Origin of the sequence: Streptomyces sp. NPDC127117 (assembly GCF_042677325.1) — a bacterium.
Classification (GTDB): domain Bacteria; phylum Actinomycetota; class Actinomycetes; order Streptomycetales; family Streptomycetaceae; genus Streptomyces.
In genome coordinates, this window is the sequence record NZ_JBHXTM010000003.1 from 67600 (window position 1) to 110910 (window position 43311).

The following is a 43311-nucleotide window of genomic DNA, read 5'->3' on the forward strand; positions in this document are numbered from 1 at the left end:
CACCGCCCCCACGCGGCTCGGCCCCCTGGCCGCGTACGCCAGGGGACTCGCCCGGGGCACCCGCCCCGAACACCGCCCCCACGCGGCTCGGCCCCCTGGTCGCGTACGCCACGGGACTCGCCCAGGGCACTCGCCCCGAACGGCGCCCCGCGTCGCCCCCGAACACGTACGTCACGGGACTCGCCTTGCTGCGGCCGTGCACGCCGAAGGCCCCGGTCCTCGCTCTGGGGAGAGCTGAGGTCGGGGCCTTCGGTTCAAGCTTGGTGCGCCGCACCCGCGTGGCGAACGCAGGTTCGGTGTGCGGCGCGGGGTGCCGGTCAGGAGCGGGAGAGAGGGCCCGCTGGGTCCGTCCCGGCGATCACATCAGAATGCTCAGCCCTGGAGGGAGGCAACCTTGGAGGCCAGCGCCGACTTCTTGTTGGCGGCGGCGTTCTTGTGGATGACACCCTTCGAGACAGCCTTGTCGAGCGCGCGGGAGGCGTCGCGAGCGGCCGTGGTGGCCTTCTCGACGTCACCGGCGGCGGCAGCCTCACGGGCCTTGCGGATAGCGGTCTTGAGCGAGGACTTGACGGCCTTGTTGCGCAGGCGCGCCTTCTCGTTCGTCTTGTTCCGCTTGATCTGGGACTTGATGTTCGCCACGAAAGAGCCTTTTCAGGTTCGTTGGATCTTCGATGTGCGCCCCACGGCCTGAGAGAGTCGCGAGGCACAGCTGTCAACGGTACCAGCCCCACTCCGACCGGCCCAAACCGGTCTCCGCCCCGCAACCATGGGACGATGGAGGCTACGTATCGATCCGACCGACCCGACATCGACCCGAGACACGGCGTTCGGCGTCTCAAGAATCAGGACCCTGCGTGCCCGCGACTCCTACCAACGTGCCCGAGCCGAGCCGTACCGACCCGGCGCTGATCCGCAACTTCTGCATCATCGCGCACATCGACCACGGCAAGTCGACCCTTGCCGACCGGATGCTCCAGCTGACCGGTGTGGTCGACCAACGGCAGATGCGTGCTCAGTACCTCGACCGGATGGACATCGAGCGCGAGCGCGGCATCACCATCAAGTCCCAGGCGGTGCGGCTGCCCTGGGCGCCCACCACGGGCGAGGGCCAGGGCCGCACCCATGTCCTCAACATGATCGACACCCCGGGCCACGTGGACTTCACCTACGAGGTCTCCCGCTCGCTCGCCGCCTGCGAGGGCACGGTCCTGCTGGTCGACGCCGCGCAGGGCATCGAGGCCCAGACCCTGGCCAACCTCTACCTGGCGATGGAGAACGACCTCACCATCGTCCCGGTGCTCAACAAGATCGATCTGCCGGCCGCGCAGCCCGAGAAGTTCTCCGAGGAGCTGGCGAACCTCATCGGCTGCCAGCCGGAGGACGTGCTCAAGGTCTCCGCGAAGACCGGCATCGGCGTGGAAGCGCTGCTCGACCGGGTGGTCAGGGACGTCCCGGCCCCGGTCGGCCAGGCGGACGCCCCCGCCCGCGCGATGATCTTCGACTCGGTCTACGACTCGTACCGCGGCGTCGTCACGTACGTCCGTGTGGTCGACGGGCAGCTCAACAAGCGCGAGCGCATCCGGATGATGTCCACCGGCGCCACCCACGAGCTGCTGGAGATCGGGGTCTCCTCCCCGGAGATGACCCCGGCCGACGGCCTCGGCGTGGGTGAGGTCGGCTACATCATCACCGGTGTGAAGGACGTCCGGCAGTCCAAGGTCGGTGACACCATCACCTCCCTGAACAAGGGCGCGACCGAGGCGCTGGGCGGCTACAAGGACCCCAAGCCGATGGTGTTCTCGGGGCTGTACCCGCTGGACGGATCGGACTACCCGGACCTGCGCGAGGCGCTGGACAAGCTCCAGCTCAACGACGCCGCCCTGGTGTACGAGCCGGAGACCTCCGCGGCACTCGGCTTCGGCTTCCGCGTCGGCTTCCTCGGGCTGCTCCACCTCGACGTGATCCGGGAGCGGCTGGAGCGCGAGTTCGGCCTCGAACTCATCGCCACCGCCCCCAACGTGGTCTACCGCGTCGACATGGAGGACGGCACCGAGCACACCGTCACCAACCCGAGCGAATTCCCCGAAGGCAAGATCGACAAGGTGCACGAGCCCGTCGTGCGCGCCACGGTCCTGGCCCCCAGCGAGTTCATCGGCGCGATCATGGAACTCTGCCAGCAGCGGCGCGGCACCCTGCTCGGCATGGACTACCTCTCCGAGGACCGGGTCGAGATCCGCTACACCCTGCCGCTCGCCGAGATCGTCTTCGACTTCTTCGACCAGCTGAAGTCCAAGACCCGGGGCTACGCCTCGCTCGACTACGAGCCCACCGGCGAGCAGACCGCCCAGCTCGTCAAGGTCGACATCCTGCTGCACGGCGACAAGGTCGACGCGTTCTCCGCGGTCACGCACAAGGACAAGGCGTACGCGTACGGCGTCCGGCTGGTCGCCAAGCTGCGCGAGCTGATCCCGCGGCAGAACTTCGAGGTGCCGATCCAGGCCGCCATCGGCTCCCGGGTCATCGCCCGTGAGACCGTCCGCGCCATCCGCAAGGACGTCCTCGCCAAGTGCTACGGCGGTGACATCTCCCGTAAGCGGAAGCTGCTGGAGAAGCAGAAGGAGGGCAAGAAGCGGATGAAGATGGTCGGCAATGTGGAGGTGCCGCAGGAGGCCTTCATCGCCGTGCTGTCGACGGACGAGTCCGGCGGCGAGGGCAAGGGCAAGAAGTAGCCCGCCACCCCCCGGTGACAGCCCTACGGGCCCCTGTGTCGCGGCACCCCGCGGCACGGGGGCCCGTTTGTTATGAAGCGGCGGCCCGTTGCCCCTTACGCGGTGGACGCGGGCGCTCTACCCTGATCACGGCTTCGTAGTTACTCGCCAGTTAAACAAGGGCGGGGTCCGAGCAGGACGAGCAGACGGACGTACGCAGGAACAGGCACAGGAACAAGCGGTACACAGCAGCCATCAGCAGCAATCAGCAGCCGGTCGTGAAGCACTGCCGCAGGCCCGGAGGACGTCGTGAGCGACACACTGACCTTGATCGAGAACCGACCGCCCTCCGTGGCGAACCTCTTCATCGACCGCGTGGCGGCCACCCCGGACGGGGAGGCGTACCGCTACCCCGTCCCGGCCGCCGGCGACGGACCCGATGAGTGGAAGTCGCTGAGCTGGGCGCAGGCCGCCGAGCGGGTCTACGCCGTCGCGGCCGGGCTCATCGGTCTGGGCGTGCAGCCGGAGGAGCGGATCGCGCTCGCCGCGAGCACGCGGGTGGAATGGGTCCTCGTCGACCTCGGTGTGATGTGCGCGGGTGCCGCGACCACCACGATCTACCCGTCGACCAACGCGGAGGAGTCGGCGTTCATCCTCTCCGACTCCGGGAGCCGGGTGCTCATCGCCGAGGACGCCGCCCAGCTGGCCAAGGCCCGCGAGCGCCGCTCCGAACTGCCGGACCTCGCCCATGTCGTCGTCATCGACCCCGAGGGCGCCGGGCCCGCCGAGGGCGACCCCGAGGGCTGGGTGCTCACCCTCGCCGAGCTGGAGGCCCGCGGCGCCGAGCACCTGGCGAAGCACCCCGAGGCGGTCGAGGAGCGGGTCTCCGCCATCACGGCCGATCAGCTCGCCACCCTGATCTACACCTCGGGCACCACCGGCCGCCCCAAGGGCGTACGCCTGCCGCACGACAACTGGTCGTACATGGCCAAGGCCACCGTGGCGACCGGGCTGATCACCATGGAGGACGTGCAGTACCTCTGGCTGCCGCTCGCGCACGTCTTCGGCAAGGTCCTCACCTCCGGCCAGATCGAGGTCGGCCACGTCACCGCCATCGACGGCCGGGTCGACAAGATCATCGAGAACCTTCCGGTGGTCCAGCCGACGTACATGGCCGCCGTCCCCCGCATCTTCGAGAAGGTCTACAACGGCGTCGCCGCCAAGGCACGGGCAGGCGGCGGGGCCAAGTACAAGATCTTCCAGTGGGCGGCCGGGGTCGCCCGCGAGTACGCCACGGTCTCCCAGGACAACTTCCGGCGCACCGGCACGGCCTCGGTCCCCTTCGCCCTCGGCGCCAAGCACAAGGTCGCCGACGCTCTCGTCTTCGCCAAGATCCGCGAGGCATTCGGCGGCCGGCTGCGCGCCTGCATCTCCGGCTCCGCCGCCCTCGCCCCCGACATCGGCCTCTTCTTCTCCGGCGTCGGCATCCACATCCTGGAGGGCTACGGCCTCACCGAGTCCAGCGCCGCCTCCTTCGTCAACCCGGGCGAGGCCTACCGCACCGGCACCGTCGGCAAGCCGCTCCCCGGCACCGAGGTACGGATCGCGGACGACGGTGAGATCCTGCTGCGCGGCCCCGGCCTGATGCAGGGCTATCACGGGCAGCCGGAGAAGACCGCCGAGGTGCTGGAGTCGGACGGCTGGTTCCACACCGGCGACATCGGCGAGCTGTCCGTGGACGGCTATCTCCGGATCACCGACCGCAAGAAGGACCTGATCAAGACGTCCGGCGGCAAGTACATCGCCCCGGCGGAGGTCGAGGGACAGTTCAAGGCGGTCTGCCCGTTCGTCTCCAACATCCTGGTGCACGGCGCGGACCGTAACTTCTGCACCGCCCTGATCGCACTCGACGAGCCGACCATCCTCGGCTGGGCCGCCGAGAACGGCCTGGGCGGGAAGCCGTACGCAGAAGTGGTGGCCTCCCCGCAGGTCGTCGAGCTCATCGAGGGCTACGTGAAGCGGCTCAACGGGGGACTGCAGCGCTGGCAGACCATCAAGAAGTTCCGGCTGCTGCCCCGCGACCTGGACATCGAGCACGGCGAGCTGACGCCCAGCCTCAAGCTGAAGCGGCCGGTCGTCGAGCGCGCCTACCAGGAACTCATCGACGACATGTACGCGGGAACCCGCGAGGCATAGAAGGCTCCTCGCGGACCGGCCGCACGGTGCGGCCGCTCCTGCTCGTCCCCGCTCATTTTCTCTGCTCACTTCGGCAACTCGCCGCTTATGGGCATGGTCCATCTGTCACTCTGTCGGTGTCGTCAGCGCCGCCCAACGAGAACAGACAGACAGCAACGAGAACAGACAGAGCGAGAACAGGTCAGGAGCCGCACCGTGGGGCCCATTCCCTTGCAGCGGGACATCACCGAGCGTCCCGGTGATCCCGCAGGCCGTGCGGACGCGCGGCCGGTCGCCCATACGTCCCTGCCCGGGAACCTCCTCGCACCCTCCGCCGCCCGCCGGTTCGTCCGGGCCGCCCTCGGCGAGTGGACCGGGCTCGGGCTGCCGGCGGCCGTGGGCTTCAGCGAGCGCGTGGCCGATGACGCGGAAATCGTCGTCAGCGAGCTGGTCACCAACGCGGTCGTGCACGCCGGGACCAATGTGGAAGTGCTCGCCCGGCTGGAGGAGGCCACCGAGGACGAGGTGGCGGCCCTGGTGGTGGAGGTCTCCGACCACCACCCGGCCCGCGCCGTGCGCAGCGACCGTCCGGAGTCCGGAAGCGCGGCCGAGGCCGCGGAGGGCACCAGCCTCGTCGGACCCGACGAGCCCGCCGAGTACGGCCGCGGACTCCAGCTCGTCGGCACCCTCGCCGAACGCTGGGGCATCACCTACCGCACCGGCCTCAAGACCGTCTGGGCCAGGCTCCCCGTGGACGACTGGAACCCGTTCCCGGAAGCGGCCTCCGAGCCCGGCTTCCAGCAGGGGCTGCGCGCCGCCGAACTCCTCGCCCCCAACGCCCGGCGCGCGCTGCGCGACGACGCGGACTGGGCCGGCCGCGGCGCGCTCTCCTTCCTCGCCGAGGCCTCGGACCTGCTCGCCGGCCAGCTCGACGAGGACATCGTGGCGGCGCTCTCCGGGCAGTTACTGGTGCCCAGACTCGCCGACTGGTGCGCGATCTGGCTGGAACCCGAGAACGGCGGCCCCTCCGCCGTCCCCCGGCTCGCCAGCGTCTGGCACCGGGACGAGGCCGAGACCGGGCAGCTGCGCGCCCTGCTGGAACAGGACCCGATCCGGCTCCCCGAGCGGGTCGGCACCGGGCCCGTCTCCATGCCGTGGCCCGGCGGCGAGGAGGACGGCGAGAAGACCGAGGAGCCCGCCGTGTCCGCCCTCGCCTACCGGATCACCTCCGGCGGCCGGACCCTCGGCGCCGTACTCCTGGGCCGGGAGGGCCTCGTCCGCGTCCCCGACGAGGTGACCGCGCTCATCGAGGACTTCGTACGCCGGGTCGGCCTCGCGGTCGGCGCCGCCCGCGAGTACACCCGGCAGGCCACCATCAGCCGCATCCTGCAGCGCGCCCTGCTGCCCGGCAAGGTCGCCGACATACCCGGCGTCACCAGCTCACTGGTGTACGAACCCAGCGACGACGGCGTCGTCGGCGGTGACTTCTACGACATCTTCCCGTGCCCCGGCGACCGTTGGTGCTTCGTCCTCGGCGATGTGCAGGGCAGCGGCCCCGAGGCCGCCGTCGTCACGGGCCTGGCCCGCCCCTGGCTGCGGCTGCTGGCCCGCGAGGGCTTCGGCGTGGGCGAGGTCCTCGACCGGCTCAACCGGCTGCTCCTCGACGACGCGATGGAGGCCGCCGAGGCGGCCGCGCTCATGGTGGCAGCCGCGGGCGGTCAGCAGACCGCGGACACCGGGCAGTCCCGCTTCCTCTCCCTGCTCTACGGGGAACTCGTACCGCTGCCCGGTGGCGGCGTGCGCTGCACCCTGGCCAGCGCCGGCCACCCGTTGCCGCTGCTGCTGCGGCCCGACGGCGAGGTGCGCCCGGCCGCCGAGCCGCAGATACTGCTCGGGATCTTCGACGACGTCGCGTACGAGAGCCAGTGCTTCGAGCTGGCACCCGGCGACAGCCTGCTGTGCGTCACGGACGGTGTGACGGAGCGGCGCTCCGGGACGCTGATGTTCGACGACGGGGACGGACTGGCCCGGGCACTGGCGGGCTGTTCCGGCCTGTCGGCGGACGGGATCGCGGACCGGATCAAGCGGGCGGTGCACGAATTCGCCGAGCGGCCGCCGGACGACGATCTGGCGCTGCTCGTGCTCCAGGCGGGCTGAGGCGGCGCATGAGCGGGGGCGGGCGGCCTCCGTGATCACGGGCATGGCCGGGAGGCTCCCGGCGGCGAGCGACAATGGGCGGTATGCCTTCCGTACTGCCCGATGGTGAACCCGTACCCGACGACGGGGCGCTGCCCCGCCATGCCCTGGAAGGCGCCGCCGGCCGGCCGCTCGGCTTCTACCTGCACGTGCCGTACTGCGCGACCCGCTGCGGCTACTGCGACTTCAATACCTACACCGCGACCGAGCTGCGCGGTTCCGGCGGCGCGCTGGCCTCCCGGGACAACTACGCGACCCATCTGATCGGCGAGGTCCGCCAGGCCCGCAAGGTCCTCGGGGACGACCCCCGGCCGGTCCGCACGGTCTTCGTCGGCGGCGGTACGCCGACCCTGCTGGCGGCCTCCGACCTGGTCCGGATGCTGGGGGCGATCCGGGAGGAGTTCGGGCTCGCGGACGACGCCGAGATCACCACCGAGGCCAATCCGGAGTCCGTCGGTCCGGCGTATCTCGCGGAGCTGCGGGAGGGCGGCTTCAACCGGATCTCCTTCGGCATGCAGAGCGCCCGGCAGCACGTGCTGAAGATCCTCGACCGTACGCATACGCCGGGGCGCCCCGAGGCGTGTGTCGCCGAGGCCCGGGAGGCGGGCTTCGAGCACGTCAACCTCGACCTGATCTACGGCACGCCGGGGGAGTCCGACGACGACTGGCGGGCCTCGCTGGACGCGGCGATCGGGGCGGGACCGGACCATGTGTCGGCGTACGCGCTGATCGTCGAGGAGGGCACGCAGCTGGCCCGCCGGATCCGGCGCGGCGAGATCCCGATGACCGACGACGACGCCCACGCGGACCGGTATCTGATCGCGGACGAGGCGATGGCCGCGGCGGGCTTCTCCTGGTACGAGGTGTCGAACTGGGCCCGTACGCCGGAGGGCCGCTGCCTGCACAACGAGCTGTACTGGCGCGGCGCCGACTGGTGGGGCGCCGGGCCCGGGGCGCACAGCCACGTCGGCGGGGTGCGCTGGTGGAACGTGAAGCACCCGGGCGCGTACGCGCAGGCGCTGGCCGAGGGGCGGTCGCCGGGGGCCGGGCGCGAGGTCCTCTCCGAGGAGGACCGGCGGGTGGAGCGGATCCTGCTGGAACTCCGGCTCCAGGACGGCTGCCCGCTCGACATCCTGGCTCCGGCCGGGCTGGCCGCGTCCCGCCGGGCTCTGGCGGACGGGCTCCTGGAAGCGGCGCCGTACGAGCGGGGGCGGGCGGTGCTCACGTTGCGGGGGCGGCTGCTGGCGGATGCGGTGGTGCGGGATCTGGTGGACTGAGGCGCGGGGGACGGGCGGTGCGGGTGCGGTGTGCCTGGTCCCCCGCCCGCCCCTTCCCGTAGCCGGGGACGCCGACCCCGGACCCCCGCTCCTCGATCGTCGGAGGGGCTTGATTCAGCACCTCAAATCGGCGGATGGGTCGGCGGGCTACTCCGGCGCCGTCACGAAGTCGATCAGGTGTTCCACCGAGCCCAGCAGGGCCGGCTCCAGGTCGCGGTACGAGTGGACCTTGGACAGGATGTGCTGCCAGGCCGCGCCGGTGTTCTCCGGCCAGCCCAGGGCGCGGCACACGCCCGTCTTCCAGTCCTGGCCGCGCGGCACCACCGGCCAGGCCGCGATGCCCACGGAGGACGGCTTCACGGCCTCCCACACGTCGATGTAGGGGTGGCCGACCACCAGTACGTTCTCGTCCGTGACCTGATCGGCGATCCGGGACTCCTTGGAGCCGGGGACCAGATGGTCGACCAGGACGCCCAGCCTGGCGTCCGGGCCGGGGGAGAACCCGCGCACGATGGCGGGGAGGTCGTCGATGCCCTCCAGGTACTCGACGACCACGCCCTCGATCCGCAGGTCGTCGCCCCAGACCCGCTCGACCAGCTCCGCGTCGTGCCGGCCTTCCACATAGATCCGGCCCGCCCGTGCGACGCGGGCGCGCGCGCCGGGGACCGCGACCGAACCCGAGGCCGTGCGCGCGGGGCGCACCGGAGCGGCGGCCGAGGGGCGTACGAGCGTGACCACCCGGCCCTCCAGCAGGAAGCCGCGCGGCTCCATCGGGAACACCCGGTGCTTGCCGAAGCGGTCCTCCAGGGTCACCGTCGGCCCCTGGGCCGTCTTCTCGCAGCGGATCACCGCACCGCAGAATCCGGTGGAGACCTCCTCCACGACCAGATCGGCTTCGGCGGGGACCTCGGGAACGGGGGCGGACCTCTTCCACGGCGGGGTCAGGTCCGGCTGGTAGCTGCGCATCGGACGACGATAGGACGACCGGGGGTCACGACACGCCGAAGCGTACGGCCAGTTGTTCGCGCTGATCCCGTACGAACGCCGCGTCCACCACCGCCCCGTGCCCCGGCACGTACACCGCGTCCTCGCCGCCCAGTGCCAGCAGCCGGTCCAGCGAGGCCGGCCAGCGGGACGGGAAGGCGTCCGAGCCCGCCTGGGGTTCGCCGGACTCCTCGACCAGGTCGCCGCAGAGCACGACCGCGGGGGAGCCGGGGACGACCGCCACCAGGTCGTGGCCGCTGTGCGCGGGGCCCACGTCGGCCAGCAGCACCTCGCGCCCGCCGCCCAGGTCGACCGTCCACTCGCCGCACACCTCGTGCTGCGGCGCGACCAGCGCGTCCGCGGCCTCCGCCGCGTCGTGCTCGCCGACCCCGTGGCGCACGGCCGCGGTGTGCAGCTCGTCCGCCCCGTGCTTCAGCAGCTCCCGCATGCCGACCGCTCCGTACACCTGGGCGCCGGAGAACGCGGCGGTGCCCAGTACATGATCGAAATGGGGATGGCTGAGTGCGATATGCGTCACCCTCCGGCCGAGCAGGGCCTGCGCCTGGGCCCGCACCTCGGCGCCTTCACGGAGCGTCGATCCGGTGTCGTAGAGCAGCACCGCGTCCGCTCCGACCACCAGTGCGACCGTCGCGTCCCATCCGGGAAGGCGCCGCCGGCCCACTCCGTGACCGAGTCGCTCCCAGCCGAACTCTTCCCAAGAGGCATCCATACCGCGACGCTATCGGCAACGACCTGCGCGGTCTCGCGGTAGCGTGGCCGGTCGCCCTTGCTAGGCCCCCACTCGGCCGCCGTACACTGGCCGGGGGGTTGCTGGCACTCGCGATGACAGAGTGCCAGGAGGATTCCTGGGCAGAGAAACAGGAACGACCCGAGAACCAACGAGGAAACACAGCTGGAGGTGTGCGCGATGCTCAGCGAACGCAGACTCGAAGTGCTTCGCGCCATCGTCCAGGACTATGTCGGCACGGAGGAGCCCGTCGGCTCCAAGGCGCTCACCGAGCGGCACAAGCTGGGGGTCTCCCCGGCGACCGTCCGCAACGACATGGCGGTGCTGGAGGACGAGGGCTTCATCGCCCAGCCCCACACCAGCGCGGGACGCATCCCGACGGACAAGGGCTACCGGCTCTTCGTCGACAGGCTCGCGGGGGTCAAGCCCCTCTCGACGCCGGAGCGCCGCGCCATCCACAATTTCCTCGACGGCGCGGTGGACCTCGACGACGTCGTGGGCCGCACCGTACGGCTGCTCGCGCAGCTGACCCGGCAGGTCGCCATCGTGCAGTACCCCTCGCTGACCCGGTCGACGGTCCGGCATGTGGAGCTGCTCTCACTGGCACCCGCCCGGCTGATGCTCGTGCTCATCACGGACACCGGCCGGGTCGAACAGCGCATGATCGACTGCCCCGCCCCGTTCGGCGAGACCTCTCTGGCCGATCTGCGGGCCCGGCTCAACAGCCGGGTCGTCGGACGCCGTTTCGCGGACGTCCCGCAGCTGGTGCAGGACCTGCCGGAATCCTTCGAGAGCGAGGACCGGGGAACCGTGTCCACCGTGCTCTCCACCCTGCTCGAAACCCTCGTCGAGGAGACGGAGGAGCGGCTGATGATCGGCGGCACCTCCAACCTCACCCGCTTCGGGCACGACTTCCCGGTGATGATCCGGCCGGTGCTGGAGGCACTGGAGGAGCAGGTCGTGCTGCTGAAGCTGCTCGGCGAGGCCAAGGACTCGGGCATGACCGTACGTATCGGGCACGAGAACGCCCACGAGGGGCTCAACTCCACGTCCGTCGTCGCGGTCGGCTACGGTTCGGGCGACGAGGCAGTCGCCAAACTCGGCGTGGTCGGACCGACCCGCATGGACTACCCCGGAACGATGGGAGCGGTACGCGCAGTGGCACGTTACGTCGGACAGATCCTGGCGGAGTCGTAAGTGGCCACGGACTACTACGCCGTACTCGGCGTGCGCCGCGACGCCTCTCAGGACGAGATCAAGAAGGCATTCCGGCGGCTCGCCCGCGAGCTGCACCCGGATGTGAACCCCGATCCGAAGACCCAGGAGCGGTTCAAGGAGATCAACGCCGCCTACGAGGTGCTGTCGGACCCGCAGAAGAAGCAGGTCTACGACCTCGGCGGCGATCCGTTGTCCGCCTCCGGCGGCGCGGGCGCGGGCGGATTCGGACAGGGCGGCTTCGGCAACTTCTCCGACATCATGGACGCGTTCTTCGGTACGTCGTCGCAGCGCGGACCCCGTTCGCGCACCCGGCGCGGCCAGGACGCGATGATCCGGCTGGAGATCGATCTCGCCGAGGCGGCGTTCGGCACCACCAAGGACATCCAGGTCGACACGGCCGTCGTCTGTACGACGTGCAGCGGCGAGGGTGCCGCACCCGGCACCTCCGCGCAGACCTGTGACATGTGCCGCGGCCGCGGCGAGGTCTCCCAGGTCACCCGGTCCTTCCTCGGCCAGGTCATGACCTCGCGGCCCTGCCCGCAGTGCCAGGGCTTCGGCACGGTCGTGCCGACCCCGTGCCCGGAGTGCGCCGGCGACGGCCGCATCCGCTCGCGGCGCACGCTCACCGTGAAGATCCCCGCCGGTGTCGACAACGGCACCCGCATCCAGCTCGCGGGCGAGGGCGAGGTCGGCCCCGGCGGCGGCCCGGCCGGCGATCTGTACGTGGAGATCCACGAGCTCTCGCACGCGGTGTTCCAGCGCCGCGGCGACGACCTGCACTGCACGGTCACCATCCCCATGACGGCGGGCGCGCTCGGTACCAAGGTGCCGCTGGAGACGCTCGACGGCCTGGAGGAGGTCGATATCCGGCCGGGCACCCAGTCCGGCCAGTCGGTCCCGCTGCACGGCCGCGGCATCACGCATCTGCGGGGCGGCGGGCGCGGCGACCTGATCGTGCACGTCGAGGTGATGACCCCGACGAAGCTCGACCCGGAGCAGGAGCGACTGTTGCGCGACCTGGCGAAGATGCGCGGTGAGGAGCGGCCCACCGGCCAGTTCCAGCCCGGCCAGCAGGGGCTGTTCTCCCGGCTGAAGGACGCCTTCAACGGCCGCTGACCGACTCCGCAAGCCGTTCCCGGACGCCGGACGGACCCGCTCGACGGGCCCGTCCGGCGTTTGAGTACAAAGCGGACCCCGGGGTGGGCGCCCCGGGCGGCCGGGGACGTGACACGATGCGGTCATGTCATCCGCGTTGACCGATCTCTGCCGGTATCCGATCGTGCAGGCCCCGATGGCGGGGGGCACGTCCTGTCCACAGCTCGTCGCGGCCGTCTCCGAGGCGGGCGGGCTCGGTTTCCTCGCCGCCGGGTACAAGACGGCGGACGGCATGTACAACGAGATCAAACAGCTGCGCGGGCTGACCGGTCAGCCCTTCGGCGTCAATCTCTTCATGCCGCAGCCGGGACTCGCCGACCCGAGCGCCGTCGAGGTGTACCGGCACCAGCTCGCGGGCGAGGCCGCCTGGTACGAGACCCCGCTCGGCGACCCGGACTCCAGCGGCGACGACGGCTACGACGCCAAGCTGGCCATACTCCTGGACGATCCGGTCCCGGCCGTCTCGTTCACCTTCGGCTGCCCGACCCGCGACACCCTCGACGCGTTCGCCGGCGTCGGCACGTACACCATCGTGACGGTCACCACGCCCGAGGAGGCCCAGGCCGCCCAGTGGGCGGGCGCCGACGCGCTCTGTGTCCAGGGCGTCGAGGCGGGCGGCCACCAGTCCACCCACCGCGACGACCCGCAGACCGACGGCGCCGGAATCGGGCTGCTCTCGCTGGTGTCCCAGGTCCGCGAGACCGTGCAGATACCGATCGTCGCGGCCGGCGGGCTGATGCGCGGATCCCAGATCGCCGCGGTGCTGGCCGCGGGCGCGGAGGCGGCGCAGCTCGGCACGGCCTTCCTGGTCTGCCCCGAGTCCGGGGCGAGCCCGCTGCACAAGCAGGCGCTGACCAACCCGCTGTTCGTACGGACCGCCCTGACCCGGGCGTTCTCCGGCCGCCCGGCCCGCGGTCTGGTCAACCGGTTCATGCGCGAGCACGGCCCGTACGCCCCCGCCGCCTACCCGCAGGTGCACTATCTGACCGCCGGGCTGCGCAAGGCGGCGGCCAAGGCCGGGGACGCGCAGGGCATGGCGCTCTGGGCGGGCCAGGGGCACCGGATGGCACGCGAGCTGCCGGCCGGCCGGCTGGTCAGGCTGCTCGCCGAAGAACTGGACGCCGCACGGACGGCAGTGAGCACAGGGAGTACGCAGTGACCGCACCGGTCTTCGTCGTCGAACAGGTCCCCGGCGGGCCCGAGTTCGTCCTGGAGGGGCCCGAGGGCCGGCACGCCGTGTCGGTGAAGCGGCTGCGCGCAGGTGAGGACGTCGTGCTCACCGACGGGCGCGGCCACTGGGCGGAAGGCATCGTCCTGGCCGCCGAGGGCAAGGACCGGCTCGTCGTCACCGGCCTGACCGGGATCCTGGAGGAGCCCCGCCCCGCCCCCCGCATCACCGTCGTCCAGGCCCTGCCCAAGGGCGACAGGGGCGAGGTCGCCGTGGAGACGATGACGGAGACCGGCGTGGACGCGATCGTGCCCTGGCAGGCTTCGCGCTGCATCACGCAGTGGAAGGGCGACCGAGGTCTCAAGTCCCTCGCGAAATGGCGCAACACCGCCCGGGAGGCGGGCAAGCAGTCCCGCCGGGTGCGCTTCCCCGACGTGGCCGACGCGATGACCACCAAGCAGGCGGCCGCCCTGGTCGCCGCGGCGGACTTCGCCGCCGTCCTGCACGAGGACCGGGGGCACGACAGCGAGCCGCTGGCCACCGTCCCGCTCCCCGACCGGGGCGAGATCGTGCTCGTCGTCGGCCCCGAGGGCGGGGTCTCGCCGGACGAGCTGGCGGCCTTCACCGCGGCGGGCGCCCGGATTTGCCGGCTCGGCGCGAGCGTGCTGCGCACCTCCACGGCCGGCACGGCGGCAACCGCACTGCTGCTGGGGCGCACCGGCCGCTGGTCGTGAGCCCCCGCTTGCGCTCCGGTGCCACCCCAGCTGTCCCCGCACGCCGTCTACCGCGCGGTGGGGCAACGGTGGGAAGCTGCCCGTATGGGGACATCAAGGGCATGGGGTCAGGGAAGAGAACGGCGCTTTCTGGCCGCGTCCGCACTCGTGGTCGCGGCGGTCGCGGGAGCTGCCGCCTGTGACCCCCAGGGCGGGCTGAACTCCGCGTCCATCGCCGTGACCACCGACCGGGTCGGCACCGGCGCACTGGAGCGCAACGGGGTCGATGTGCAGTGGCTGAACTGCACGGCGGGCGTCGACGGGGACCGGGCCGGGGGCGCGCAGCCCTCGGCGTCCGTGCGCCGGATCGCGGACGTCGACTGCACCGGCAAGACCGGACAGGGCGAGGCCATCACCCTCAGCGGCAAGGTGACCCAGGAGCTGGGCGGCCGGTGCGTGCGGGGGGACCTGACCGCGAAGACGGGCGGGAGGTCCGTCTTCCGGGCGGATGTGCTCGGCAACTGCGACGCCGCCCCGTCGACCGCGGTGGTGAACCCGCCGCCGGCCGGCGGCCCCGGGCCGGTGGTCACCGTCACGGTGACGGTGACCGAGACGCCCATGGGCAAGTGATCCGGTCCGCCCTCCCGGCGGCCCGTCGAACTCCGGCCAACCCGCTTACGCGGAACGGGACCGCGACCTAGGGTGACCGGTGTGACGCAGTCTGCCTACCTCCGATACCCCCATGTCCAGGGCGATTCGATCGCCTTCACCGCCGAGGACGATGTCTGGCTGGCGCCGTTGGACGGCGGCCGAGCCTGGCGCGTCTGCGCCGACAACCGGCCGGTCGCCGGCCCCCGGATATCGCCCGACGGAACCCGGGTCGCCTGGACGACCACCCGGGACGGCGCCCCCGAGGTGCACATCGCGCCTGCCGACGGCGGCCCCTCCGAGCGGCTCACCTACTGGGGCGACGCACGGACCGCCGTGCACGGCTGGACGCCCGAGGGCGAGGTGCTCGTCATCAGCTCCCAGGGGCAGGCATCGCTCCGGCGCACCTGGGCCAGGGCCGTCCCGGTCGACGGCGGACCCGCCCGGACCCTGCCGTACGGGCCGGTCGGCTCGGTCGCGTACGGGCCCGGCGGCCGGGTCCTGCTGCTCTCGGTCACCATGGGGCGCGAGGCCGCCGCCTGGAAGCGCTACCGGGGCGGCACGGCGGGCAAGCTGTGGATCGAGCAGGAGCCCCCCGCCGACGGCCCGGCGGAGTTCGTACGGCTCCACGCCGACCTCGACGGGAACATCGAATGCCCGATGTGGGTGGGCGAGCGGATCGCCTTCCTCTCCGACCACGAAGGCGTCGGCGCGGTCTACTCCTCGCTCCCCGACGGCTCCGACCTGCGCCGCCACACCGGCATCGAGGGCTTCTACGCCCGCCACGCGTCCACCGACGGCACCCGGGTCGCCTACGCCTCGGCCGGTGAACTCTGGCTGCTTGACGACCTCGGGGGCGACGGGCCCCGCCGCGTCGACATCCGGCTCGGCGGCCAGCGCGCCGACCTCCAGCCGCACCCCGTGCACGCCGGCAGCCACCTCGACGCCGCGTCCCCGGACCGCACCGGCCGCGGCAGCGCCGTGGGGACGCGCGGCGCCGTCCACTGGGTCACCCACAGTGGGGGCCCGGCCCGCGCGCTCGCCGTCGAACCGGGCGTACGGGCCCGGCTGCCCCGCACCTTCCAGGCCGACGGCGACCAGCACGTCGTCTGGGTCACCGACGCCGAGGGCGACGACGCCCTGGAGTGCGCCCCCGCCACCGGAACCGCCCCCGGCGCCGTACCGCGCCGCCTCGCCGCGGGCCGTATCGGCCGGGTCCTCGACCTGACCCCGGCCCCCGACGGCAGCCGGTTCGCCGTCGCCGCGCACGACGGGCGGATCCTGATCGTCGAGCGGGAGAGCGGCGAGGTCCACGAGGTGGACCGCAGCGAGCACGGCGAAGCCTCCGGCCTCGTCTTCTCGCCCGACTCCGCCTGGCTCGCCTGGTCCCACCCCGGACCCGAACCGCTCAGCCGGCTCAAGCTCGCGCACCTCGCCGATCTGTCGGTCACCGAGGCCACCCCGCTGCGCTTCCGGGACTTCGCCCCCGCGTTCACCGGTGACGGCAAGCACCTGGCGTTCCTCTCCGAGCGGTCCTTCGACCCGGTCTACGACGCCCATGTCTTCGACCTGGCGTTCATCGGCGCCTGCCGCCCCCACCTGCTGACGCTCGCCGCCACCACGCCCTCCCCGTTCGGGCCGCAGCGCCACGGCCGCCCGACCGAGAAGAGCGGCGGCGAGGGCGACCAGGACAACCCGACCGCGCTCCCCGTGACCCGGATCGACCTCGAAGGGCTCGCCGACCGGATCGTGCCGCTGCCCGTCGAGGCCGCCAACTACTCCACGCTGCGCGCCGCGAAGGACGGGCTGCTGTGGCTGAGCCACCCGGTGACCGGGGTGCTCGGCACCAGCGGCCCCACCCCCGACTCCCGGCGGCCCGAGACCGTCCTGGAGCGGTACGACCTGGAGAAGCTGCGCTGCGAGGAACTCGCCTCCGGCGTCGAGGACTTCGCGGTCAGCGGCGACGGCAAGCGGATCGTCATGCAGACCCGGGGCAAGCTGCGCGCCGTACCGTCCGACAGCCATGTCTCGGCCGATGACGACGACGGCGGCAGCGACGGCGGCGTCACCGTCGACCTCTCCCGGATCCGGCGGATCCTCGAACCGGCCGCCGAATGGCGCCAGATGTACAACGAGGCCGGGCGCATCATGCGGGACAACTACTGGCGCCCCGACATGGGCGGCCTCGACTGGGACGGGGTCCTGGACCGCTACCGCCCGGTGCTGGAGCGGGTCGCCACCCACGACGACCTGATGGACCTGCTCTGGGAGGTGCAGGGGGAGCTCGGCACCTCGCACGCCTATGTGAGGCCGTCCGGCGGATGGGGCGACGACTCGTCCCGGCAGGGGCTGCTCGGTGCGGACATCTCCCGTACGGACGGGGGGAGTTGGCGGATCGACCGGATCCTGCCGTCCGAGACCTCCGACCCGGAGGCCCGCTCCCCGCTCGCCGCGCCCGGCGTGGCGGCACGCGTGGGGGACGCGATCATCGCCGTCGACGGGTGCCCGGTCGACCCGGTGACCGGGCCCGGACCGCTGCTCACCGGCTCGGCGGACAAGCCGGTCGAGCTGACCGTCTCGCCGGTCGACGGCGGCGACCCCCGCCACGTCGTCGTCGTACCGATCGCCGACGAGGAGGCACTGCGCTACCACGACTGGGTCGCCGGCCGGCGGGCCTATGTGCACGAGCGCTCCGGCGGACGCCTCGGCTACCTCCACGTCCCCGACATGGTCGGCTCGGGCTGGGCGCAGCTCCACCGCGACCTGCGGGTCGAAGTGGCCCGCGAGGGGCTGGTCGTGGACGTCCGGGAGAACCGCGGCGGCCACACCTCGCAGCTGATCGTGGAGAAGCTCGCCCGCCGTGTGGTCGGCTGGGACCTGCCGCGCGGCAGGCAGCCGTTCAGTTACCCGCAGGACGCGCCGCGCGGCCCCGTGGTCGCGGTGGCCAACGAGTTCTCCGGCTCGGACGGCGACATCGTGAACGCCGCGATCAAGGCGCTGCGCATCGGGCCGGTCGTCGGCACCCGGACCTGGGGCGGCGTGGTCGGCATCGACAGCAAGTACCAGCTGGTGGACGGGACAGCGGTCACCCAGCCCAAGTTCGCGTTCTGGTTCGAGGGCTACGGCTGGGGCGTGGAGAACCACGGGGTCGACCCCGATGTCGAGGTCGTGGTGACACCGCAGGACTATGCGGCGGGCCGGGATCCCCAGCTCGACGAGGCGATCCGGATCGCACTGGAGTCACTGGCCGGGACACCGGCCAAGCGGGCGCCGGAGCTGCCGGGACTGCCGGAGGCGTAGGGGAGCGGGGCGGGGTGCGGGTGGGGGCGCCTGCGGCGGGCTCGCTGCCCCTGCCCGCCCCTTCCCGTGTCCGGGGGCTCCGCCCCCTGTCCCCCCGCTCCTCGAACGCCGGAGGGGCTGGTTCCCAGGTTCCGGCCGGGCTGGGTTCCAGGTTCCGGAGGGGCTGGATTGCGGGCCCGATACGATGCCGTACAACGATCACCGCGACCGTCACCACCCAGCGAGGAGCCACCCCATGGCAGGAGAACCGCAGCCCGACTGCCTGTTCTGCAAGATCGTCTCGGGTGAGATCCCGGCAACCATCGTCCGCGAGACCGAGACCACCGTCGCCTTCCGGGACATCAACCCGCAGGCCCCCACCCACGTGCTCATCATTCCCCGCGTCCACCACCCGGACGCCGCCGCGCTCGCCGCCGCCGAGCCGGGTGTCGCCGCCGACATACTGCGTGAGGCCGGGCAGGTCGCCGCCGACGAGAAGATCGTGGACACCGGCTACCGGGTCGTCTTCAACACCGGCTCCGGAGCCGGCCAGACCGTCTTCCACGCGCACGCCCACGTCCTGGGCGGCCGCGGACTTCAGTGGCCCCCCGGCTAGAACGGCCCGCACCCCGTGTCCGTACGCGAACTCGTGGTCCTCGGCACCGCCAGCCAGGTCCCGACCAGACACCGCAATCACAACGGCTATCTGCTGCGCTGGGACGGCGAGGGCATCCTCTTCGACCCCGGTGAGGGCACCCAGCGCCAGATGCTGCGGGCCGGTGTCGCCGCGCACGACATCGACCGGATCTGCGTCACGCACTTCCACGGTGACCACTCGCTCGGCCTGGCCGGGGTGATCCAGCGGATCAACCTCGACCAGGTCCCGCACCCGGTCACCGCGCACTACCCGGCGAGCGGGCAGCACTTCTTCGAGCGGCTGCGGTACGCCACCGCCTACCGCGAGTCCGTCGAGCTGACCGAGGCCCCGGTCGCCGCCGACGGGGTGCTCGCCACCACCGACGCGTACACGCTCAGCACCCACCGGCTCTCGCACCCCGTCGAGTCGTACGGCTACCGCCTCGTCGAGCCCGACGGGCGGCGCATGCTGCCCGCGCGACTGGCCGAGCACGGCATCAAGGGGCCCGACGTCGGCCGGATCCGGCGCGAGGGCGTCATCGGCGGCGTCACGCTGGACGACGTCTCCGAGCGCAGGCGCGGCCAGCGGTTCGCGTTCATCATGGACACGAGGCTCTGCGACGGCGTGCATGTCCTCGCCGAGGGCTGCGACCTGCTGGTCATCGAGTCGACCTTCCTCGACGAGGACGAACGGCTCGCCACCGACCACGGCCATCTGACCGCCGGACAGGCGGCCCGGGTGGCCCGGGACGCGGGAGTGCGGCACCTCGTGCTGACGCACTTCTCGCAGCGGTACGACGACCCGGCGCTCTTCGAGGCCCAGGCCCGCGCGGCGGGCTTCGAGGGCGAACTCACCGTCGCCCAGGACCTCAGCCGTATCCCTGTGCCCACCCGGCACTTCTGACACATCAGCACCACCGTCTGTGAGCGTGAAATGCCCGTGCCCCTCCCCAAAGCCGAACTCCACCTGCACATCGAAGGCACCCTCGAACCCGAGCTGGCCTTCGCGCTCGCCGCGCGCAACGGCGTTCAGCTGCCGTACACGGACACCGAGGAGCTGCGCACCGCCTACCTCTTCGACGACCTGCAGAGCTTCCTCGACCTGTACTACGCGCTGATGGCGGTGCTCCGGACCGAGCAGGACTTCGAGGAGCTCGCCGACGCGTACCTCGCCCGCGCCGCGGCCCAGGGCGTCCGGCACGCGGAGATCTTCTTCGACCCGCAGGCTCACACCGCCCGCGGCGTCCCGATCGGCACCGTCGTCGAGGGGCTCGGCCGGGCGCTGGACCGCAGTGAGGAGCGGCACGGCATCTCCACCCAGCTGATCATGTGCTTCCTGCGCGACGAGTCCGCCGAGTCGGCGCTGGAGACCCTGGAGGCGGCGAAGCCGCATCTGCACCGGATCAGCGCGGTCGGCCTGGACTCGGCCGAGGTCGGCCACCCGCCCGTCAAGTTCCGCGAGGTGTACGAGGCGGCCGGGGCGCTCGGGCTGCGCAAGGTCGCCCACGCGGGCGAGGAGGGCCCGCCCGAGTACATCCGGGAGGCGCTGGACGTCCTCGGGGTCGAGCGCATCGACCACGGACTGCGCTGCATGGAGGACCCGGAGCTGGTGGAGCGGCTGGTCGCGGACCGGGTGCCGCTCACCCTCTGCCCGCTGTCCAACGTACGGCTGCGCGCCATCGACACCCTGGAGGAGCACCCGCTGCGGGCCATGATGGACGCCGGACTGCTCTGCACGGTGAACTCCGACGACCCCGCCTACTTCGGCGGGTACGTCGGGGACACCTTCCACGCCGTCCACGAGGCGCTCGCCCTGGACCGGGAGCGGCTGCGCACCCTGGCCCGCAACTCCTTCGAGGCGGCCTTCCTCGACCACGACGAGGAGCGCAGGGCCCGCTATCTGTCCGAGGTCGAGGCGTACGCGTTCGACTGACCGGCCCCGCCCGCCGGGCCGGCCGTCCGGAACGCGGTCCTGACCGGGCGCCTTCGGCGCACCGGCAGGCTGATCTCCGTGACGGCCTGCTCGGGCGAGCCCAGCTTGGGCACGGCGCCGGGCACCGCCCCGGTGGTGACGGCGAGCAGCGCGGCGGGTGCGCCGCCTCTGCGGCGCACCGATCCCGGTACCAGCGGACGGCCACCGGTGTGCAGGGCGACGGCCGTGACCGGGGCCGCGACCAGAAGCGTGACGGCGCCCAGGATCAGGCCCATGACCGGGTAACCGGCCTGCTCGGAAAGCACACTGCCCAGGACCGGTCCGCAGGCCACCCCGACGGACGAGGCGGAGCCCGCGAGGACCGCCCAGCGCCCGCGTACGTCCAGTGAGGCGGCCAGGCCGATCAGATACGACAGCACCACCGGGTAGACGGTGTTCCACAGGATCTCGCCGGTCGCGAACGAGCCGAGGTTCCCGGCCGACGAGCTGAGCACGATGCTCGCCGCGATGATCACGGTGCCCAGACCGATCGGCACCGCCCGGCCGAGCCTGGCGCCCAGCATCCCGGCGCCCATCACCCCGAGCAGACCCGTGCCGAGCGCGGCGGCGAACACCGCGCCGATGGTGACCTCGGAGAGCCCGACCTGGTCCACCCCGATCCGGCTGCTGACGCCCCAGAGCGCGTTCTGCGCCATCGACCAGACGAGCATGCCGCCCGCGAGCACCAGACCCGAGCGGCGGTGCGGCAGCCGGCCGGCGACCGGGGCGGCGGGACCGGTGGGCGTGACGCCGCCGAGCCGCGCCGTGGCGGGCCAGACGAGCAGGGCGACCACGGCGATCGAGGCGAACGGCAGCCGGTGGCCGCCGCCGAGGTGGGGGATCGTCAGATACAGGGCGCCCGCCGTCGCGGAGACGCTGAGCAGCCCGAGCGACGAGGTGCGGTGCGGATCGCGCTGGGCGGCGATGCCCGCGGCGGCCACCGCGGTCGCCGTGCCGGAGCCGAAGCCGCCGATCATCGCGCCCATGACCACCAGCGGCACCGACCCGGCCAGGGCGGCGCAGCCGTACCCCACCATGGCCAGCACCAGCCCCGTCCGGGCCGGCCGCCGAGGGCCGTAGGTCTCGACCCGGCCCGCCAGTGTGAATCCGGCGGTCGCCGAACTCAGCAGCAGGGCACTGCCGACCAGGCCGGCCTGCGCCGTACTGAGGCCCAGATAGACGGAGAGCCGCCCGACGATGGTGGGGAGCAGATAAGCGGCGAGGTAGCCGGCGGTGAACACGGCGACCAGGGGCCACGCGGCGCGAGGGCGCGAGGACATGGGCGTTCCTGAGGACATGCCTGAGGCGGCAGAGAAGGCAGGGGAGGGCAATGCGGAAATACGGGGAAATCGGGCCACTCTTCGGTAACTGTCACCGACTGGGCTCGCGGGCCAATTTGTATCAACTGCGGCCAGTCGACCGAAAGCCGCCCCAGTGTGATCTGGGTCACATATGCGTTTACTCTCCGGGGGCCCGGGTAGCAGCGCATGTTTATGCAGGTCGGGGCCCACATGTGAGGCGCCCGGACGAGCCCTTCGCGACCGGCGGCGCGCACCCTCCGGTTACGGCGGTGAATCGGGCACACTGGCCAGATCTGCCACGACCGGGGAGTGCAAGGTGAGTACGGACATTCCAGGTATCGACCCACTGGACGGGCTGCGCGCCCCGCAGGACCCGGCCTGCGACGTCTTCCTCACCGGCACGGTCTTCCTCGACATCATCTTCACCGGCCTCGACAGCGCCCCGGTGCGTGGCACCGAGTCCTGGGCGCGCGGCATGGGCTCCAGCCCCGGCGGGGTCGCCAACATGGCGACCGCCCTGGCGAGACTGGGGCTGCACACCTCACTGGCCGCCGCGTTCGGCGACGACCACTACGGGGAGTACTGCTGGGACGCCCTCGAACAGGGCGAGGGCATCGACCTGTCCATGTCGCACACGGTCCCCGGCTGGCACTCGCCGGTGACCGTCTCGATGGCGTACGAGGGCGAGCGGACGATGGTCTCGCACGGCCACGAGGCCCCCGGCCCCGCAGTCCCCGCCGGGGAACCCGCCTTCCCGTGCTGCCCGCCCCGCGCCCGTGCCGCCGTCGCCTCGCTCACCCCCGGCCGCAGCGAAGCCTGGGTCGCCACCGCGGCCCGCAACGGCGCCCGGATCTTCGCCGACGTCGGCTGGGACGAGACCGGCCGCTGGGACCTGGACGCCCTCACCGACCTGGAGCACTGCCAGGCCTTCCTGCCCAACGCCGAGGAGGCGATGCGCTACACCCGCACCGACTGCCCGCGCGCCGCCGCCCACGCCCTGGCCGAGCGCGTGCCGCTCGCCGTGGTCACACTCGGCGCGGAGGGCGCCTACGCGGTGGACTCGGCGACCGGGGCGAGCGCCGAGGTGCCCGCGATCGAGGTCGAGGCGCTCGACCCCACCGGCGCGGGTGACGTCTTCGTCGCCGGTTTCGTCACCGGAACCCTCGCGGACTGGCCGCTGGCCGACCGGCTGGCCTTCGCCGGACTGACCGCGGCGCTCTCGGTCCAGGAGTTCGGCGGATCGCTCTCGGCGCCGGGCTGGGCGGAGATCGCCGCCTGGTGGCAGCGGATCCGCACCTTCGCCGACCAGGACCCGGCCGCGCTCCAGCGGTACGCCTTCCTGGACGAGCTGCTGCCCGCCGCCGCCCGGCCCTGGCCGCTGCGCCGGGCGGTCCCGACGATCGGCTTCCGCCACCCCGTCTGACCGGCGGGCGGGCCCGCCCGCTCGCGAGCCTGTGCGAAAAAGCCCTCGGTGTTGTCGGTGCGGAGTCGTACGCTTGGTAATCCGAGAGGTTGTCGATCGGCGAGAACCTTGCAACGGGAGGTATGTGCAGGCCACAGAGCCGGCCCATGACTCAGACACCCACAGCCCAGACCCCTGCGCCGAGGCAGGCGCGAGCCCACTTCACCGTCCCTGCCAACCACCCGATGGTGACCGTTCTGGGCTCCGGTGACGCCTTGCTGCGCGTGATCGAGACGGCCTTCCCGGCGGCCGACATCCACGTCCGGGGAAACGAGGTCAGCGCCGCCGGTGACGCGGCGGAAGTCGCGCTGATCCAGCGCCTGTTCGACCAGATGATGCTGGTGCTCCGCACCGGTCAGCCGATGACGGAGGACGCAGTGGAACGCTCGATCGCCATGCTCAGGGCGAGCGAGAGCGGCGAGGGGGACGGCCAGGAGACCCCGGCCGAGGTGCTCACCCAGAACATCCTCTCCAGCCGCGGTCGCACGATCCGCCCCAAGACGCTCAACCAGAAGCGGTACGTCGACGCGATCGACAAGCACACGATCGTGTTCGGCATCGGCCCCGCCGGCACCGGCAAGACCTACCTCGCCATGGCGAAGGCGGTCCAGGCCCTGCAGTCCAAGCAGGTCAACCGGATCATCCTGACCCGGCCCGCCGTCGAGGCGGGCGAGCGGCTCGGCTTCCTGCCCGGCACGCTCTACGAGAAGATCGACCCGTACCTGCGCCCGCTCTACGACGCGCTGCACGACATGCTCGACCCCGACTCGATCCCGCGGCTGATGGCGGCGGGCACGATCGAGGTGGCGCCGCTGGCGTACATGCGCGGCCGCACGCTCAACGACGCGTTCATCATCCTCGACGAGGCGCAGAACACCAGCGCCGAGCAGATGAAGATGTTCCTGACCCGGCTCGGCTTCGACTCGAAGATCGTCATCACCGGTGACGTCACCCAGGTCGACCTGCCGAACGGGACCAAGAGCGGTCTGCGCCAGGTCCAGGAGATCCTGGACGGCGTCGAGGACGTGCACTTCTCCCGGCTCACCTCCCAGGATGTCGTCCGGCACAAGCTCGTCGGCCGTATCGTCGACGCGTACGAGAAGTACGACAGCCGAGCCGGCCACAACGGGAAGCAGTAGCAGCGCACCATGTCGATCGACGTCAACAACGAGTCCGGAACCGAGGTCGACGAGCAGGCGATCCTCGACATCGCCCGCTACGCGCTCGCGCGGATGCGGATCCACCCGCTCTCCGAGCTCTCGGTGATCGTGGTGGACACCGACGCCATGGAACAGCTCCACATCCAGTGGATGGACCTCCCGGGCCCGACCGATGTCATGTCCTTCCCGATGGACGAGCTGCGTCCGCCGGCCAAGGACGACGAGGAGCCCCCGCAGGGGCTCCTCGGTGACATCGTGCTCTGCCCGGAGGTCGCCGAGAAGCAGGGCGAGGACGCGGAGACCCGGCACTCCATGGACGAGGAGCTCCAGCTCCTCACGGTCCACGGGGTGCTGCACCTCCTCGGGTACGACCACGAGGAGCCGGACGAGAAGGCCGAGATGTTCGGCCTCCAGGCCGCGATCGTCGACGGCTGGCGCGCCGAGCACGGCCTGACCGGCCCGTCGCCCGCCCCCACCGTCTCGTGAGCGTTCCTCTCGTCCTGGGGGCCGTTCTGCTGGTCGTCGTCGGCTGGCTGGCGGCCTGTGCGGAGGCGGGCATCGCCCGGGTCTCCAGCTTCCGGGCCGCCGAGGCGGTCCGCTCCGGGCGGCGCGGCAGCGGGAAGCTGGAGCAGGTCGCGGCGGACCCGACCCGCTATCTCAACGTCGCCCTGCTGGTGCGGGTCGCCTGCGAGATGTCGGCCGCGGTGCTCGTCACGTACGCCTGCCTGAAGGAATTCCCGGAGACCTGGGAGGCGCTGGCCGTCGCCATGGGCGTGATGGTCCTCGTCTCCTACGTCGCCATCGGGGTCTCGCCGCGCACCATCGGCCGCCAGCACCCGCTGAACACGGCCACCGCCGCGGCGTACGTCCTGCTGCCGCTGGCCAGGGTGATGGGCCCGATCCCGCAGCTGCTGATCCTCATCGGCAACGCGCTGACCCCGGGCAAGGGGTTCCGCAAGGGTCCGTTCGCCAGCGAGGCCGAACTGCGCGCGATGGTCGACCTCGCCGAGGCGGAGTCGCTGATCGAGGACGAGGAGCGCCGCATGGTGCACTCCGTCTTCGAGCTCGGTGACACGCTCGTGCGCGAGGTCATGGTGCCGCGGACGGACCTGGTCTGCATCGAGCGCTACAAGACGATCCGGCAGGCGCTGACCCTGGCGCTGCGCTCCGGCTTCTCGCGGATCCCGGTCACCGGGGAGAACGAGGACGACATCGTCGGCATCGTGTATCTCAAGGACCTGGTCCGCAAGACCCACATCAACCGCGAGTCGGAGGCCGATCTGGTCTCCACCGCGATGCGGCCGGCGTCCTTCGTGCCCGACACCAAGAACGCCGGCGACCTGCTGCGCGAGATGCAGCAGGAACGCAGCCATGTCGCCGTCGTGATCGACGAGTACGGCGGCACGGCCGGCATCGTCACCATCGAGGACATCCTCGAAGAGATCGTCGGCGAGATCACCGACGAGTACGACCGCGAACTCCCGCCCGTCCAGGAGCTGGGGAACGACTGCTTCCGGGTGACCGCACGCCTCGACATCGGCGACCTCGGGGAGCTGTTCGGCCTCGACGAGTACGACGACGAGGACGTGGAGACCGTCGGCGGACTGCTGGCCAAGGCGCTGGGGCGGGTTCCGATCGCCGGGGCGTCGGCCGTCGTCGACCTGCCGGACGGCCGCCGGCTGCGGCTGACCGCGGAGTCCCCGGCGGGCCGCCGCAACAAGATCGTCACGGTGCTGGTGGAGCCCGTGGCGGCCCAGGAGGAGGACGAGGGATGACCCCGCAGCAGCTCAGGGCGTTCTGCCTGGAGTTCAACGCGAGCGCCGAGGAGTTCCCGTTCGGCCCCGAGGCCTCCGTCTTCAAGGTGCTCGGCAAGATGTTCGCGCTCAGCGCGCTGGACGCACGGCCGCTGACGGTGAACCTGAAGTGCGATCCGGACGAGGCGGTGCGGCTGCGGGAGAAGTACGACGCGGTGGTGCCGGGCTGGCACATGAACAAACGGCACTGGAACACGGTGACGGTGTCCGGGGTGCCGGACCGGGTGCTCCGCGAGCTGATCGAGGATTCGTACGACCTGGTGGTCGCGGGACTGCCGAAGGCGGAACGGCTCCGGCTGGACCGGGCGTAGGGGCCGTCCCGTGCGCGGGCCGGTGCGCCCGGTTCGTATGCTCGGCACATGACTGAGAGCACCGACCTCGGCCCCGAGGACCGCAAGATCGTCACGCTGGCGCGCAGCGCCCGCGCCCGCAACGGTGTGCCGGAGGGCGCAGCCGTACGGGACGAGACCGGACGTACCTATGTCGCCGGCACCGTACGGCTGGAGTCGCTGAAGCTCAGCGCGCTGCAGACCGCCGTGGCGATGGCCGTGGCCAGCGGAGCCACCTCGCTGGAGGCGGCCGCGGTCGTCTCCGAGGCGCAGACCCCGTCGGACGAGGACCGCGCCGCGGTACGCGACCTGGGCGGCCCGGACACCCCCGTCCTGCTGGCCGGGCCCGACGGCACCCTGCGGATCAGCGTGACGGCCGGCTGACGACGGATGCTGTCAAGATCCCTCCGGCGCAGGGATCTTGACAGCATCTGATGGACCATCAGTCAGTGCATTTCGCTTCCATTGACTTCTTTTCGGCCGGAGCCGTCAATGGGCCCCCGTCGGCGCGGAGAGCCGCCGCGCCGCATCCGCAGGAGGGGGCTCCATGCGTCCGACCGACCGAAGAATCAGCATGCGAAGATCCGGCACCCGAAGACGGCCGGGACACCGCCGCCGCTGGGCCGCGGCACTGGGCGTCGGCGCGCTCGTCGTGGCCGGGGGAGGGGTGCTCGCGGGCCCCGCGCAGGCCATGGTCACCGCCTCGGTGCAGGTGGACTTCCCCACCCACTGCATCCCGCCGGCCATCGCGGGCATCCCGCCGATCGACGGGACGACGAAGGCACGGATCACCGTCGACAACGCCGCCCCGAAGGTGGGCGAGACGGTCACCGTCACGTACACCGTCGTCGAACCGGCCGCGGGCAACCCGGTCGATCTGGCGCTGCCCGCCGACATCATGACGCCGACCGGCAAGGTCACCGTCGGCGGTGCGCAGAGCGCGAGCGTCACCGTCGCGGGCCCGAAGAAGAACGACCCGGTACCCGGCAAGGGGGCCTTCCCGTCGTTCTCGATGACCGGCACCTTCACGGTCACGGCGCCCGGATCGATCACCCTGTCGCCCGGCGACTACAACATCCACACCAGCTACATCATGGAGCTGGACACCCCCTGCACGGTGACGGACCCGCCCGCCCCCGTCTCCGAGACGATCATCGCGACGGACGGCGGCGGCCAGGTCAACGAGCGTGCCATCCAGCTCGGGGCCGCGTCCGGCAAGGCCGGCGACGAGGTCACCGTCACCGGGTCGAAGTTCACCCCGGGCGCGGACATCACCCTCGCCGGCCGGGCCGGTGACACGCAGACCGCCGACACGGCCACCGTCAAGGCGGACGGCTCCGGCAGCTTCAGTGGCCGGCTCACCGTCGACGACCCGGCGACCACCGGCATCGTCGCCTACGAGGGCGGCAGCTGGGACGCGGCCAAGGGCGCGGGCCCGCAGGCCTACACCGTCACCGGTGGCGGCGGCGAGACCCCGGACGGCAGCCAGCGGCTCAACACCTCCATCGAGGCGGGCACGCTCTCCATGGTGCAGGCCGGGGACACCGTCGAGATGTCGGCGGTCGACTTCGGCCGGGGTGGCGCCTCCCGCGGCTCCCTGCAGACGGTGACGGTCGAGGACTTCCGCGGCGGCCCCGCGGGCTGGTCCCTGACCGGCAAGGTCACCGACTTCAAGGGCCCCGGCGGCGCGACGATCGCCGCGTCCGCACTCGGCTGGACGCCGGTCTGCGCGACCAGGCCCGGCAGCCCGAGCACCTGCGCGGCGGGCTCCGCGGGACCGGTCGGCAGCGCGGGCGCCACGCTGGCGTCCACGCCGAACGGGACCTTCACCGGCGGCGAGTTCACCGTCGACGCCCGGCTCGCGCTGAACGTACCGGCGTACACCGCCCCCGGCGCGTACTCCGGCGTGCTCACCCTCACCCTCACGTGACCGAGCGCTCCCGAGCAACCGGCGGACCGGGCGCGCACCCGCCCGGACCGTCCGTCCCGACCACCACCCGGGGGTTCCGCACCGTGCGCAACATCCACGTACTGCTCCTGGCCTGCGTCCTCCTGCTGATCGGCGCACCCGCCGCCGACGCCGCGGACAATGGCAGCTGGTCGGTCTTCCCGGCCACCGGACGGGCCGGCCAGCGCCCGTACTTCTACCTCTCGGCCGACCCCGGCGCCACGCTCCACGACAAGGTCACCGTCACCAACAAGACGAACCGGCCGCAGAGCTTCCGGCTGTACGCCGCCGACGCCTACAACACCGCCCGCGACGGCGGCTTCGCCGTCCGGACCCGCGACGAGAAGCAGCGCTCGGTCGGCGCCTGGGCGAGGACCGGCCGCGACCGGGTCACCGTGGAGCCGCACGGCTCGGTCACCGTCCCGGTCACCATCACCGTCCCCCGGAACGCCGAACCCGGCGACCACCCCGGCGCGCTCGTCGCACTGGACGAGCGCATCGACCCCGCCGACGCCGGTGCCGTCGCCGTCGGCATCCAGAAGGCGGTCGGCGCCCGGATCTATCTGCGGGTGAACGGCCCGACCATGCCCGCGCTCTCCGTGGACGACATCCGGGTCGAGCACACCCAGCCCCTGGTACCCGGCACCGGGAAGAGCCGGGCCGTGATCTCGTACACGCTCCACAACCGGGGCAATGTCACCCTCAGCCCCGAGGTCGCACTCAAGGCCGAGGGCCTCTTCGGCCGCACCCTGCTCGCCCGCGACCTGAAGAAGATCCCCTCCGAACTGCTGCCCCGCCAGCAGGTCCGGCTCACCGAGCAGTGGGCCGACGCGCCCCAGCTGGAGTGGGGCGAGATCCGGCTGACCGCGAGCGCCCGCGAGACCCGTGAGTCCGCCACCGCCTCGTACTTCGCCCTGCCCTGGCTGGTGGCCGGGATCCTGCTGGTGATCGTCGGCGGGGGCACGGGGATGTGGATACGGACCCGCCGAGGCCGTACCCGCACCGCCTGAGACGACATCCGACAGGCCCCGCCGCGGCCCTTGGTGCGGCGGGGCCGCCGGGATCGGGGACAATGGGCGCCATGAGCGTTCGACCTGACACAGATGCCGCTGCGCAGCAGGCCGCGGGCAAAGCCCCCCACCGGGCCGGCTTCGCCTGCTTCGTGGGCCGCCCCAACGCGGGCAAGTCCACCCTCACGAACGCTCTGGTCGGCCAGAAGGTGGCGATCACCTCCAACCGGCCGCAGACCACCAGGCACACCGTGCGCGGCATCGTGCACCGCGACGACGCGCAGCTGATCCTGGTCGACACTCCCGGTCTCCACAAGCCGCGCACGCTGCTGGGTGAGCGGCTCAACGATGTCGTACGTACCACCTGGGCCGAGGTCGACGTCATCGGCTTCTGCCTGCCGGCCGACCAGAAGCTCGGCCCCGGCGACAAGTACATCGTCAAGGAACTCGCGGGCATCAAGAAGACCCCGAAGATCGCCATCATCACCAAGACCGACCTGGTCGACTCCAAGCAGCTCGCCGAACAGCTGCTGGCCGTCTCCCGCCTCGGTGAGGAGCTCGGCTTCGAGTGGGCGGAGATCATTCCGGTCTCCGCGGTCAAGGACACCCAGGTCGATCTGCTGGGCGACCTGATCGCCCCGCTGCTTCCGGAGAGCCCGCCGCTCTACCCGGAGGGCGACCTCACCGACGAGCCCGAGATGGTCATGGTCGCGGAGCTGATCCGCGAGGCAGCGCTCGAAGGCGTACGGGACGAGCTGCCGCACTCCATCGCGGTCGTCGTCGAGGAGATGCTGCCGCGCGAGGGCCGCCCGGCGGACAAGCCGCTGCTCGACATCCACGCCAACGTCTACATCGAGCGCCCGAGCCAGAAGGGCATCATCATCGGCCCGAAGGGCAAGCGGCTGAAGGACGTCGGCACCAAGTCCCGCAAGCACATCGAGGCACTGCTCGGCACCCCGGTCTTCCTGGACCTCCATGTGAAGGTCGCGAAGGACTGGCAGCGCGATCCGAAGCAGCTGCGCAAGCTCGGCTTCTGAGCCCTGCCCGGCCCGGCGGCCGGAGAACGGTGCAGCTGCCCGAAGCCGCTGAGGCCCCCTGGGGCCGAAGGGTGCGAGGGCGGCGGTCGAGACGGGCCCGAAGCCGCGGCGCAGGCTCGGCTTCCGAGCCGGGCTACCGGGAGGCCGGCCTCACGCGCCCTCCTTCAGGACGCGTGAGACCAGTGCCCGCTGGGCGTCGGTCAGCTTCGGGTCCGCGCAGTGGACCGTCCGGTCGCCGACCGTGATCGCGTACCGGAAGCCGTCCGGCACACCGCCGGGCGGGGTGTCGTGGCCCGCGGCGAGCGCCGACTCGGCCAGCGCCTCCCACTCCGGCGCGTCGGCCAGCCCGGCGGTGTCGACCTCGCGGCGGCGTGCGATGCCGGCGAAGCCGCCGGTCCTGCTGACCTGGATCCGCATGTGGTGTCCTCCAACGCCGGCGGGCCGGGCAAGGGGCCGGGACCGCGCTACGCGGTCGGTACGCCCACTTCCGACCACGCCTTCAGGACGGCCTCGGCCTCGTCGCCCTCGCCGAAGCGGCTGCGGGCGGCGGCGACCGTCAACCGGGCGAAGTCCGCGAAGTCCGCGTCCACGGCCAGTTGACCACCTGTGAGCACATCGAACCAGAGTTGCCCGGCCCGCTCCCACGCATTGCCGCCGAGCGCCGTCGCCAACAGATAGAACGCGCGGTTCGGAATGCCCGAGTTGAGGTGCACCCCGCCGTTGTCCTCGCTGGTGTGGACGTAGTCCTCCATCTTCGCGGGCTGCGGGTCCTTGCCCAGGACGTCGTCGTCGTACGCCGTGCCCGGCGCCTTCATCGAGCGCAGCGCGACGCCCTGGACGCGGGGCGCGAGCAGCCCGGCGCCGATCAGCCAGTCGGCCTGGTCGGCGGTCTGGCCCAGCGAGTGCTGCTTGACCAGGGAGCCGAAGACGTCGGACATGGATTCGTTGAGCGCGCCGGACTGGCCGTAGTAGCTCAGATTGGCGGTGTACTGGGTCAGGCCGTGGGTCAGCTCGTGGCCGATCACGTCGATGGCGACGGTGAAGTCCAGGAAGATCTCGCCGTCCCCGTCGCCGAAGACCATCTGCTCGCCGTCGAAGAAGGCGTTGTTGTACTTCTCGTCGTAGTGCACGGAACCGATCAGCGGCAGTCCGTTGCCGTCGATCGAGCGGCGGCCGTACGCCTTGAGCAACAGCTCGAAGGTGGCGCCGAGACCCGCGTACGCGCGGTTGACGCTCGCGTCCTTCGTCGGCTCCTGGCCCTCGGACCGGACCTTGGTGCCGGGCAGCTGGGTGCCGTTGCGGCAGTCGTACAGGACGCGCTCGGGCTTGTCGGACACCTCCCCGTCGGACGCGGGGGCGACGGGCACGGTGACGACCGTGGCCATCTGGCGGCGGGTGCGGCGGGCCGCGTCGCTCTCCAGGGTGCGACGGGCCGGGCCGGCGAGATCGGGGTTGTCGGACTGCGACAGCTTGTCGAGGACCTGGGGCGGCACGATCGTGCAGAAGACGGGGCGAAACCCGTGCTGTGACTGAGGCTGCATACAACCGACTGTGGCACCAGGTAATCGGGTTGTCACTGGTTGCGATCAGGATTGACGAAATGGAGTGATCGATCACGGTTGGGCGTTTCCTGCGCCCGGTCCCGCATACTGATACGGGACCGACGCATCAGGCGCCTCTCGGTTAGTCTCGTCGCATCATGCGTTTCGGGCTGCTTCTTCTTAGCTGCCGCGGCGAGGGCCTGTAGTCGTAGGCCGACCCCCTCCCCGCGGAGTCTGGTGTTGCAGCGACACAGTCGGCCGTCCCACTGGTTGGACCCCGAGGAGCCGTACGCCATGACCGCCGCAAATCCCGCCCAGTCCTCCGCTGAAACCGCTGTCGGCCGCCCGACGCCGATCACCAACGCGACTCAGCTGCAGAAGCCGTCCGGGATGCCGATCCACAAGTACGGCCGCTACGAGGCCGTCGACATCCCCGACCGCACCTGGCCGGACAACCGGATCACGGTCGCGCCCCGCTGGCTCTCCACCGACCTGCGCGACGGCAACCAGGCCCTGATCGACCCGATGTCGCCGGCCCGCAAGCGCGAGATGTTCGATCTGCTCGTACGCATGGGCTACAAGGAGATCGAGGTCGGCTTCCCGTCCTCCGGCGAGACCGACTTCGCGTTCGTCCGCTCCATCATCGAAGAGGGCGCGATCCCCGAGGACGTGACGATCTCCGTCCTGACGCAGGCCCGCGAGGACCTGATCGAGCGCACCGTCGAGTCCATCGTCGGCGCCCGCCGCGCCACCGTGCACCTGTACAACGCGACGGCGCCCACCTTCCGTCGCGTCGTCTTCCGCGGCTCCAAGGACGACATCAAGCAGATCGCCGTGGACGGCACCCGGCTGGTCATGGAGTACGCGGAGAAGCTGCTGGGCCCGGAGACGACCTTCGGCTACCAGTACAGCCCCGAGATCTTCACCGACACCGAGCTGGACTTCGCCCTGGAGGTCTGCGAGGCGGTCTGCGACGTCTGGCAGCCGGAGGAGGGGCGCGAGATCATCCTCAACCTGCCCGCCACCGTGGAGCGTTCGACGCCGTCCACGCACGCGGACCGGTTCGAGTGGATGTCGCGCAACCTGTCGCGCCGCGAGTTCATCTGCCTGTCGGTCCACCCGCACAACGACCGCGGCACCGCCGTCGCCGCCGCCGAGCTGGCCATCATGGCCGGTGCGGACCGGATCGAGGGCTGCCTGTTCGGCCAGGGCGAGCGCACCGGCAACGTCGACCTGGTCACCCTGGGCATGAACCTGTTCTCGCAGGGCGTCGACCCGCAGATCGACTTCTCGCAGATCGACGAGATCCGCCGCACCAGCGAATACTGCAACCAGATGGAGGTCCACCCGCGCCACCCCTACGCGGGCGACCTGGTCTACACCGCCTTCTCCGGCTCCCACCAGGACGCCATCAAGAAGGGCTTCGACGCCATGGAGGCCGACGCGGCCGCCCAGGGCAGGACGGTCGACGACATCGAGTGGGCGGTGCCGTACCTGCCGATCGACCCGAAGGACGTCGGCCGCAGCTACGAGGCCGTCATCCGGGTCAACTCGCAGTCCGGCAAGGGCGGAATCGCCTATGTCCTGAAGAACGACCACAAGCTGGACCTGCCGCGCCGGATGCAGATCGAATTCTCCCGGATCATTCAGGCCAAGACGGATGCCGAGGGCGGCGAGGTCACGCCCACGCAGATCTGGTCCACGTTCCGCGACGAGTACCTGCCCAGCCCGGAGAACGCCTGGGGCCGCGTACAGATCCGCACCGGCCAGACCACGACCGGCTCCGACGGCAAGGACACGATCACCGTCGAGGCGACCGTGGACGGCACGGACACCGTGCTGACCGGTACCGGCAACGGACCGATCTCCGCGTTCTTCGAAGCGCTGCAGGCCATCGGCATCGACGCCCGTCTCCTGGACTACACCGAGCACACCATGAGCGAGGGCGCCAGCTCCCAGGCCGCCTCGTACATCGAGTGCGCGATCGACGGAAAGGTCCTGTGGGGCATCGGCATCGACGCCAACACCACCCGGGCCTCACTGAAGGCGGTCGTCTCCGCCGTCAACCGCGCCACCCGCTGATCCGGCGCCCCGCGAGGGCACCGGGCCACACGGCCGAGAACCCCGCCCACCCGCATCCGGGGGGCGGGGTTCGGCCATCTCCGGGCGGTTGTGACGAGAGAGGTACTGACGTCACATCACGACTGTGGTTAACATCACGTCCACACGGCAATGTTGCCGTAGCGTTACGGAGGTGTGCGACGTGCGGTCAGCCCTGGGACAACGCGCCATGAAGCTGCGTATCTGCGGCATCCGCACCATCTGGGATCCCGTCGGCGACGGGGAGTTCTTCTGCCCCGGCTGCGGCGGCGACCGCAACTACCGCAGGCTCACCGGCCGTCGGCGCTTCGCGGTGCTCGGTGTGCCGATGCTGCGGCGCGGCACCGTCGGCCCGGTCGTCGAATGCGCCGCCTGCCGCGAGCACTTCGGCACCGACGCGCTCGACCACCCCACCACCACCCGGCTCTCCGCCATGCTCCGGGACGCCGTCCACACCGTCGCGCTCGGCGTCCTCGCGGCCGGCGGCACCACCTCCCGCACGGTGCTGGAGACCGCGGCCGCCATCGTGCGCGGCGCCGGGTTCGACGACTGCACCGAGGAACAGCTCTGCACCGTCGTCGAGGTCCTCGCCGCCGACACCGGGCACGGCTCCGCCTTCGACCCCGCGGCCGAGGCGTGCGGAGCGGCCCTCGCCATCGAACTGCACGAGGCGCTGGAACCCCTCGCCCCGCACCTGGCCCCCGCCGGACGCGAATCGATTCTGCTCCAGGGCGCCCGGATCGCGCTCGCCGACGGCCCGTACGGACAGGCCGAGCGTGAGGTGCTGACCACGGTCGGCGGCGCGCTCCAGCTCTGCGCCCAGGACACCGCCCGACTGCTCGCCGAGGCGGCGCGCACGCCCTCCTGACCGGCCGCCTGCGGGGCCGGGCCCGCCGAGCCGTCCCCGTACCGGACAATGGACGCATGAGCTTGTTCCGGGACGACGGCGTGGTGCTGCGCACGCAGAAGCTGGGCGAGGCCGACCGGATCATCACGATCCTGACCCGCGGCCACGGCCGGGTGCGCGCCGTCGCACGCGGGGTGCGCCGCACGAAGTCCAAGTTCGGGGCCCGGCTGGAACCCTTCTCCCACGTCGACGTGCAGTTCTTCGCCCGGGGCAGCGAGCTGATCGGCCGCGGGCTGCCGCTCTGCACCCAGAGCGAGACGATCGCTCCGTACGGTGGCGGCATCGTCACCGACTATGCCCGCTACACCGCCGGCACAGCGATGCTGGAGACCGCCGAGCGGTTCACCGACCACGAGGGCGAGCCCGCGGTCCAGCAGTACCTGCTGCTCGTCGGCGGGCTGCGCACCCTCGCCCGCGGCGAACACGAGCCGCATCTCATCCTCGACGCGTTCCTGCTGCGCTCGCTGGCCGTCAACGGCTACGCACCCAGCTTCGAGGACTGCGCCAAGTGCGGAATGTCCGGACCGAACCGGTTCTTCTCCGTCGCGGCGGGGGGCGTCATATGCGGCGACTGCCGGGTGCCCGGCAGCGTCGTACCCTCGGCTGAGGCCGTCACACTGCTGAGCGCACTGCTCAGCGGCGACTGGGAGACGGCGGACGCGTGCGAGGCGCGTCATGTCAGGGAGGGGAGCGGACTGGTGTCCGCCTATCTGCACTGGCATCTGGAGCGCGGGCTGCGCTCACTGCGGTACGTAGAGAAGTGACACAGGCAGATCAGGCACAGGGAGCGAGACAGTTCATGGCAGTACGCGGGATGCTCGGCGGCCGTAACCGGCGCGACTACAAGACCCCGGAGCCGCACCCCTCCGGTGCCACGCCCCCGAAGATCCCCGGCGAGCTGGTGCCCAAGCACGTGGCCGTCGTGATGGACGGCAACGGCCGCTGGGCCAAGGAGCGCGGCCTTCCGCGCACCGAGGGCCACAAGGTCGGCGAGGGCGTCGTCATGGACGTGCTCAAGGGCTGCATCGAGATGGGCGTGAAGAACCTCTCGCTGTACGCGTTCTCCACCGAGAACTGGAAGCGGTCCCCGGAGGAGGTGAAGTTCCTGATGAACTTCAACCGGGACGTGATCCGCCGCCGCCGCGACGAGATGGACGAACTGGGCATCCGTATCCGCTGGGTCGGCCGCATGCCCAAGCTGTGGAAGTCCGTCGTCCAGGAACTCCAGGTCGCCCAGGAGCAGACCAAGGACAACGACAGGATGACGCTGTACTTCTGCGTCAACTACGGCGGCCGGGCCGAGATCGCGGATGCCGCGCAGCGGATCGCCCAGGACGTCGCGGCCGGGAAGCTCGACCCGTCGAAGGTCAACGAGAAGACCTTCGCGAAGTACATCTACTACCCGGACATGCCGGACGTGGACCTCTTCGTCCGCCCCAGCGGCGAGCAGCGCACCTCCAACTACCTGATCTGGCAGAGCGCCTACGCCGAGATGGTCTTCCAGGACGTGCTCTGGCCGGACTTCGACCGCCGTGACCTGTGGCGGGCCTGTCTGGAATTCGCCCAGCGGGACCGGCGTTTCGGCGGCGCGGTGGAGGCGGGTACCGCGGGGCCGGCCGCCTGACCCTGCGGTTACGATTCCGCCCCATGACAACTCAGGGGTGGGAACCGGAAGGGGCCGTGGTCGAGCTGGAGTACCAGCCGACCACGGCCGATTTCGCGGAGGCGCTGAACGCCCGCGCGAAGATCAGCAGGAGTGGCCGTATGCAGCGCAAGCTGCTGATCCTGATGCCGGCGCTGGCCGTGCTGATGGGCATCACGATCGCGAGCGGCCGGCACGGCCCGGGGGCGCCCGTCTGGGTGGGGCTCATCGCCGTGATGCTGACCGTGGTCCTGACGCCCTGGCTCCAGGCCCGGCAGCTGTACCGGTTCGCCGTGCGTCAGGGCACCTGCCGCACAGTGGTGCGCGAGACCGGCATAGAGGTGGCCACGGACCACAGCACCATGATCGTCCGCTGGCCGATGGTGCCCCGCTACCGGGAGACGCCGCACCTCTTCGTGCTGTTCAGCGGCGACAAGCAGGCCACCGGGGTCACCATGCTGCCCAAGCGCGGTGTGCGCGGGCCGGAAGAGCTCGACCTGCTGCGGAGCGTGCTCGACCGCAACGTACAAAGGCTCTGAGACGGGCGAGGGCCCGGGGCACCGCCCCGGGCCCTCGACGTCACTTCTTCGTGTCCGCGCACTCCGCGCAGGTACCGAAGATCTCCACCGTATGGGCGACGTTCACATACCCGTGCTGAGCGGCGATCGTCTCCGCCCACTGCTCCACCGCGGGCCCCTCGACCTCCACGGCCTTGCCGCACATCCGGCACACCAGGTGGTGATGGTGGTCCCCGGTCGAGCAGCGGCGGTACACGGACTCGCCGTCCGTGGTGCGCAGCACGTCGACCTCGCCGGCGTCGGCCAGGGACTGGAGGGTGCGGTAGACGGTGGTCAGCCCGACCGAGTCGCCGCGGTGCTTGAGCACGTCGTGCAGCTCCTGGGCGCTGCGGAACTCGTCCACCTCGTCGAGCGCCGCCGCCACCGCCGCCCGCTGCCGGGTCGACCGGCCGCGTACCGGGGCCGCGTTCGTTCCACTGATCGGCGCCGTCGCCACAGCAGCCTCCTCGTGTCGCCCGTACTTGTGTCGGGCCATTGTGCCAGCCCGTCCGGACGTCACGGTCAGACCCGGAGCTCGTCCGGGGCCGGACGGGTGGCCGGTACCTCCAGGGTGCACTCCTCGAAGGCCGCTTCGCTCCGGCGGGCGCGGCTTCTGGCCAGCGGGGCCGCCAGCAGCGTCAGGGCGACGAAGACCGCGATGGCCAGCAGCACGATCGTCGCGCCGGGCGGAACGTCCTGGTAGTACGAGGTGACGGTGCCGGCCAGGGTCACCGCCGTACCGATGACGACCGACAGCACGAACGTCACCCTGAAGGACCGGGAGATCTGCTGCGCGGCCGCGACCGGCACCACCATCAGGGCGCTGACCAGCAGCAGCCCGACGACCCGCATCGCGACGGTGACGGTCACCGCCGCCGTCACGGCGACCAGCAGGTTCAGCGCCCGCACCGGCAGCCCGGTGACCCGGGCGAACTCCTCGTCCTGGCTGACCGCGAACAGCTGGCGGCGCAGCCCCAGCGTCACCAGCAGCACGAAGGCGGCCAGCACACAGATCGAGGTGATGTCCTCGGAGGAGACCGTGGACAGGGAGCCGAAGAGGTACGAGGTGAGGTTGGCGTTGGAGCCGGTGTCGGAGAGGTTGATCAGCAGCACACCGCCCGCCATGCCGCCGTAGAACAGCATGGCCAGCGCGATGTCGCCGCGGGTGCGTCCGTACCAGCGGATCAGCTCCATCACGACGGCACCGGCGACGGCGACCGCCGTGGCCATCCAGACCGGGCTGGTGGAGAGCAGGAAGCCGAGGCCGACACCGGTCATCGCGATGTGGCCGATGCCGTCGCCCATCAGGGCCTGGCGGCGCTGGACGAGGTAGATGCCGACGGAGGGGGCGATGACGCCGACGAGCACGGCGGCGAGCAGGGCCCGCTGCATGAAGGGAGGTTCGAGGAATTCCATGGTCAGCTCAGCAGTCCCGTCCGGACGGGCTCGGAGGCCGCGTGGGGGTGTACGTGGTCGTGTCCGGGCAGCGCGTGCTGGCCCAGGGCCTTCGGCGGCGGCCCGTCGTGCATCACGCAGCCGTCGCGCAGCACGATCGCGCGGTCGATCAGCGGTTCCAGCGGGCCGAGCTCGTGCAGCACCAGCAGCACCGTGGTGCCGGCCGCGACCTGCTCGCGCAGGGTCGTGGCGAGGATCTCCTGGCTGGCCAGGTCGACGCCGGCCATCGGCTCGTCCATGATCAGCAGCTCGGGTTCGGCGGCCAGCGCGCGGGCGATCAGCACCCGCTGGTGCTGTCCGCCGGAGAGCGCGTCCACCGAGTCCTTGGCGCGGTCGGCGAGCCCGACGAGTTCGATGGCCCGGTCGACGGCGGCCCGGTCGGCCCCGCGGAGCAGGCCCAGCCTCGTGCGGGACAGCCGCCCGGAGGTGACGACCTCGCGGATCGTGGCGGGGACGCCGCCGGCCGCCGTGGTGCGCTGGGGCACGTAGCCGATCCGCGCCCAGGAGCGGAAGCGGCGCAGCGGGGTGCCGAACAGCTCGACGGAGCCGCCGGTGAGCGGGACCTGGCCGATGACGGAGCGTACGGCGGTCGACTTGCCCGAGCCGTTGGCGCCGAGCAGGGCGGCGACCTCGCCGCGGTGGACGGTCAGGTCGATGCCGCGCAGCACCGGACGCGCGCCGAGGGTGGCGGTGGCGCCCCGCACGGCTATCACGGGGTCGGTCGTGGTGCTCCCGGTCGCGGGCATGTGCGCCTCCGATGCTGCTGTGGCGGGGGTTACGGGGGTCACTTCGCGCCGAGCGCCTTCTGCAGGGCGGCGAGGTTGGACCGCATGACCTCGATGTAGTCGGCGCCCTTGGACTTGGGGGTGATTCCTTCGAGCGGGTCCAGGACGTCGGTCTTCAGGCCGGTGTCCTTGGCGAGGGTCTTCGCCGTCCTGTCGCTGGCGAGCGTCTCGAAGAACACGGTGGTGGCCTTGTCCTTCTCCGCGATGGTGTGGATCTCGCTGATCCGCGCGGGGCTGGGCTCGGCCTCGGGGTCGACGCCGGCGATGCCCTCCTGGGTGAGGCCGTAGCGCTCGGCGAGGTACCCGAAGGCGGAGTGGGTGGTGATGAACGTCTTGGTGGCGGTGTTCTTCAGGCCGTCCGCGTACGCCTTGTCCAGCGCGTCGAGCTTGCCGACCAGCGCTTCCGTGTTCTTCCGGTAGTCCGCGGCGTGGCCGGGGTCGGACTTCTCCAGGGAGGCGCCCACGCCCTTGGCGACCTCGGCGTACTTCACCGGGTCCAGCCAGATGTGGGGGTCGGCGCCGGCCTCGTCGCCGTGGTGCTCGTGGCCGTGCTCCTCACCGCCGGCCTCGGTGCCGTGGTCCTCCAGCGTGGTGAGCTTCGCGGCGTCGACGGCGTTCTTCACGCCGGACTGCTCGATGGCGTCGTCCACGGCGGGCTGGACGCTCTTGAGGTACAGGATGTAGTCGGCGTCGGTGAGCCCGCCCGTCTGCCGCGGGCTGAGCTCCAGGTCGTGCGGCTCGACGCCCGGCTTGGTCAGCGTGGTGACGGAGACGTGTTCCCCGCCTATCTGCTCGGCCAGGAACTGCATCGGATAGAACGAGGCCACCACGTCCAGTTTGTCGCCGTTCTTGTGGTCCGCGGCGTCCGAGGAGGAGCAGGCGGTGAGCGCGGTGAGGCCGAGGACGACTGCTCCGGCGACGGCGGCGGTGGGTATGAGGCGGCTGACGTTCATGACAGTCATTTTCAACAAAACTGGAAACGATTGTCAACAAGGCTTATGAGATGACTTCCCGACCGACGACGCCGGTACCGATTTGATCCGGAGGCCGTGCCCGCCGGTAATCTGAGGCATTCGCCCGCCCGTCTCCCGATCACCACCCCCCACTCAGGCGCTTCGCGCCACCCCTGTCCAATTTCGTCGTAAATGAAGAGAGCACCGTGGCCGCCGACAAGATCGACTCCATCGTCAGCCTGAGCAAGCGCCGTGGCTTCGTCTACCCGTGCAGTGAGATCTACGGAGGCCAGAAGGCCGCCTGGGACTACGGGCCGCTGGGCGTCGAGATGAAGGAGAACCTCAAGCGCCAGTGGTGGCGCTACATGGTCACTTCGCGCGAGGACGTGGTCGGTATCGACTCGTCGGTCATCCTCGCCCCCGAGGTCTGGGTCGCCTCCGGCCACGTCGCCACGTTCAGTGACCCGCTGACCGAGTGCACCTCCTGCCACAAGCGCTTCCGCGCCGATCACCTGGAGGAGGCGTACGAGGAGAAGCACGGCCACGCGCCCGCGAACGGCCTGGCCGAGCTCAACTGCCCCAACTGCGGCAACAAGGGCACCTTCACCGAGCCCAAGCAGTTCTCGGGTCTGCTCTCCACCCACCTCGGCCCGACCCAGGACTCCGGCTCGGTCGCGTACCTGCGCCCCGAGACCGCCCAGGGCATCTTCACCAACTTCGGCCAGGTGCTGCAGACCTCGCGCAAGAAGCCGCCGTTCGGCATCGCCCAGATGGGCAAGTCGTTCCGCAACGAGATCACCCCGGGCAACTTCATCTTCCGCACCCGCGAGTTCGAGCAGATGGAGATGGAGTTCTTCGTCAAGCCGGGCGAGGACGAGGAGTGGCAGCAGTACTGGATGGACCAGCGCTGGAACTGGTACACGGAGCTCGGCATGCGCGAGGAGAACATGCGCTGGTACGAGCACCCGACGGAGAAGCTCTCCCACTACTCCAAGCGCACCGCCGACATCGAGTACCGCTTCCGCTTCGGCGGCAGCGAGTGGGGTGAGCTGGAGGGCGTCGCCAACCGCACGGACTACGACCTCAAGGCGCACTCCAAGGCCTCGGGTACCGACCTGGTGTTCTTCGACCAGGAGGCCGGCGAGCGCTGGACCCCGTACGTCATCGAGCCGGCGGCCGGTGTCGGCCGCGCGATGCTCGCCTTCCTCCTCGACGCCTACATCGAGGACGAGGCGCCCAACGCCAAGGGCGTCATGGAGAAGCGCACCGTGATGCGTCTCGACCCGCGCCTGGCGCCGGTCAAGGTCGCCGTCCTGCCGCTGTCCCGGAACCCGCAGCTGTCGCCGAAGGCCAAGGGCCTCGCGGCCGACCTGCGGAAGAACTGGAACATCGAGTTCGACGACGCTGGCGCCATCGGCCGCCGCTACCGCCGTCAGGACGAGATCGGTACGCCGTTCTGCGTCACCGTCGACTTCGACACCCTCGACGACAACGCGGTGACCGTGCGCGAGCGCGACACGATGAAGCAGGAGCGCGTCTCCCTGGACCAGATCCAGGCCTACCTCGGCGCCCGCCTGCTCGGCTGCTGACGTATCGCTCCACCGACGAAGCCCCCGGTTCTCCGTACGGAACCGGGGGCTCCGTTGCACACTGGGCACCCCCCACCCAGGAGGCCCCGATGCCGTCAATGACCACCAGCAAGGTCACCCGATGGGACCGGCACGGCCGTGAACACACCGTCCACGTAAGGAAGTCGGGGGTGCGGCGGCAGCTGAGCTGCGACACCTGCGGCTGGGACGAACGGGTGCAGTTCCTGCCCTGGCTCAAGGCCGGGGAGCACCTCGCCGAGGCCCACCGGGCAACGGTCGACCCGTCCGCCTGAGCACCCGGCGCGGGGTCCGGGCCCAAAAGCTGGTGCGAGGGCCCGCCGGACCGGGGTACGGTTCCGGCATGTCTTCGTTCTTCCAGATCTACGAGTGAGAGCGCGGCGGGTTCGACCACCCGCCGCCCACCGGACCCCTTCCAGGTCGCCTGAGACCTCACTTCGCACTACGAACCGGAGAACGCCGTGGCCAAGAGCCGTAACAACCTTCTCGGTGTGGGCGGACAGCGCAAGAAGCTGTCCCGCGCCGATCAGCAGGGCGTGGGCGCCGCCCGCAACACCGACCGCAGGACGGCGGCCGATCAGAAGCAGGAGCTGCTGCGCAAGATGCGCGAGCGCGCCCAGTCCGGTACCGCCCCCGAGGCGGCCCCGGCGGACGGCGCCGCGGACGCGCCCGAGCAGGACACACCGGCGCAGAGCTGACGCCTCCTCACCACCCTTACGACCGTGGGGGCCGGAGAACCCCGGAAACCGGGCCCCCCCCCCGGCCCCGCCCCCCCCACCCCCCCCTCCCCCGCGCCCCCCCCCGCACCACCCTCGGGAACCCCACC

Annotated in this window: 40 protein-coding genes; 30 read left to right on the forward strand and 10 right to left on the reverse strand. The window is 71.3% G+C overall.

Annotation, left to right across the window (positions count from 1 at the left end):
- Positions 1 to 372 precede the first annotated feature (372 nt).
- Complete coding sequence (rpsT, locus tag ACFVH0_RS03800; RefSeq protein WP_124717766.1) at positions 373 to 639, reverse strand: 30S ribosomal protein S20; 267 nt, start codon at positions 637 to 639, stop codon at positions 373 to 375.
- 215 nt (positions 640 to 854) lie between these two features.
- On the opposite strand from rpsT, the gene lepA reads away from it, so the two are divergent.
- The 4 genes from lepA (at position 855) to hemW (ending at position 8356) form a co-directional block, all read left to right on the forward strand.
- Positions 855 to 2729, forward strand: coding sequence for a translation elongation factor 4 (gene lepA / locus ACFVH0_RS03805; protein WP_385817844.1), 1875 nt, complete (start codon positions 855 to 857; stop codon positions 2727 to 2729).
- A gap of 288 nt (positions 2730 to 3017) precedes the next feature.
- Positions 3018 to 4904 (forward strand): AMP-dependent synthetase/ligase, encoded by a 1887-nt coding sequence (locus ACFVH0_RS03810; protein ID WP_385817845.1) that lies wholly within the window; start codon positions 3018 to 3020, stop codon positions 4902 to 4904.
- A 210-nt stretch (positions 4905 to 5114) separates the two neighbouring features.
- The gene (locus tag ACFVH0_RS03815) at positions 5115 to 7040 is read left to right on the forward strand and encodes a SpoIIE family protein phosphatase (protein WP_385818057.1); all 1926 of its coding nucleotides are present in this window, start codon (positions 5115 to 5117) and stop codon (positions 7038 to 7040) included.
- 74 nt (positions 7041 to 7114) lie between these two features.
- Positions 7115 to 8356, forward strand: a complete 1242-nt coding sequence (gene hemW / locus ACFVH0_RS03820; protein ID WP_385817846.1) for a radical SAM family heme chaperone HemW — start codon at positions 7115 to 7117, stop codon at positions 8354 to 8356.
- Between the two features lie 147 nt (positions 8357 to 8503).
- Here hemW and ACFVH0_RS03825 read toward each other — a convergent pair whose 3' ends face one another.
- Both ACFVH0_RS03825 and ACFVH0_RS03830 read right to left on the reverse strand, forming a co-directional pair.
- Positions 8504 to 9322: a DUF3097 domain-containing protein gene (locus tag ACFVH0_RS03825; protein ID WP_385817847.1), complete on the reverse strand. Its 819-nt coding sequence runs from the start codon at positions 9320 to 9322 to the stop codon at positions 8504 to 8506.
- Positions 9323 to 9347: 25 nt separating this feature from the next.
- On the reverse strand, positions 9348 to 10070 hold the full coding sequence (locus ACFVH0_RS03830; protein ID WP_385817848.1) for an MBL fold metallo-hydrolase: 723 nt from the start codon (positions 10068 to 10070) through the stop codon (positions 9348 to 9350).
- A gap of 198 nt (positions 10071 to 10268) precedes the next feature.
- On the opposite strand from ACFVH0_RS03830, the gene hrcA reads away from it, so the two are divergent.
- The 9 genes from hrcA to ACFVH0_RS03875 all read left to right on the forward strand — a co-directional run bounded on the left by hrcA (position 10269) and on the right by ACFVH0_RS03875 (position 20838).
- The gene (hrcA, locus tag ACFVH0_RS03835) at positions 10269 to 11285 is read left to right on the forward strand and encodes a heat-inducible transcriptional repressor HrcA (RefSeq protein WP_124717772.1); all 1017 of its coding nucleotides are present in this window, start codon (positions 10269 to 10271) and stop codon (positions 11283 to 11285) included.
- Positions 11286 to 12422 carry a molecular chaperone DnaJ gene (gene dnaJ / locus ACFVH0_RS03840; RefSeq protein ID WP_342286525.1) on the forward strand — a complete coding sequence of 379 codons (1137 nt, stop codon included), beginning with the start codon at positions 11286 to 11288 and terminating at the stop codon, positions 12420 to 12422.
- Between the two features lie 124 nt (positions 12423 to 12546).
- Positions 12547 to 13620 (forward strand): nitronate monooxygenase, encoded by a 1074-nt coding sequence (locus ACFVH0_RS03845; protein WP_385817849.1) that lies wholly within the window; start codon positions 12547 to 12549, stop codon positions 13618 to 13620.
- Positions 13617 to 14363: a 16S rRNA (uracil(1498)-N(3))-methyltransferase gene (locus ACFVH0_RS03850; RefSeq protein ID WP_385817850.1), complete on the forward strand. Its 747-nt coding sequence runs from the start codon at positions 13617 to 13619 to the stop codon at positions 14361 to 14363. The genes ACFVH0_RS03845 and ACFVH0_RS03850 overlap by 4 nt, the downstream gene beginning before the upstream one ends.
- Before the next feature lie 84 nt (positions 14364 to 14447).
- Positions 14448 to 14972 carry a hypothetical protein gene (locus ACFVH0_RS03855; RefSeq protein ID WP_385817851.1) on the forward strand — a complete coding sequence of 175 codons (525 nt, stop codon included), beginning with the start codon at positions 14448 to 14450 and terminating at the stop codon, positions 14970 to 14972.
- A gap of 81 nt (positions 14973 to 15053) precedes the next feature.
- A complete protein-coding gene (locus tag ACFVH0_RS03860; protein ID WP_385817852.1) occupies positions 15054 to 18290 on the forward strand; it encodes a S41 family peptidase in 3237 nt (1078 codons plus the stop codon).
- Between the two features lie 235 nt (positions 18291 to 18525).
- Positions 18526 to 18885, forward strand: coding sequence for a histidine triad nucleotide-binding protein (locus tag ACFVH0_RS03865; RefSeq protein ID WP_385817854.1), 360 nt, complete (start codon positions 18526 to 18528; stop codon positions 18883 to 18885).
- 15 nt (positions 18886 to 18900) lie between these two features.
- The gene (locus ACFVH0_RS03870) at positions 18901 to 19809 is read left to right on the forward strand and encodes a ribonuclease Z (RefSeq protein ID WP_385817855.1); all 909 of its coding nucleotides are present in this window, start codon (positions 18901 to 18903) and stop codon (positions 19807 to 19809) included.
- Positions 19810 to 19845: 36 nt separating this feature from the next.
- Positions 19846 to 20838, forward strand: a complete 993-nt coding sequence (locus ACFVH0_RS03875; protein WP_385817856.1) for an adenosine deaminase — start codon at positions 19846 to 19848, stop codon at positions 20836 to 20838.
- On the opposite strand, the gene ACFVH0_RS03880 is transcribed toward ACFVH0_RS03875, so the two are convergent.
- Positions 20802 to 22157 carry an MFS transporter gene (locus ACFVH0_RS03880; RefSeq protein WP_385817857.1) on the reverse strand — a complete coding sequence of 452 codons (1356 nt, stop codon included), beginning with the start codon at positions 22155 to 22157 and terminating at the stop codon, positions 20802 to 20804. The two genes, ACFVH0_RS03875 and ACFVH0_RS03880, sit on opposite strands and share 37 nt — an antisense overlap.
- A 337-nt stretch (positions 22158 to 22494) precedes the next feature.
- Between ACFVH0_RS03880 and ACFVH0_RS03885 the strand changes: the two genes are divergently transcribed.
- From ACFVH0_RS03885 to era, 9 genes are all read left to right on the forward strand, one after another.
- Positions 22495 to 23601 carry a carbohydrate kinase family protein gene (locus tag ACFVH0_RS03885; protein WP_385817858.1) on the forward strand — a complete coding sequence of 369 codons (1107 nt, stop codon included), beginning with the start codon at positions 22495 to 22497 and terminating at the stop codon, positions 23599 to 23601.
- Between the two features lie 146 nt (positions 23602 to 23747).
- On the forward strand, positions 23748 to 24779 hold the full coding sequence (locus ACFVH0_RS03890) for a PhoH family protein (protein ID WP_385817859.1): 1032 nt from the start codon (positions 23748 to 23750) through the stop codon (positions 24777 to 24779).
- Positions 24780 to 24788: 9 nt separating this feature from the next.
- Entirely contained in the window at positions 24789 to 25286 is a 498-nt protein-coding gene (ybeY, locus tag ACFVH0_RS03895) for an rRNA maturation RNase YbeY (protein ID WP_385817860.1), read from the forward strand.
- Entirely contained in the window at positions 25283 to 26575 is a 1293-nt protein-coding gene (locus ACFVH0_RS03900; RefSeq protein WP_385817861.1) for a hemolysin family protein, read from the forward strand. The genes ybeY and ACFVH0_RS03900 overlap by 4 nt, the downstream gene beginning before the upstream one ends.
- The gene (locus ACFVH0_RS03905; RefSeq protein ID WP_385817862.1) at positions 26572 to 26925 is read left to right on the forward strand and encodes an MmcQ/YjbR family DNA-binding protein; all 354 of its coding nucleotides are present in this window, start codon (positions 26572 to 26574) and stop codon (positions 26923 to 26925) included. The genes ACFVH0_RS03900 and ACFVH0_RS03905 overlap by 4 nt, the downstream gene beginning before the upstream one ends.
- Positions 26926 to 26973: 48 nt before the next feature.
- Positions 26974 to 27327: a cytidine deaminase gene (locus ACFVH0_RS03910; protein ID WP_385817863.1), complete on the forward strand. Its 354-nt coding sequence runs from the start codon at positions 26974 to 26976 to the stop codon at positions 27325 to 27327.
- Between the two features lie 190 nt (positions 27328 to 27517).
- Entirely contained in the window at positions 27518 to 28873 is a 1356-nt protein-coding gene (locus ACFVH0_RS03915; protein ID WP_385818058.1) for a beta-xylosidase, read from the forward strand.
- An 83-nt stretch (positions 28874 to 28956) separates the two neighbouring features.
- Positions 28957 to 29901, forward strand: coding sequence for a WxL protein peptidoglycan domain-containing protein (locus ACFVH0_RS03920; protein ID WP_385818059.1), 945 nt, complete (start codon positions 28957 to 28959; stop codon positions 29899 to 29901).
- 62 nt (positions 29902 to 29963) lie between these two features.
- Positions 29964 to 30938: a GTPase Era gene (era, locus tag ACFVH0_RS03925; RefSeq protein WP_266733136.1), complete on the forward strand. Its 975-nt coding sequence runs from the start codon at positions 29964 to 29966 to the stop codon at positions 30936 to 30938.
- A gap of 150 nt (positions 30939 to 31088) precedes the next feature.
- Here the strand turns inward: era and ACFVH0_RS03930 are convergent, their stop codons facing one another.
- Positions 31089 to 31355, reverse strand: coding sequence for a protealysin inhibitor emfourin (locus ACFVH0_RS03930; protein ID WP_385817864.1), 267 nt, complete (start codon positions 31353 to 31355; stop codon positions 31089 to 31091).
- A 47-nt stretch (positions 31356 to 31402) separates the two neighbouring features.
- Entirely contained in the window at positions 31403 to 32479 is a 1077-nt protein-coding gene (locus ACFVH0_RS03935) for a M4 family metallopeptidase (RefSeq protein ID WP_385817865.1), read from the reverse strand.
- Between the two features lie 294 nt (positions 32480 to 32773).
- Here ACFVH0_RS03935 and leuA point away from each other — a divergent pair, with 294 nt between their 5' ends.
- The 5 genes from leuA (at position 32774) to ACFVH0_RS03960 (ending at position 37667) form a co-directional block, all read left to right on the forward strand.
- On the forward strand, positions 32774 to 34561 hold the full coding sequence (gene leuA, locus ACFVH0_RS03940) for a 2-isopropylmalate synthase (RefSeq protein WP_385817867.1): 1788 nt from the start codon (positions 32774 to 32776) through the stop codon (positions 34559 to 34561).
- 208 nt (positions 34562 to 34769) lie between these two features.
- Positions 34770 to 35447, forward strand: coding sequence for a TerB family tellurite resistance protein (locus tag ACFVH0_RS03945; RefSeq protein ID WP_385818060.1), 678 nt, complete (start codon positions 34770 to 34772; stop codon positions 35445 to 35447).
- Positions 35448 to 35503: 56 nt separating this feature from the next.
- Entirely contained in the window at positions 35504 to 36250 is a 747-nt protein-coding gene (recO, locus tag ACFVH0_RS03950; protein WP_124717792.1) for a DNA repair protein RecO, read from the forward strand.
- 35 nt (positions 36251 to 36285) lie between these two features.
- On the forward strand, positions 36286 to 37110 hold the full coding sequence (locus tag ACFVH0_RS03955) for an isoprenyl transferase (protein ID WP_385817868.1): 825 nt from the start codon (positions 36286 to 36288) through the stop codon (positions 37108 to 37110).
- 23 nt (positions 37111 to 37133) lie between these two features.
- Complete coding sequence (locus tag ACFVH0_RS03960; protein WP_385817869.1) at positions 37134 to 37667, forward strand: YcxB family protein; 534 nt, start codon at positions 37134 to 37136, stop codon at positions 37665 to 37667.
- A gap of 40 nt (positions 37668 to 37707) precedes the next feature.
- On the opposite strand, the gene ACFVH0_RS03965 is transcribed toward ACFVH0_RS03960, so the two are convergent.
- The 4 genes from ACFVH0_RS03965 to ACFVH0_RS03980 form a co-directional block, all read right to left on the reverse strand.
- Complete coding sequence (locus tag ACFVH0_RS03965) at positions 37708 to 38142, reverse strand: Fur family transcriptional regulator (protein ID WP_385817870.1); 435 nt, start codon at positions 38140 to 38142, stop codon at positions 37708 to 37710.
- A 65-nt stretch (positions 38143 to 38207) separates the two neighbouring features.
- On the reverse strand, positions 38208 to 39101 hold the full coding sequence (locus ACFVH0_RS03970; RefSeq protein WP_385817871.1) for a metal ABC transporter permease: 894 nt from the start codon (positions 39099 to 39101) through the stop codon (positions 38208 to 38210).
- A gap of 2 nt (positions 39102 to 39103) precedes the next feature.
- Positions 39104 to 39886, reverse strand: coding sequence for a metal ABC transporter ATP-binding protein (locus ACFVH0_RS03975; RefSeq protein WP_385817872.1), 783 nt, complete (start codon positions 39884 to 39886; stop codon positions 39104 to 39106).
- Between the two features lie 38 nt (positions 39887 to 39924).
- A complete protein-coding gene (locus ACFVH0_RS03980; protein WP_385817873.1) occupies positions 39925 to 40878 on the reverse strand; it encodes a metal ABC transporter substrate-binding protein in 954 nt (317 codons plus the stop codon).
- A 206-nt stretch (positions 40879 to 41084) separates the two neighbouring features.
- Here ACFVH0_RS03980 and ACFVH0_RS03985 point away from each other — a divergent pair, with 206 nt between their 5' ends.
- The 3 genes from ACFVH0_RS03985 (at position 41085) to ACFVH0_RS03995 (ending at position 43183) form a co-directional block, all read left to right on the forward strand.
- Positions 41085 to 42467 (forward strand): glycine--tRNA ligase, encoded by a 1383-nt coding sequence (locus tag ACFVH0_RS03985; RefSeq protein ID WP_385817874.1) that lies wholly within the window; start codon positions 41085 to 41087, stop codon positions 42465 to 42467.
- An 89-nt stretch (positions 42468 to 42556) separates the two neighbouring features.
- On the forward strand, positions 42557 to 42760 hold the full coding sequence (locus tag ACFVH0_RS03990; RefSeq protein ID WP_385817875.1) for a hypothetical protein: 204 nt from the start codon (positions 42557 to 42559) through the stop codon (positions 42758 to 42760).
- A 186-nt stretch (positions 42761 to 42946) separates the two neighbouring features.
- Positions 42947 to 43183, forward strand: a complete 237-nt coding sequence (locus ACFVH0_RS03995; RefSeq protein ID WP_385817876.1) for a DUF6243 family protein — start codon at positions 42947 to 42949, stop codon at positions 43181 to 43183.
- Positions 43184 to 43311: the final 128 nt, after the last annotated feature.

Coding starts and splice junctions, on each gene's coding strand:
- hemW (WP_385817846.1), top strand. CDS start 7,115: ATGGGCGGTATGCCTTCCGTACTGCCCGATGGTGAACCCGTACCCGAC.
- ACFVH0_RS03825 (WP_385817847.1), bottom strand. CDS start 9,322: ATGCGCAGCTACCAGCCGGACCTGACCCCGCCGTGGAAGAGGTCCGCC.
- ACFVH0_RS03830 (WP_385817848.1), bottom strand. CDS start 10,070: ATGGATGCCTCTTGGGAAGAGTTCGGCTGGGAGCGACTCGGTCACGGA.
- hrcA (WP_124717772.1), top strand. CDS start 10,269: ATGCTCAGCGAACGCAGACTCGAAGTGCTTCGCGCCATCGTCCAGGAC.
- ACFVH0_RS03845 (WP_385817849.1), top strand. CDS start 12,547: ATGTCATCCGCGTTGACCGATCTCTGCCGGTATCCGATCGTGCAGGCC.
- ACFVH0_RS03855 (WP_385817851.1), top strand. CDS start 14,448: ATGGGGACATCAAGGGCATGGGGTCAGGGAAGAGAACGGCGCTTTCTG.
- ACFVH0_RS03865 (WP_385817854.1), top strand. CDS start 18,526: ATGGCAGGAGAACCGCAGCCCGACTGCCTGTTCTGCAAGATCGTCTCG.
- ACFVH0_RS03880 (WP_385817857.1), bottom strand. CDS start 22,157: ATGTCCTCGCGCCCTCGCGCCGCGTGGCCCCTGGTCGCCGTGTTCACC.
- ACFVH0_RS03890 (WP_385817859.1), top strand. CDS start 23,748: ATGACTCAGACACCCACAGCCCAGACCCCTGCGCCGAGGCAGGCGCGA.
- ybeY (WP_385817860.1), top strand. CDS start 24,789: ATGTCGATCGACGTCAACAACGAGTCCGGAACCGAGGTCGACGAGCAG.
- ACFVH0_RS03905 (WP_385817862.1), top strand. CDS start 26,572: ATGACCCCGCAGCAGCTCAGGGCGTTCTGCCTGGAGTTCAACGCGAGC.
- ACFVH0_RS03910 (WP_385817863.1), top strand. CDS start 26,974: ATGACTGAGAGCACCGACCTCGGCCCCGAGGACCGCAAGATCGTCACG.
- ACFVH0_RS03915 (WP_385818058.1), top strand. CDS start 27,518: ATGCGAAGATCCGGCACCCGAAGACGGCCGGGACACCGCCGCCGCTGG.
- era (WP_266733136.1), top strand. CDS start 29,964: ATGGGCGCCATGAGCGTTCGACCTGACACAGATGCCGCTGCGCAGCAG.
- ACFVH0_RS03930 (WP_385817864.1), bottom strand. CDS start 31,355: ATGCGGATCCAGGTCAGCAGGACCGGCGGCTTCGCCGGCATCGCACGC.
- ACFVH0_RS03935 (WP_385817865.1), bottom strand. CDS start 32,479: ATGCAGCCTCAGTCACAGCACGGGTTTCGCCCCGTCTTCTGCACGATC.
- leuA (WP_385817867.1), top strand. CDS start 32,774: ATGACCGCCGCAAATCCCGCCCAGTCCTCCGCTGAAACCGCTGTCGGC.
- ACFVH0_RS03945 (WP_385818060.1), top strand. CDS start 34,770: ATGAAGCTGCGTATCTGCGGCATCCGCACCATCTGGGATCCCGTCGGC.
- recO (WP_124717792.1), top strand. CDS start 35,504: ATGAGCTTGTTCCGGGACGACGGCGTGGTGCTGCGCACGCAGAAGCTG.
- ACFVH0_RS03955 (WP_385817868.1), top strand. CDS start 36,286: ATGGCAGTACGCGGGATGCTCGGCGGCCGTAACCGGCGCGACTACAAG.
- ACFVH0_RS03960 (WP_385817869.1), top strand. CDS start 37,134: ATGACAACTCAGGGGTGGGAACCGGAAGGGGCCGTGGTCGAGCTGGAG.
- ACFVH0_RS03970 (WP_385817871.1), bottom strand. CDS start 39,101: ATGGAATTCCTCGAACCTCCCTTCATGCAGCGGGCCCTGCTCGCCGCC.
- ACFVH0_RS03975 (WP_385817872.1), bottom strand. CDS start 39,886: ATGCCCGCGACCGGGAGCACCACGACCGACCCCGTGATAGCCGTGCGG.
- ACFVH0_RS03980 (WP_385817873.1), bottom strand. CDS start 40,878: ATGAACGTCAGCCGCCTCATACCCACCGCCGCCGTCGCCGGAGCAGTC.
- ACFVH0_RS03990 (WP_385817875.1), top strand. CDS start 42,557: ATGCCGTCAATGACCACCAGCAAGGTCACCCGATGGGACCGGCACGGC.